This is a genomic window from Nostoc commune NIES-4072 (genome assembly GCF_003113895.1).
Taxonomy (GTDB): Bacteria; Cyanobacteriota; Cyanobacteriia; order Cyanobacteriales; family Nostocaceae; genus Nostoc; species Nostoc commune.
Genome location: NZ_BDUD01000001.1, coordinates 1,165,587 through 1,215,416, shown reverse-complemented (window position 1 = coordinate 1,215,416; position 49,830 = coordinate 1,165,587). Strand labels below are relative to the sequence as shown.

Genomic DNA, 49,830 nt, shown 5'->3' with positions numbered 1-49,830 from the left:
TTTGTTATTTCGGCGTGTCTATAACGCACCTTACGAAACTACTAGAATTGAAACATAGTGCTGGTCATACTTGTGTGTACACCGTAGGCTCTTTGGGAGGGGAGCGTTTGCTTTACTCAAATGCGGGGTGGGGTTCTTTATTTTTGATTTATGCAAGAGGTGTAACCAATAATCCTAAAACATGGCTGGTATCTTTTTTTGCTGTCTCTCCGTATGGGATATTCTGAATCTGTCTTCTGACTCCTTCTGGTTAATCTTGGGTAACAGTCTTATGCTCAACATAGCTTTTATCAATATCAAAAGCTTTAGTATTAAACAGCAATTAGTGGTATGGTAGGATGCTAGTTGACAGCAATAATATTTCATCAAGCCAAAACTGACGGTTATAGGCAAAAGGAAAAGTTAAAGGTTTATTCCTTTATCTCTTCGGTTTACCTTGCCAAACTAACTCGGTGAATTATTAAGTATGGAGGAATAATGTTTAAACGTCGCACCATATTATTCGGTCTACTTGCATTTGGCTTAACGTTAGCATTTAGCACACAAGCCTATGGACAATCCACTGCTGGGCCAGAAGCTTGGCAGACAGTCTACAATGAGGCGGTTGCTTCAGCAACAACCACAATTACAGCTTCCACCTTTATAGCCCACTAAAATTTTTCAACTTGGCGGGTTTTTGGAATGCTTAGACCTTTGGCTAGAAAAAGTTCTGAGTAGATTTATCTTGAGAATCAAGAGTAAGGAATTGTGATTTTTTGGTAATTCCTGCGCTACTCCCCACCTGACTATATCTCTAACTCGTTAACTCCGATTCTGCCGTAACCAAATATTTCAAACACCGTGAGGAGTTTTTTATGTTCAAACCTCGCGCAATTTTTAGCGCCTTAGCTGCAATTATTCTGACGCTTGTCATAGGTACACAGGTGAATAACCAACCCGCAATTGCTTCTTTTGGGGGGTGTAATCCAACTTCACATAACCTACCTATATGCCCAAGTACAGCACCGTCAGAGTCAGCTAGTTTCCTTGATCCAACTGCGAGAATCATCAATCCAAGAAAAATTCGCTTGGGTGAAAAAGTCTACGTAGCGCCATTTGCCGAGTTAGACGCTACTATTGCCCCCATTAGCATCGCGGATGATTCTAACGTCCAAGACCAAGTGAGAATTATAGCTTCGGGAACGGGAGTGGATATTGGGCCGCGAGTCATTATGGCACACATGGCCACTATCAAAGGTGCAGCCAAAATCGGTACTCAAGGCTCAACCGGGCCTTTTAGCAACCCGATTACCCATACTCAGTTCAACAACGATATTCCAGAGACATTTCTCAGCTTCAACTGTGAAGTAGATGGTGCAACTATAGAAAGCAACACGGTAGTCAACTTTCTCTCGCGGGTTGGCCCTGGTGTTACCTTACCTGCTGGTAAAGTTGTCCTGCCAGGTAAAAACGTCACAACGAACCTAGAAGCTACCAATAGTAGCTTGGGGAAAGTGGCAAACCTGACAGAAGCCGACGTTGCATTGCTTGAAGGCATCATTGAAGTCAATGAAGCATTTGCCAAAGGTTACACAGAATTGGCCAGAACAGACTTGTCAAATGTACAAGGCATAAATTTCGCTCCAGTCACCGCTTTTAACCCCGGAGGTTTGCCGCAGATAGGTGGGATTGTAACTCGCGATTTTACCTTCCGTAACCGCATCATCGGCAATGTCGTTCTGGAAGATTCTTTCGCAACCCTGACTAAGAAAATAGGTAATGGAATTTCCCTGCGTGCTGATGAGGGTCAACCTTTTAATGTCGGGGAAATTGCTGGGATGGCAAACGATGTTGTCTTTCACGCTTTAGAAACAACTAGCCTGACTCTTGGTGATAATATTGGCTATGGGCCTCGTGTTCTAGTTCATGGCGGTAGACAAGTTGTCAATGGTGTTGCTGATGGCCCTGAAACCAGGGTAGATGATTCCGTAGGGCTAGCACCCAACTCCGTTATATTCCGCTCAATCATTGGCAGGAGATCAGCAGTTGGGCAAAAAAGCGCAGTCTTTAATTCTACAGTAGCTCCGAGAACGGCTATCGGTTCTCGAATAATCTATGCTGACAACGGCAACACGATTTCATCTGTGGAGTGGTAAGCAATAACTTTTGCATAATTATGAATCTGAAAATCTTGCCGCTAGTGCAATTACAATGCCTACGATTGATTTTGCTGTTTACTTTGATATTCGGACTGATGCTAAGTCTTGATGACGGTTCATCTATAGCCGCACAGAAGGTTGGGAAACCTGGATTTATAGACCCTGTAAATGCTGACATCACTTCTAATCAGCTTCAGGTGGTAGAACCTCCAGTCACCGGACTTACTTCTACATTGTCGGATGAGGTCAAGGAATTACCTACAGAGTTAATTCGCTGGTCAACTTACTGGCAACTTTGCTGGCAACCATATCCCGAAGCTAAAGAATACGAACTACAAGCGGTGCTTATGGAAGGCAAGTCTCCAAAATTGCGACGTCAAAGCGATCGCTGCTTTCGTATCCAAGCTGCATCTAATGAAAACCAAAAATCACTTGGACTTCTTAACCGTGAATTAATCTTGCTGACCCATAAAATTCAGCTTGGTTATCGAGTCCGAGCGGTCTTAGATGACAACCATGTGAGTCAATGGTCTGAAGTTATGGCGGTTGGTGCAACTAACGTTACTTGATATTCTTAGGGCAACAGAGGCGATCGCACCTCAGCCGCTAGGCAGGTGGGGTAGTTTACATAACTGACGTGCATAAGCGATCGCCTCTGTTGCTGTTGAAACTTTCCCCTCAGCTTGTGCTACGCCAATTTCGCTCAAGAGTTGGCCGATAATTGGCGATGCTGGAATATCTAATGCTATAATCAACTCCTTCCCGCTCACTAGTGGAGTAGGATGAGCGACCAGATCATCAGGGTTCAGGTAGCGGTTGATCAAAGCTGCCCAAATAAGGCAGCGTTTTGCTTTGGTTTCCACTGCTGTGTGTAGTGGCTTGTCACCAGACATCGCCTCTACCAAAATATCAAGTGCTACAGCTAAGACTGCCATCGCGGGAAATACAATATCTGCTTCATGAAAGAAAAAGTATTGTTCTCGCAAAGACATATCGACTACTTGAAGCTGCGGTAACAGTTTCAAGGCAGTGGTTACACCCCGGATTTCGGCACGACTATAAGTTAGTTCCTGTAGTTCTATTTCTGCTAACTCTGGCACTGGGTTGACAAGACAAGCAAGTTTAGCAATACCTAACCAAGTGGTTTTGATACTATCGCGGACATATTCTTGTAGTTGTGCCCCTAATTGTTGCCAATTTTCTGTAAGTAAGGCAACTGCTTCGTCAACTGCTGCTAGTTTGAGCAAGCTTTCACGGGTGGCATTTTTGAAAAAAGGGGCAAGTAAACCATCTTCCCAAGCACTTGTGATCCAGGGAGTACCCTGAGAATTGCTAAGTAGATAGCCAATTTCTACCCTAACTCGTTCGGCTGCAACTTTGCTGATATGTGATGCCAAAGAACGAATTGCGGCTTGGGTAGCTGGCTCAATAGTAAAACCTAGTTGGGCGGCTTGGCGATAACCTCGCATTAACCGCAAAGGGTCATCTTCTAGGTTTGCAGGTGATACCATTCGCAAAATGCCCTGTTGCAAGTCTGCATAACCTTGCAGAGGATCGATGATTTCTTGCGTATGGGGATTATAAGCGATCGCATTTACTGTAAAATCCCGTCTGTGCAAATCAACTTCTATACTATCTCCTTCCTGCTGGGCAAAGTCAGCCGTAGCGTGGGGAAAAACCACACGCGCAATTTGTCGTTCTGCATCGAGTAACACAAAACCAGCTTTGTAATGATGAGCGATCGCTCTGGCTACCTTTACTGCCTTAGATGGTATAACAAAATCTAAATCCAGATATCCGCGAGTTCTGCCAAGGATTGCATCTCGGACAGCGCCACCTACCATGTAAGCGGGTTGTGGCAGAAATTCCAAGCTAAAAGGCCAATTTTCGGGAGCTAATACCATTTTGGATTTTGGATTTTAGATTTTAGATTGTGTACTCCTACGGTAAAGCAAGCTACGAGTAGCATCTTAGAGAGAAAAGTAGAGGCTACGCTGTCAATGGCGGGTTTGAATCCCCCACGCTGTTAATTTTGACCGAAGGCAGACTTTCCTTGCTCCGCTCCTGTTAGCGGTAGCGGGGCGTTTAGCCCATTCTGACTCCTGAATTCTGAATTCTTCTTCAAGCATTGTAATAAAAATCAACCCAGCAACTCATGAATAACAGTTGGGCTTACGTTAGATTAACAATAAAGGCCCCTGGAGTTGGTTCTATTATGTGTATTTGCGTGAATTGCCACTATGTAGACCGATGTGTTACCTATCATGCCGTAGAAGGGCAGCACCAACAGCCTCACTTGACCGAAACACCAAGTTTTGATCCGAATGAACCTTCTATCAATGTCAACATTCGGACTAAAGATGATGTCATTGAAATGGAATGGGATGTTGTTGGTTGTTTGAGCTTTAAGCGAGAAACGGGTAAATGGTCGAAGTTGCGTCCTGGTGAATTAGTGCCGACTTGACAGAAAATGATTGGTGTATCTTACAGCTATTTTCAGGTAAATAGACAGGCGGTAGGGGCACAGCAATGCTGTGCCCTTATGTCAGATGTGGTTCAAATACATGAAAACTACTGTAATAAAATTTTATTTATCAGCGAATTCATGGTAAAGGGAGGAGATGTCAGGAAAGCGATCGCAAAAGATAAAAAAGCTAGCCAAGAGAAAACAGTATGACCAACGCACAGCGACTAGACCATGTAGAAGATGAACTCGAAACTGTTAAGCGATTGCTAGTGTCTACTGCTAGCTACGCAGAATCAGCAGGCAGGCGGCTTGATGAGTTGACGATCAAACAAGACCGTACCCAATCTCACCTCGATGAGTTGACGATCAAACAAGACCGTACCCAATCTCACCTCGATCAACTAGGGGCACGTATTGATCAGGTAGGGGTAAAAGTTGACCAAGTTTCTGATAGGGTTGATAGTTTTATTACTCACACGCAACGCCTATTTACAAAGGCAGGCAGTGAAATAGAAGAAACAAAGGCACGAACTGAGCGATTAGAAGCACTCATGCTAAAGCTTGACCGAAGCTTTGAGGAACAAAAATCTCAATTTCGGGAGTTTCAACTTACTACGGGTGCTGCCTTGGAGCGAATTGACCGAGTTTTAGACTATCTACTGAGACAGCAAGGCGGTAATCAGAATCCCCCATCCTAGCCGCGATCGCTCTTAGATAGGACTTACGCAAAAATTGCTAAAAAGCTTAATTTCTCGAACCGCCAAGACGCCAAGAGCGCCGAGAATTCGTAGAGTGTGCGTAAGTCCTATTAGAGAGTCAACAGCAAGCGAACATTTGCGATCGCATTCTGATTTATGCTTGAATAAATTACGCTTACTCTATAAGAATAGATATTTGAAATAACTTTGACAACGGAACTAGAAGACCTTGCAATAAATAAATACGCTTTAGCACTACATACCACCACACCAGAATTAGGTTTGGCAATTAGTAACTTTGCTGGTGAAAATCGCTCTCAAATTTGGAATTTAGGGCGTGATTTATCTAGCTTAGTGCATCAATACTTAATTGAATTTATCAAACCACAAACTTGGGCGAATTTTTCCTTTATCGCAGTTGCAAAAGGGCCTGGCGGCTTTACGGGAACTCGAATTGGCGTTGTTACTGCTCGTACTTTAGGGCAACAGTTAGATATTCCTGTATTTGCAATTTCAACTTTGGCTGCCGTAGCTTGGGCAGAAGCTGGCAAAAGTCAAAATTCCAAAACTATTGCTGTGGAAATGCCAGCACAACGAGGTCAAATTTTTGCTGCTATTTATCAGTTTGAGTCAGATATTTCTAAACTAAAAGTGTGTTTGTCAGATAGAGTGTTGACACCAGAAGCATGGCAGGAAACTTTAGCGAATTGGAACACTAGTTATCAGTTGATTCAAGCTCAATCTGGATTAGCAGCGACGGTGACAAGTATTTTGGAATTAGCTAATCTCGATTGGCAAGAGGGCAAATTTCCTAATTGGTCAGAGGCTTTGCCATATTATGGGCAGCATCCAGTACAGGATGCATAGCCATCATGAGCAAAGCGGAAACATGCGCCGAACTTATTGATTAACAACTACCGAATAGTTTGGCTTATGCTAATCCAAAATAACTTCATGCTTCCTAAGATGAGTGTAGTGATTTTCAGGTATATCTTCAAAAAAGTTTCATCACTTAATTACACTGTAGAAAAGTTACTGAATGCAAAAAAAGAACTTATTGCTACAGTCTAATTAAATCTAAAATAGCCACAGCCAAAGTGGGAGAGTAAGCAGCAATAGTATAGTCCCAGCAGCTAAAGCAGTAACTGCCAGATCGCGATCAAGATTGAAAGTCTCAGCAATTACCAGTGTGCCAAAAGCTGGAGGCATTGCCATTTGTAAGACAATTACTTTTGCTGTGGAACCAGTTAATCCAAACAGTGGTAAGATACTGCCCAATATCAAAGGAACTAACAGCATTTTGATTCCCAAGCTGATCCCTGCTTGTGGTAGGCTACGCCAAGATTTGAGCAGCCCTAACCGCATTCCTATTAACACTAGAGATAAAGCTACACTACTCCAAGCAAATTTCTCCAAGCAGAATTCTATTACTGTAGGAATTGTCGCTTCTCGAACCAGCAAGCCAAATCCGAAACTCCATAGGGCAGGATTAATTAAAATGGCCTTAATAATCTGCCAACGATTCTGCATACCGCCACCAAAACGGGCTGCTATTAGAACACCCAAGCCATAAGCTCCTGGGAATGAACCTAACAAATCGTAAAATAGCGCCCAAGCAAAGTATTCCTTGCCTAGTATTGCTAAGGTGATGGGAAAACCAAGATAACCTGTATTACCCAACATTGCTGCTAATATCAAGCTAGCCTGAGTTGGTGGTTGGGGGACAGTATTTCTAAAATAGGCTTGTCCTTTAATCCCTAACCAAGCTAAAAATGCTCCCAGTAAAATGGCGAGGTAAGCGATCGCAGGTGCAATCCAAATTTGCCCCGACAAGCTAGATTGACGCAAAAACGATACTATGCTGATGGGTACTCCCACCCAAAAAAGAAACTGTCCCAAACGTGTAGGAACTGTTACAGGAAGTTTGCGTCCCAGAATAAAACCTACCAGGACTAATCCTCCCAGCTTGACGTATAGTTCTAAAAGGTTTGTCAAGATTGTGCCTAAGAACCACAGATGTAAAATGCTACCTGTTACGTTTACTTTTGTCCAGTGCAAAATCTGTTATGGTTATCCCACAAAAACAGGAGTTTACCCTTGAATAAGGCTGGGTTTTCTGGAAAACCGCAAAACTCATCGAATGACTTTGGTGATGATATTCCAGTGGCTGTACGCGATACCCCTGATGCAACACCTAAATTTTGGTTGCAACCCCGAATTTGGCTGATTGGGGGAGTTGCAGGATTTATCCTTCTGCCTTTAATTAGCGGTTTTTTGTATTTCGTCACTGCACCTAAAAAAACCGCCGATTCCCAACCTTTACCAGCTACTTCTGCTCCTGCGAGTCCAGCAGCTAATAATTCCAGCGATACTGTGTTAGGGCATTTTCCATATCCAGAAGCCCCTGAGTCAGAACTAGTAACTATCTCCGCAAACAGGGGCATTAGAATGCGAAAACCTGCTGCCCAAAAGTTTGAGGAGATGGTAGCAGCAGCGCGGCGTTCAGGTGTAATATTAGTGCCAATTTCTGGCTTTCGCTCAGTCAAAGACCAGAAGCAGTTGTTTTTTGCTGTCGGTGCCCAACGAAATCAAACGCCAGCACAACGAGCTGCCTTCAGCGCTCCTCCTGGCCATAGCGAACATCACACAGGTTATGCTGTGGATGTTGGAGACGGATCAGTACCAGCAACTAATCTCCAAACTAACTTTGACAATACCAAGGCTTATCAGTGGCTGCAAGCAAATGCACCGCGTTTTGGCTTTGAAATGTCATTTCCTAAAGATAATGCTCAAGGTGTGAGTTATGAACCGTGGCACTGGCGTTTTGTAGGCGATCGCGATAGTTTGGAAATGTTCTACAAAGCCAGAAATTTGAAACCTACTCAGGTGTCTCAATAAAAGCAACATTTTGATGAGGCAATCTTGTAGATTAAAAAAGTGTCTAATATGTCTAATCAGCAGCCTAAATATAATACTACTGAAGATGACTTGACTAAAGATCAGAAGTTTGACATTGAAAAACAAAACTATAGATTGGAGGTTATCAAAACTTGGATATCTGGTTTAGGCTTGTTAGCTACAGTTTTCGCAGGAATTGGACTTTATTTTAACTACAATTCAGAGAAACAAAAACTAGTATCAGAGCGTTTTTCAAAAGCAGTTGAAGCAATGGCAGCAGAGAATAACGACAGGAATTTAGTGGGTTCTGTAGGTGGTATTTATACCCTGGAATGGATCGCTAATAATTCTCAAAATGACTATTGGACAGTCATGGAAGTTCTTACCCTCTATGTCCGAGAAAAAGCAAAAATTCCAACACAAAATACACTAAACCTACAAAAACAAGAAAAAAAAGATCAACCGGGAGTACAGCAAAATATTAAGGCAGATGTTCAAGCTGTCCTTACAGTAATTAAGCGACGAAATATTACACAAGAAGATCCCAAAGATAAAAGTAAGTTTATTGATTTGAGTGCTAGTAATCTTACAAGAGCTAAACTCCAAGGAGCTAACTTAAACGGCGCTCATTTCACGGAAAGTATTCTCACTGGAGCTTTTCTCCAAAATCTCCAAGCAGAAAATGGCAAGTTCCAACTAGCTTTTCTCAAAAGTGCCAACTTAGATGGAGCTAACCTCAAGAATGCTTGTCTCAATAGTGCTAAACTCATGAATGCTCAACTAGAAGGGGCAAATCTCGAAGGAGCGAATCTCGTAGGATCTGACCTCAAGAATTCTAGGCTCACTAATGCTAACCTCAAGAATGCTAGGCTCACTAATGCTGACCTTGAGAATGCTAACCTCAAAGGTGCTAATCTTGATGGCGCTGATCTCACAAATGTTAGAAATCCACCAGAGGAAGTCAAACTTGCCCAAAAAAAGGCGGAAGATATATACAGGACGAACACATCTTGTCTATAAGAACGTCTCATCTTAGATATATATGATGAACTTGAATTTTAACCCTCTTCCATTACTTTGAGTGATACCTTGAATCTTTATTGCCCGTATTGTTGCAAAATGTCACTCTATCAAACAGTTATGGAAGAAGGTTAAAAGCGCAATTCGGATCTGACAGTGCTAAATCTACTTACAAATTCACTGGTAAGACTGCTCCTATTTCACTTTTACCATAACGCTATCCACTTCTTCATCAGTGTTGCCGTCTTTGAAGGTGAACAAGTGTTCTCGTTTTCCTACAGGAAGAGGGATTGGGTCACTCAGAGAACCTGTACTTGCTCCCAACTGCCCAAAATTCTTTTTATCTAAAAAGATGTTGTAGTAGGTGTAGGTGGATAGGCTCTGACATTCAAACTGCACAGGGATTCCCTTATCGATTGGTTGTACCCTACCCTTTGCTCCAACTCCCGGCCCCCTCACAAGTGTAGGTTTTTTACAAAAAACATCTAGAATGAGGTAAGACTAGGTAGACAAGGAGGGAAAGTGGACAAGGAGGAAGAACGCAGAAAAATTATAACCCACGAAGATTTAATCATCTACCAAAAAGCATTTCAGGCAGCTATAACTATTTTTGAGATATCAAAACGGTTCCCAGAGGAAGAAAGATACTCTCTTACAGACCAAATTCGTCGTTCATCTCGCTCAGTTTGTGCCAACTTAGCAGAGGCTTGGCGAAAAAGAAGATATAAAGCCTCATTTATCGCTAAATTAAACGAATGTGAAGCAGAAGCAGCAGAAACCCAGGTTTGGCTGAAGTTTGCTCTCAGATATCAGTATTTATCGATAGAAGAGGAAAAAAATTTATCTGGTGCATATAATCAAGTATTAAGCGGATTAGTCAAGATGATTAATCAACCAGAAGATTGGTTAATTGGTTGAAGAATGCTAAAGAATAAGTATCTCAAAGAATGGGCGAAAATTGTTAGTTATCATTTCCCTGATCTATCTTTGCCAGAAGTAGCAGGTTTAGCTACTTGGAGCTTTGGGATAGTAATGACAGGCTCAAGTAGTCTAACCAGAGTCTCAGAATTTATCGGCAGGCTTAATCAAGAGAACACTAATGCAGTTCGACAAAGACTAAAAGAATGGTATCAAGAAGCAGATGCCAAAACAGGAAAAAAAAGAACTGCTATAGATGTAACTAAGTGCTTTGCTCCCCTACTCCAATGGATTTTGAGTATGTGGAACAGTGAAGAAAAATGGCTTCCTCTTGCGGTAGATAGCACTAATATTGGACAACACTTCACGGTTCTTTCTGTTCATGTTCTCTATCGGGGTTGCGGCATTCCTGTAGCTTGGAAAATTGTCAAAGGAACAGAAAAAGGAGCTTGGAAACCTCATTGGCAGCAATTATTCCAATCATTGAAAGATGTTGTTCCTCCGGAAATGCAAGTCGTTGTTTCAGCAGATAGAGGACTCTATGCTGACTGGTTGTTTGACGCAATTTGCGCTTTGAATTGGCATCCTTTTTTACGAATTAATTATACTGGAACATATCAAATTAGAGGAGAGACCGAATGGCAGTTTTTAGATAAACTAGTACAAAAAACAGGGACGAGTTGGTCTGGAATAGTCACCTGTTTTAAAACTAATCCACTCAATTGCACAATACTTGCCCGTTGGGATGAAGGTTACAAAGATCCTTGGTTAATTGTCACGGATTTACTACCCCAACAAGGGGATGCTCTCTGGTATTCTTTACGTTCTTGGATTGAGTGTAGTTATCGGGATATCAAAAGTGATGGTTGGCAGTGGCATAAAACTCGTTTACGAGAACCAAATAGAGCCGAAAGGGTATGGTTAGCTATGGCTGTAGCTACCCTTTGGACTATAACAATTGGCACTGATATAGAGCCACATTACCTAAATAATTTATCGAAAGAACTTTCTCCAAATCATCTGGACAAAAAACAAGATATTCCCAAAAAAACTGTTTGTAAGATTTCTTGTTTTCTTCAAGGTTTAATTCATATTCTTGCTGACTTACTTAACGGCAAGGCTATTTCTTTAACTGGTTTGTTTCCACAACCCTACCACAGTACATCTGCTGCTGCTGCCAATACTTCCTAATCTCAATGAATGGTTCTGGCGTAAAAAAGCTTCCTTGTCTACTTTCCCCCCAAGTCTTCCAAGTCTTACCTCTTTCTAGATCTGATTGTAAAAAACCTACACTTGTGAGCTCCCGGCCCCACAGGTATTATCTTCGTCCTCTGTTGAGCTAGAGCTTGAGAGGATGGCTGTGGACTATATACAATACTTCCGATGAGGATGAGTCCGATCGCAAAAATTAATGCAAGTAACTTATTTTTCATTTCAGTAGATATCCTTGAATAAATCGTTTTTTGGTAATCTTCATAAGCATATAGCGTGCGATCGCATCTCGGTATTATCCGTAAGGGTAGTTTTTTTGAATTACCCTTATCTCGCCTCTTCCTAGTTTCTGCGCCTGTTTTCTGAATTTTGAGTATTTTGTTTTAACTCATCAGGCGCGGGTTTCTGATACTTACCTGGATATTTGCGCTGAAAATATTCTTCCATAATTTGTAAAATCATCGGCGCAGCAATGCTACCACCACCGCCACCAGAATGTTCAGCAAATGCCACAATCAGAATTTCTGCCTGTTCAGCAGGTGCATAGGCTCCAAACCAAGCGTGATTTTGCTTAACACGCCCCTTCCACGCTTCAGCAGTGCCACTCTTACCAGCGACTGGGGGAACTGTTGGCTGCTTCAAAGCCTTACCCGTACCTTCAGCTACTACTTTCCGTAGTCCCTGACGGAGAATACTTATGGTTGTCGGCTTCATATTTAAAGATTCTCGCCAGCTTTTTGCCTCTTCATTGTCTTTAAGCAAATGTGGCTGGACTCGGTAGCCACCATTAGCAGGCACGGCAAACATAATGGCGACTTGCAAAGGTGTAGTTTGTAAAGCACCTTGACCAATTGACATATTAATGCTATCGCCTACAGTCCAAGGTATCTTCCAAGCTTTCTGCTTCCATGCTTCATCTGGCACTAAACCTTTTGCTTCTTCGTTGGCAAACTCAAAACCAGTTTTTTTACCAAATCCATACTTACGAGTCCATTCAATTAAAGTTGGGCCGCCGACTCCGCGACCAATTTGATAGAAGAAGGTATCACTACTCCACTGTAATGCACCGACAAAACCCAATGGGCCGAATCCGGCGTGGTTCCATTCACCAAATCGCGTGCCGCCAAAGTTTAAGGAACCGTAGGTTTGCAAAACTGTGCTAGGAGAAAATTTACCTGATTCTAACCCGGCTGTGGTGGTAACAATTTTGAAGGTGCTAGCGGGTGGAAAGGCACTGAGGGCGCGATTAACCAAGGGATGATCGGCACCTTGTACAGTTTCCCAATCTTTTTGGCTAAGTTTCTGTTTCGAGAAAATATTTGGATCAAAGGTGGGGTGAGATACCATTGCTAAAACAGCACCATTCTTTGGGTCAAGTGCCACGATCGCACCGTCGCGATCGCCTAAAGCTTTTTCTGCTGTCTTTTGCATATTTAAATCTATAGTCAAGTGCAAATCGTTACCAGCCTTTGCCTGTTTCACCCCCAAAACCCGGAGCGGCCGACCTGCACCATCCACTTCTACTTGCTGTCCGCCCCATTCGCCCCGCAGACTTTTCTCATAAGCTTTTTCAACTCCCATTTGACCAATCACATCACCCAATCTGTAGCCTTCCTGTTTCTTTTCTTTTAACTGCTCGGCGGTTAGTTCTCGCGTATAGCCTAATACATGTGCTAATTCCTTGCCGTGGGGGTAGTAACGAACGGCTTCTGTAGAAATTTCTACATCTTTAAGTTCGCTTTGATACTCCTTTAATGCTGTGATTTGTGCTTCGTTCAAGTCACGAGCAATCCGTATGAGTGAAGAAGAGTTAGCACCTGCCTCTTCTAGTTTCTTTTCCATCTCTTCTTGGGGAATTTCGAGAATTTGAGATAGACGCGCTCCCACAACTGACCATGCTGGCTTGGTATGTGCCATCGGCCACAGATATACAGAGCGGGGATAGCGAGTACTGGCTAAAAGTTTGCCATTGCGATCAAAAATATTGCCTCGTTCTGGTTGTTTGGGGATCATCCGAATTCGATTTGACTCGGCTCGTTTTCGGTGGCTTGCTCCTTCAATAATTTGCAAGTATGCCAAACGAACGCTGATTCCCGTCAGCATCACTAGAGTAAATATAATTAAAAATATTGGCTGGAAACTTCGTCCGACTGTACGTGTATTTTTTTGCGCGCCAAGTGGAGATGGTTTCAGGAAAGTCATAAGGCAGAGAGGATTTCAAAATTAAAATTATCTGTAAATAACTCTCCTAAATTATTAGCAGGTATTTAACGGCAAACTAATTGGCAGTGATTAATTGTTTTCAATTGATACTATAAGCTCATCTCTTCCATTGCCTGGCCCAAAGGTTTTTTGAATTTTGAACTTTGTCCACTATTAGTTATGAGGAGTAAATCAGTTTTTAAATTTCTCTTCTTTACCTCTCAATACGGTTCGGTTAACAAAGTTATCTGTTGAAACGAGCTGTTTTTGAGCAGAGGGAGAGAAATTGCTTAATAACTCTCTTCCCTCCCCTGCCTCAAGAGCTTGTCCGAACCGTATTGGGGTTCGAGGGGATAATTTAGGAAATTACTAGCTTTCGGAAGTTTCCTGAGAGAACTTTTTATGAATAGTTTTAGTGGATTCCCCATCAGCAGCTACCGTTATGAGATAGTCCATTAAACCATCTGAAAAGGGAAGACGTAGGTGGAAAGTACCATCAGGTTTGATTTTGATGGAATGGCCACCAATGTTTACGCTTGTATTTGGTTGGGTTGCTCCGTGAATAATCAACTCAGCATCTGCTACAAACCAAAAATCTTCGTGGGAATGGCTGAAAACCCGAACATTAGGTGAACGGGCTATGAGTAACCAACGTAGTTCACCGCCGTAGGCATCGCTACTAGCGATATAACCAATTTCAACCATGTAGTCACGATCGCTGACGGGAATAGCCACAAAGCGATCGCGTGCTACTTCTTCACATTCATACTGCTGTACAAGCTGAGGACTTTGATAACTCAAGTCAATCCCTGTCACATCATAGAGCCGTACTACCAATTGGGAGCCGCCCTGTTGTCGCAGTGCTTCGTTCTGAGCCTTGGAAATGTGCCAAGAGACATAAGCCCATTTAGGAGTGCGGGGTGTGAGCAAAATACTGCTTTCCTCTTCACTACTCTCTTCTTGGACATCTACCAAGTCAATAGGCGTTTCGCTTGCTAAGGCCACATCTTCAACGCTGGAATCTGTATGAACAACAGGTGTTTCGCTTGTTAAGGCTACATCTTCAACGCTGGAATCTGTATGAACAACAGGTGTTTCGCTTGCTAAGGCTACATCTTCAACGGTGGAATTTCTATGAACAATAGGTGTTTCGTTTGCTAATGCTACATCTTCAACTATGGGATCTGTAGCCACTGGACTGAAGACACGAACGATCGCTGAACGGGCGATGAACAACCAGTACTCGCCATAAGCGACATAGCCAATTTCAGCTATGTAATCGCGATCGCTGATCGGAATTTCCACAAAGCGATCGTGTGCTGTCTCGTCACATTCATACTCATGCACCAGGTGGGGACTTTGATAACTCAAGTCAATCCCAGTTGCATCATAGAGCCGCACTACCAATTGAGAGCCACCCTGTTGGTACAACGCTGCCTTCTTGGTTTCGGAAATCTCCCAAGAGACATGAGCCAATGTAGAAGTATGCGGTGTGAGGACAATACTGCTCTCTTCTTCACTGATCTCTTCTTGGGCATCTAGCAAGTGAATATCTGTTTCATCACTAATCGCTACATGATCAACTACGGGATCTGGAAGGATTGGACTGAAGACACGAACGATCGCTGAACGAGCGATGAACAACCAGCGATTGCCATCAGCAATATAACCAATTTCAGCTATGTAGTCGCGATCGCTAATGGGAATTTCCACAAAGCGATCGTGTGCTGTCTCGTCACATTCATACTGCTGGACAAACTGAGGACTTTGATAACTCAAGTCAATCCCAGTTGCATCATACAGTTGCACTACCAATTGAGAGCCACCCTGTTGGCGCAACGCTGCTTTCTTGAGTTCGGAAATCTCCCAAGAAACATGAACCGATGTAGAAGTATGGGGTATGAGCAAAATACTGCTCTCTTCTTCTGCATCTATCAAATCAACAGTTGTTTCGGCCGCGATTGGCACATTTTCAACCGTAGTATCAGTTTCTCTTTGAGGATTTGATCCAGAAATGGTAGTCCAGCCTGCAATTCCTATGCTTGCTGCTACCGCAGCACCCGCTAAAGCTGCGGAGTCAGTTTCAGCAATACTTTCTTCAACAATAGGCTCTGCTTGAGATTCCTCCTTTGGCAAATTAACAGTGGGTTCAGCAGCGTCCGCTATCACATTGAATACATCTTCTTCTGATAATTCTGGCAAATCGAGCAGTGAGGATGTTTGTGCCGTTGATGGTTCTAGATTGGCTGTCGATTCTTCAGAGTCTAGTGAGGGCAATTCATCTACTGAGTCTGTATCTTCAGTTGAGGTAATACTCTCTAGCCAGTTCAATTCTGCCTGAAGTTGCTCATCTATGTGATCTTCATTAATTTCTGTGTCCCAGTATGCAAAATCTGATGTTATTTCTGGCACATCTGGTAAGTCTGGGAGTGGGGCTGTCTCTTCAGATAAAGGCAGTTCTACATCAGATTCTGGAATATTAAGCAGATGAGGATATGAAGTATTTACTACAGCTGCTGGGGCTTCTATGTCCCATTCAATTTCATCAGAATCCCAGGTAATTTCATCAGAATCAGACTCAGGATTGTTCGCTTCAGTATAATTACCTTGATTATCTGTCTCAGTAATTGCATCTGTTTCTGTTTCTTTGTTGTTAAAGGCAGGCCAACTAGCCGCTCCGATACCAGTTGCTAGAGCCGCACCATTAGTTAAAGCTGCTGCTCCTAAGTTGTTATTTTCTGAGCCATTAGCTACGCCTGATGTTGTGTCTTCATAGGAGTTAGAGGTGCCATTAGTTTCCTCTCGAACTAAATTTGATGTCCCTTGAGTAGCATTCTGGGTCAGGTCAGATTCTGTTTGAGCATAGATGTTGAAAGGAGTGCGATCGGAGCTTTCTTGCTCTTGCAAGTGCGGCACTGGCTGTTGCTCAAGCATTGCTCCGTTAATCGAGGAAGATGTGCTGGCGTTGAGGACTGCCATTTCTCCATCTTCTGTGCTGGGTGGACGAGGATCTGATTCTGGTAAGTTGTCTATTTTTTCAGTAGACAATGGGCGTTTTCCCAAAACCCACCATAGGAACGCTCCAGCTACAGGAGTAAAAAACAAAGGTAGGAGCAACCAAAATGGTGTTTCTCTATTGATAATTGGACTGGGTTGTGCAGTAGCAGGAGCCACAAATGGCTGTTCAGCAAATGCAGAAGTAGTTGCACTAGGGGAAGGCGTAGCAGCAGGTGTCGTCTGGACACCAGAGGAAGCCGTGACAGGTTGTAATACGTTGGTTGCGATCGCCTCTGCTTCGGCAGTTCTACCTTGTTCTATAGCCTTCTTTCCTGGATCTGCAAGGGTAAAGCCGAGAAAATCTACTGTGCTTAAACTCGGATTTTTTTTGTAAACGTAGACTAAAGGTTGCGAAAAGGGATATTTCTCATCATCTGGTAAGGCTTTATCTAATCGCAGAACTCGCACACCTTTCAATTTTGACACGTCATTAGCTAATACATAGCTGATGCCGTCTTTGCCCAGTTGTTTGATAATTTCTGCGGTATTATCCTCAGTTAATTGGGTAGCATTGGGCCCTGTAGCAAATTCAGCAGTCTTGAAGGCTGGGTAAGTCCGAAAAGTATTGCGAGTTTCACTTGTGTTAGGGTGATCGATTAAGCGAATCTTCCCTGGAGGGCCTCCTAATTGTGACCAGTTTGTAATTTGCCCCCGGAAAATCCGGGCGAATTGCCTACTAGTCAAGTTTCCTTTGAAAGGATTATCTGCACCAACCACGATCGCAATCTTCTCACGGCGCAAGCGAAGTTGCTCTAGTCCCTGGGCTTTTTCTGCTGGCGTCAACCCACGCCCCATTGCTGCTATGTCAATTTTGCCATCTAGCAATTCTTTCAGTGCCGTATCAGTGCCGTTAGCAGCAACTTCAACCTTGGCGCCAGAAAACTGTTTTTCAAAATTTTCTTTCAGGCTTTGGTTAATTGCACCCAAGCTACTTGAACCATCAATCCTCACTGTCGCTCCATTCTGCACTGCTTGCGGCAGTGTAAAAGAGGGAGCTTCAGGTTTAGATTGTGCCAGCATGGGTTCTGACACCAGTAAACTTGCTGCCATAGGGGTGGTAGCTAAGGTAAGCCATAATACCAGTCTGACTATCGAAATATCTTTTTTTTCTTGTTGCCACATATGCCTCTTATTAAAGTAAAAAATAGAAAGCCTGCCAGCCTTAATCATTATCTTTTTATGGATTATGCAGGAGACGCGCTAATTATACATCCCTGTTATATTTCTTATCAGTTATTGTAAATATTTATGTCACTATATACCTTGTCTGACTTTAACTCTTTTTACTTTGCTGGACAAAATTTATTTAACTAAATTTTGTGCTTGCATGTTATTGTATATACTTTAATTACGTATTACTGAATGATGGTCATGCTTGAAAAATTAGCTAAGTAAATAATAAAGATAGTATATAGCGATTCCCACATGAGTAAGGTACAGAGAAATAATTAACCACCAATTAACACACATACTCACAAAGACTCGGTATTGCCGTGTCCCTACTCAGTATCCATTGAAACGAGATACCGCTATAAATAGATTAAATATGTTGTTTGGTATCAAATTCAACAGTTATTAGTTAAGATAATTGGGCTTAAGTAACCCACTATATCAGTAAACAATTAACTGATAACTGTTTTAAGCTCCCTACTATACGCTTGATAACTGTTGACTGTTCACGAGTTTAAGCTTTACTTAACTTTACTTAAGTAGTGTAATAATTATACAATTTAGGTCTTTTTAAGATGTTGAAATTGCCAGAGATGAGTCAACAGAATCTACACAAAAAATCAGCTTTGGCAGATTCGGCTTGGCTAGTATTAGAAATCATCGCAGTCTTGGCATTAATCTGTCTGAAGGAATTGTTCTTTGATATCATGGCAAGAAATGATATTGACGCTCTACCTTTAGCAAGACAGTTTGCCGATCCTAGCTGGGTTCCGGGAGATTGGTCTGTTAACCAACCACCTGTTTATCGAGTGTTGTTCCAAACTTTATTTGGCTGGATTATAGGAAAATTGGGGTTTCTGGCTAGTTCGATAATAGGACGGTTATTTTGCTATAGCTTGATAACTTGGGGACTAGTACTCATAGGTCGAAAACTAGGATTGAATTTGCTATTGCTGATGTTGGCGGTTGCAATGTTCCTCTCAGGAAATCAAGGTGTTGCTGCTGGGGAAAGGATCATAGGAGCGCTAGAAACAAAAATATTTGCTTATGCTATGGTCTTGTTGGCCATAGCGTTCATGCTAAGGAAACGTTATCGCCTGACGGCTTTTCTGTTAGGGCTAGGAACTTCATTCCATGTTTTGGTAGGCGGTTATACAAGTCTGTTTGTACTAGGGTGGGTGATTTTAAGACGAAAAACCCGTTTTCCTAGTATGCGAGAATTGGGGTTTATTGTTCCGTTATACCTGATAGCAAGTGTATTTGGTCTAAAAGCGATAATCGAAGAGTTGTCCAATCCAACCCCTATAAGCCCCATACCGATTTCTTATATATATGTCTTTCTTAGGATGCCCCACCATCTGAATCCCTTATCATGGCCTGCACATTGGTGGGTAACTCCTATATTTTTTCTTGTAATGCTTGTGAGCAGTGCTGGCTTCCTTTGGTTCAATCGTCCAACGAAAGCGCTATCTCAAGAGTTTCAACAGTACGAAGCTCGTATAGGACTATTTGAGTTCACGCTGATCAGTCTAATCCCATATTTACTAGGAGTAATCATTGCTCCATTCGACTCTCAAGGAAGCTTGCTACAGTATTACCTTTTCCGCGTAGGTGACGTAATGTTGCACCTCAATGCCTGCTTTTTGTTTGTCTGTGCTTTGGATCAAATCTTCACAAGTAGAAAACAACAAAAAGTGTTGTTATTTTTATGTAGTCTGGCACTGAGTATAAGCATTGTCAAAGGATTCCATAACTTTCAGAAATATTTTCAGTCCACACTTAATTTTCCTAACGAAGTGCAGGAGGTAGATCCGCAGTGGAAAGATATGGCTGCTTGGGTGCGAAAAAACACCTCAAAAAATGCCATATTCATATCCCCCCCGGTTGAATTTGCTAACTTCATCTGGCTGACAGAGCGTCCAACCATTGCTAAATATAAACTCATGGCTCAGACTAAAGCTGGGACACTAGAATGGTTTTCACGTATGCGCGACTTGAGTGGTAACTTTAACGGGGTCGATCCATTAACTAAATTTAATGAAAAACTACTTACAGACGGCTACAATAATTTGACAACTGACCAGGCTAAGGCACTAATCAGAAAATATCACGCTTCCTATTTAGTAACTCGCATTCAACATCAGCTATATCTGCCAGTTGCTTACCGTAATAAATCTTATGTTCTTTATCAAAAACAGCAAGATTAGAGCTACTAAAAACTGATAATTTATCCTATGAATTACTTTGATTGAGATAACAATGACAATCTGGTTTATCAATCAATGACTCCACCAAGGCATTCAGAGCAGTAGCAGCTAAAGCGCCACCTCCCAAAGTGCCTGCAACTGTAATAAAAGGTATCTCTTGTTGCATCAGTTGTCGCTTGGCTGCGGGAGCATGGCTAAAGCCAATGGGCATTGCTATTACTAATGCAGGCTGAATTTTCTGGTTGCTAATCGCCTCACAAACTTCTACAAGAGCCGAGGGAGCATAACCAACTACTAGGACACAACCCTTACTTACTTGCTGCAATTTTTCTCGCCATTCTCGATGCTCCCAAAAAGCAACTTCTGCTTCTGTGGCGGTGGTAATATGGGGATTATCAATCAAGGTTTCAATGTGGCATCCCAAGTGAAGTAATCGGGTTTGATCCAAAGCAGCAGCAACCGTTTGGGTATCGACAACAATTTGACAATTTGAAGATAAAGCTTTTCGACTAGCTGCGATCGCACCTGGACTCAATTTAATAAAGGACACTAAACTCACATCGCCACAAGCCAAAACCAACTGAGAAATTAAGTGTTGCTCAATTTCCGAACGGTGAGATAAATCAGGTAGTAAGCGTTGTAGCGATTCTGAAAAAGCTTCCGAGTGCGTATGAATTTCTGCATCTAAGCCACTCCAGAGATTTTCCAATCCCCCCAATCCAGCTTGAGTTTCGACATCAAGTAACTTGAGTTGCGCCAAAACTTCCGCCTGCATAATTTGACAATGGCGATCGCGCCCCAATAATCCTTCTAATGCTGATGCAGTTTGTCGCAGTTGAGAAATTTGTTGCATCACCGCTCGATATTGCTGCTGGAGTTGTCCCATCAAGTTAATAGTTGTGTCAGCCTCTGGTTCCACCTCCAAAATATTGCGGATATGGTTTAGCTGAAACCCTTGCTGCTTAAGTGCTACAATCCGTTGCAAACGCAGAACATCTTTTTTGGTGTAGAGACGGTAATTGCTAGGCGATCGCACTGGTTGCGGTAACAGCCCCAATTGATGGTAATGGCGCACCATGCGCGGAGTTAAACCGCCGCCTACCAAGTGCGTTAATTGCTTAATTGTCAGATCGCTACTTTTGATTTCCACAAATTTAGGATATTAAGATGGAGTCCTTAAGTTAGTAGACATCTAGAAAATCAAGTTTTTTATGATTTTACTTTGTATACTTTTTCATAATGATACTAGCTATTACTATTTAAACTTTAGCTTCAAAAAATACTATTAATGTAATTCGACACCCCCTGAACACCATCTCCAAACTCTTGGATAAATTCATCAGTTACTCTCGTTGCACAACTATCTATCTCTTCAGAAAGAGAATTTTGATGAAGTACTTGATGTGCTGATTTACGTAAAACTTCAAATAATTTAGAACTGTAATCTGGGTCTTCACTCAAGAAATTCCAAAGTTCTTTACCAATCAAAGTTTGCATTTCCCAATCAGGTAGTATTTGTTTTAAGAGACCAATTGTCACTGTTCTAGTTGTTCTTTTACCATAAGTAAATCCTATATAGGCTTTATCTCCTTCTTTCACCTTATCTTGAATTTTTTCAGCCCAGTAAACTACTTGGTCTTTATCCATATTGTTAGGGCCACTTTTTATTTGCAGCCAACTTTTCTCTCCATCACCGCTAGTTTTAACTAAATCCCATCCTGATTTCTTAGGAGCTTTTTCAACAGTGTCAGAACTGGTAACTAACAGGTCTTCTATAAAGAATCCCATAGATGTAACAATTGACCTAGTAGCTGCCATGTAAACATTTAATCTCACAACTTCGTCTGGAGTATCTAAATTAAGCGCTCTAATTAAAAACGGGTTAGGATTTAAATGCTTTAAAGATAAACTTCTAACCATATCTAATTGTTTTTGAGTGAATACTCTACTAATAACTGCTAAATAATTTTCGGCTACAGTAAGCTCTGCTGATAAAAAACCTGATTTTTTATATAAAGACAATTTTATAATTTCTTCATCTGTTAACTTTAAAACATTTTTACCTGATATGCTTTTGAGGTTTTTGATATTTTCTTCTTTAGCTTCCAAAAAATCTGTTATATCTGCAAAGTATGAAGCTAGAGAACGTGCTTTTTTAGGTGTAAAATCTACCTCATTTTTCAGTGCGTAGGCTAACATTTCATGAAATTGTTCTGACACTTTATCTTTTCCTTGTTTTAATTCGATTAAGTTTTTGAACTGTTCAAATTCAAAAAATGAAATTTGTTCATAATTTGTTGATTGTAATTTCTCATCTTTAATTAATTTATATAAGTGTTTGCCTATAGCATAAGCTAATTTAACTGGAACAGAATTACCTATTTGTTTATATCTAGATGCTACAGAACCATAAAATACCCAATTATCAGGAAAGGTTTGAATTCTTGCATATTCGCGTATGCTGAGAGGTCGTAATTCAACTGGATGACACATATCTGTAGCTTTTTGATGGGGGCTTGCTGTCACAGTAGGAGAGGGTTTATCCCAAGATAATCTTCTATAAAATCCAACCTTCCCACCTCCAGATTTGTAAGCACCTCCCATTGCTTCAGGCTTTAATTCATCTGGCAAATGTTTCCAATTTTGACCTTCTTTTAATAAGGAAATATATTTTAGACGTTGTTTGGAATAAGGAACATATTCTGGTTTTGGGTCAGATAAATTAACAAGAGCATCTCTAAGAGTTAGCCATATCGGAACTCCTTTTAAGCCATTTCTATCATGAGTAGGTTTAGGCAAACTTATAATTTCACTCTTTTGTGAACCAATAAATATTACTCTTGCTCTCGTTTGTGGTACACCATAATCAGCAGCCTCTACCAGACTAGGAGCAACTTTATAACCAATTGCTTTCATTTCAGTTAGTACAGCCTGAAGAGCTGCACCCTCCATTTCATCTGCTTCTAAAGGAGGATATCCTGCACCTCTTTTATTATGAGGTCTATGCCGAATAGGCGATGAAAGTAATCCTTTGACGTTTTCCATTAAAAAAAAGCGAGGTTGAATTTCTTGAACAATACGAATGAAGTCCATAAATAAACTTCCTCGTGGATCTATAACAGAACCACGCTTTCCTGCTGTGCTAAATGGTTGACAGGGCGGCCCTCCTGTTATTAGGTCTACTTCCCCAGGTAAAAGAGGTCTACCAAGTTTTAAAACACGCCCTCCTTCTTCCAGCAATATTTGTGCTGACACCTGTCTAATATCCCGTGGTACAGCACTTTCAGAAAGATAGGGGCGGTTCAGAACAATAGTTTTTGTTGCATCAGCATCTATTTCAACTACACTAACAGTATAAAAACCTGCTTCTTCTATACCTAAATCTAGACCAAAAGCTCCTGCAAATAGAGCAATAGATATTAATTGATTATTAATCACCTTTTTTTCAAATTTACAAAATTATTCTACTTACATTTAAACTTAGAACCTTTGCCTTCTCTAAGTTTTTAATTATAAACCTTGACATTAACATCAATGTCAAGGTTTAGCCTAAGAGAGTCCTTATTAATTCACCTCTCATGCTCTACCCCCAACGTTTGGGCCAATTCACCAGAGAACACGCAGATTCCGTAGCCGCCCTTTTGTGTGGATTCCTATTATTTCTCGGATGGTTCGCCTTGCATCTGGGTTGGTTGGGATTAGCATTCCTGCTGCTACCAGCTGCTTATGTAATTGGTGGTTACGAAAGTGCGCGGGAAGGATTAACTACCCTCTTCAAAGAAAAAGAACTTGATGTAGATTTGCTGATGATTGTCGCCGCCATTGGTGCTGCTAGTCTCGGCTTATGGCGAAGAGAATATCATCTCATTATTGATGGGGCAATCTTGATTCTGATCTTTGCCATCAGTGGCGCACTAGAAGGCTACGCCATGCAACGAACTGAGCGGAGTATCAGGAGTTTGATGAGTTTGACACCAGATACAGCAAGGGTTTTGCTTCAGGGTAAGGAAGAGGAAATTCCTATCACTCAGCTAAAAGTCGGTAATGAAATTGTCGTCAAACCCGGAGAGTTAATTCCTACTGATGGGATAATTTTATCTGGTTACAGCACCCTTAATCAAGCTGCAATTACAGGCGAGTCTTTACCTGTAAAGAAAACAGTGGGCGAAGAAGTATTTGCCGGCACACTCAACGGCTATGGTGCATTGCAGATTGAGGTACACAAACCAGCCCAAAGTAGTTTAATTCAGCGTGTGATTCGCTTGGTAGAACAGGCAAAGACAGAAGCTCCTCCTTCGCAAGAGTTTATTGATCGCTTTGAAAAAGGATATGCCAAAGTCATTGTAGTAGCCGGGATATTACTAGCAACTTTACCGCCGTTTCTTTGGGGTTGGGATTGGGAAACGACGATTTATCGCGCCCTTACTTTCCTAGTGGTGGCTTCTCCCTGTGCGCTGATGGCCGCAATTATGCCCACACTACTTTCAGGAATCGCCAACGGTGCAAGACAAGGGATTTTGTTTAAAAATGGGGCGCAGTTGGAGAAAATTGGCAAAGTCCGAGCGATCGCATTTGATAAAACTGGTACTCTAACAACAGGGCAGGTGCAGGTATTCCAGGTAATTTCAGTTAATGAATACACTCAAGCAGATGTATTAAAAGCCGCCGCTACTGTGGAATCCTATTCAGAACATCCCATTGGTAAGGCAATTGTGCAGGCGGCTGGTGAAACAGTTCGAGTCTTCTCTGCGAGACGCTTTGCGAAGGCGGTTCCCGTCGAGTCGAAACTGTTGAACCCGAAGGGTGATTTGGATTTGGTTGGTGCAGTTCAAGTGCAAGCCGTACCTGGACAAGGAATTGTGGGAATTGCTCAAGAACAACAAATAATTGTAGGCAATGCTGTTTTTATACAGCAGTATGTGACAAATTTACCTGAAGAGTTGCGAAAAATGGCTCAATCTTTGGAGCAAGAAGGTAAAACTGTGGTTTGGGTAGCACAGGGAAATATAGCAGAGGTCATGGGTGTAATTGCGATCGCAGATGAAGTAAGATCGCAAGCAGCCACAACCATTACCCGGTTAAAGAAACTGGGAGTTGAACAAATTGTCATGTTAACTGGGGATAATCAGGAAACTGCTAACAGTGTCGCCAAAGCAGTAGGAATTGATCGGGTATATGCTCAACTTTTACCAGAAGATAAGCTTGATGTTATCCGCCGTCTACAGCAAGAATATCAAACTGTGGCAATGGTGGGCGATGGAATTAATGATGCACCAGCTCTAGCCCAAGCATCTGTAGGCATAGCGATGGGAGTATCTGGTAGCGATGTGGCATTAGAAACCGCAGATATAGTACTGATGGCAGACAGGTTAGAAAAAATTGCCGTGGCGATGCATTTAGGTAGGCGATCGCAAATCATAGTAAAACAGAATATATTTGTAGCGTTGGGTTTCATTATGTTGCTTTTGGTGGGCAACTTTCTAGGAAATATCAACCTACCCATCGGCGTAATTGGGCATGAAGGTTCTACAGTATTAGTTACCCTTAGTGGTCTGAGATTGCTGAAATAAAGCAAGTTTTCTCTAAGCGAAGTCGAAAGGAGCCAAAGTATTGATTCTGACTCCTGGATTCTTCTTCAAATTTTTTTTAGTTTTCCTTTAAGAGTTAAACCAGTGCCTAAAGCTAGTAGACCAAATATGGAAGTAGATTCGGGGATTGATTATTTGTTAACCGCATTACTTTATTTTTGGCCAAATTACTTTTATCAGAAAATTAGACATATAGTCTATATTCCTATAGGAATAAAAATCTTACAATATATAGCGGCAAGGGTGATAAACTGCCGCTACAATTGGATTAAATTAACTACAAAAAATACAGACTCAATCCTCAGCTTTTGTTGAATATGCAGCAGTTTTACCATCCAAGGAAACTGCTTCTGTTTGCAATTGTTGATGCCTATTTGGTTTGATAAAGCGCTCTGTTGTTGTCTTAATAACAATATATAAAATTGGCACTACAAACAAACTCAAAAAAGTTGCAATTAACATTCCGCCAAATACTGTTGTTCCTAAAGATTGACGACTGCCAGCGCCAGCACCTGTAGCAATAGCCAAGGGGAAAATTCCTAAAAGGGTAGAAAAGGCAGTCATCAAAATCGGACGTAACCGCTCTTGTGAAGCCTCAATTACTGCTTTAGTAATCGAAAGCCCTTGCTCTCGCAATTGATTAGCAAATTCCACAATCAAAATAGCGTTCTTACTAGCTAAACCAATCAACATTACTAAACCAATTTGACAGTAAACATCATTAGCAAAACCCCGCAATGATTGAGCTATAAGCGCTCCAAAGATAGCTAAGGGAACTGATAACAGAATGATAAACGGGTCAATGTAGTTCTCGTATTGAGCGGCTAGTACTAAAAACACAAATACTAATCCTAATCCAAAAATCAGGGGTGCTAAACCACCAGAATCTATTTCTTCTAATGCAGTCCCTGACCATTCATAGCCATAACCTGCTGGTAAAACTTCTTTAGCAACTTGTTCCATTGCTTTAATTGCGTCTCCAGAACTAGAGCCAGGAGCGGCGGAACCATTAATTTCAATTGAGCGGAACAGATTGTAGTGATTTATCGTTTGCGCTCCCACAGTCGGAGTAACTGTGACTAAGTTACTCAGAGGAATCATTTGATTCTTTTGAGAACGAACGTATAGCTTGCCAATATCTTTGGGGTTGGAACGAAACTGTTGATCTGCCTGGATATACACCCGGTAATTGCGCTGCTGTAGATTGAAATCATTTACATATTGCGATCCCAAAGCAGTTTGTAAAGTACTGAAGACATCATCTATCGAAACTTGCAATGATTTGGCTTTATTGCGGTCTACATCCACAAGCAATTGTGGTGTATCTGCGGCAAAGGTGCTAAATACAGCTCGTAATCCTGGTGTTTGATTAGCTTGACCTAGCAACTTACCCATCGACTGGACTAAATTTTCTAAGCCACTGTTACCTCTGCGGTCTTGCAGTTGAAAAACGAAGCCGCCAAAGTTACCTAAACCCTGAATTGGTGGCGGATTCACAGGAAAAACCCTGGCTTCTGGGATTGACAACAACTTCCCTTGTAATTTGCCAATAATGGCTTGCACTGATTGATCGGGTCTTGAGCGTTCTGCCCAAGGTTTTAAAGTTGTAAAGATAATGCCGCTATTGGCGGTGCTACCACTAAAACCAAATCCTCCTACTGCGAAAGTCCCTAGAACTTCTGGAAGTGGCAAGATTTCTTTTTCTACTTGTGCCATAACATCGCTGGTGTATTGCAGCGAAACGCCTTGGGGGCCTTGGATGATGGTGATGAAGTAGCCTTCGTCTTCATCGGGGAGAAAGGCTGTCGGTACTGTGGTATACAGCCAAGCAGTCATACCCAAGGAAACGATAAATAGTCCAATGACGATGCTTTTGAATCGTACCATCCAGGTAAGCGATCGCTCGTAACTTGACCTTACCCATTCCAGGAACCGATTAATTAGGTCAAACAGCCAGCCAATCCACCTTGGTGCTTGTTGTTCTTGACGTAGCAGCACGCCACACAAAGAAGGTGTTAGGGTCAAAGCTAGAAATGTTGAAATCGCAATGGAAAAGGCGATGGTTAGCGCAAATTGCCGATAAAGTGCGCCTGTGGTTCCTGGGAAAAACGCCACTGGCACAAAGACCGCCATTAATACTAATGAAGTGGCAATAACCGCGCCAAACAGTTCCCTCATTGATTCACTTGCGGCTCGACGAGGATTTATACCTTTATCCTGAATAAAACGGCTGATTTGCTCAACAACAACGATCGCATCGTCTACCACCATCCCCGATGCTAAAGTAAGACCAAACAAAGTCAAACTATTAATGGAAAAGTTAAAAATTTTGACGAAGATAAATGTCCCAATTAGTGCTAAAGGAATAGTCAGTGCTGGAATTAAAGTGGTTCGCCAATCCTGCAAGAAGACAAAAATTACAATTACAACTAGCACTACCGCTTCAATCAAAGTTTTGATGACTTCTGACATCGACTCTTCTACAAACGATGTGGTGTCAAAAGCTACCTGATATTTCATTCCTGGGGGAAAACTCGGAGCCAATCGCGCCATTTCGGCTTTGACTCCTTTCGCTACATCTAAGGCATTACTGCCCGGAACCTGATAAATCCCTAAACCTACAGCATCATTGCCCCGAAATCGCAGAAATGTGTTGTAATTTTCTGCCCCCAGTTCGGCTTTACCGACATCTTTGAGCTTGACTAATGTGCCATCATCTTGAGTTTTGAGGACAATTTCTTCAAATTCTGATGGTTCTGTTAATCGGCTAGCAGCACGCACATCAAGTTGATACCTTTGTCCTTCAGGAGCGGGTTCTTGTCCAATTCTCCCTGCACCAACTTGCAAATTTTGTTCTGATAGAGCATTTGCTACATCCTTGGTCGTGAGTCCCCGATTGGCAAGGCGGCTCGGATCTAACCACAGGCGCATTGCATAGCGGCGTTCGCCAAAAATTTGAACGTTGCTTACACCTTTAACTCTTTTTAAAGCATCTGCTATGTAAAGGTCGGCATAGTTGCTTAAGAATGTATTGTCGTACTCTTTATTTTCAGCGAATAAACCAATTGCTAAGAGAATGTTGCTGGATTCTTTAGATACTCGCACTCCCGTGCGCTGCACAGAGTCTGGTAGTTGTGGTTGGGCAACAGAAACACGATTTTGCACATCCACAGCCGCAATATCTTTATCCCGCGATGAATCAAAGGTGGCTGTAATAGTACTAGTACCATCGTTACTGCTGCTAGAAGTAAGATATCTTAGCCCCTCAATCCCGTTGATTTGCCTTTCTAAGATATTTGTCACCCCACTTTCTACAACTTCGGCACTAGCTCCGCTATAGTTGGAAGTTACACTGATTTGGGTGGGACTAATTTCCGGGAACCTAGCGATCGGTAGTGAGGGAATACTAATTAATCCTATTAAAAGGATGATGATCGCACTGACCGACGCAAAGATTGGCCGCTTAATAAAGAAGTCAACAAACATAGTTTAAAAATTGGGCATTGGGTATTTGGTATTAGGCATTGGGCATGGGGCATTGGGCATTGGGCTGGTTATTCTTTTTGTCTCCCTCATCTCCCCCTGCTCCCTTTGCCCCCTTACTCTCTCATCTCCCATCTTCAACTAAAGCTTCCGACTACCCACTTCTTCCGGTGCAGGGGTAATGGGAGCGCCATTAGTTAGGTTAAGAATACCGGAAACAACAATTTTGTCTCCAGCTTTTAGTCCTTCGATAACTTGATAATTATTCCCCTCAATAACTCCCAATTTCACAGGTTTTTGTTGAGCAACTAAAGATGGTGCTCCAGTTTTCTTTTCTGCTGGCGCTTCAGCTTTTTTTTCTGCTGGCGCTTCAGCTTTCTTTTCTGTTGGCGCTTCAGCTACAAACACAAAAGTCTCTCCACCCAGGCGAGATACTGCTGTAACTGGAATTAAAATTCCTGGACGTTCATTCCAAATCACTTTGGTTTGGACTGACTGGCGGTTGATCAGTTGACTTCTAGAATTACCAAAGTTGGCTTTTACCAAAACTGTTTGCGAATCTGAACTGGCATTTGGAGAGATGAAATTCACCTTACCCCTTGCTGTGGGTTTGCCTTCGGCATTCAACATTTGCACTGGTAATCCCAAGCGCAGCTTTTTGGCTTCTTCTAGGGGAACGGAAATATTCAGTTCTAAGGAGTCATTTCTAGTCAGTGTAGTGAGCTGGTCTGCTTTTTCCACATAATCTCCCACCTTTGTTGGAATATCACCAACAATGCCAGTGAAAGGTGCAAGGACTTTTGTGTATTGTACTTGGACTTGGGCAGCTTGGACTTGGGCTGCTGCTTGACTTACTTGCGATCGCGCTTGGGCAATTTCTTCTGGGCGGGAACCATTTTCTAGTTGCCTTAAGTTTTGTTTCTGTTGTTCTAGGGCACCAGCTAGCTCATTGATACTAGAATTTCTGCTTTGGCGGAGTTGGTCTAGGCGTTTCTCGGCTACGACAAGGGCAGCTTCAGCACTTTGCTGTTCTTTGACATATCCTTCTAAGGTATCTTGGGAAACAGCACCCTCTTTTCTCAATTGTGAATATCGCTTGGCTCGTGATTGTGCTAGTTCTACATCAGATTTAGCTGACTGAATTTGAGCCTCAGCTTGAGCAATTTCTTCTGGTTGTGATCCCGATTGGGCATCTCTAAACCGAGCTTGGGCTTGGGCTAACTGCGCTCTAGCTTGGGCAACTTCTTCTTGTCGCGTACCTGCAACAAGTTCAGCAAGACGTGCTTGGGCTTGTTGTAGTCCGGCTTTTGCTTGTGATAATTGAGCTCGGACATCATCACTTTGTAGGCTAATAATAACTTGCCCTTGTTGAACACGGTTCCCCTCTTGGATGAAAATCTGGGTTACTCGCCCTTCAACCTGTGGCTTGATGATTACCGAACGTGGAGCCTCTAAGGAGCCAATAAACTCTGAGCTTTCCTGCACTGTTTCAGTTTGCACAGTTTCTAGCTTGACGGGAATTGCCATAGGTTGACCCGCAGCAGGCCCGCCCGGTGGTGCATTGCTAGCATTATTAGTTTGCCACCAACGCCAACCAAAACCAACACCTGCAATTAATAGGACGATTCCCAACAGCAGGGGCCAACGCCGCTTTTGAGGTGGCTTAGGCGATCGCTCTGGCAATGGTTGCGACTCTTGATTAGAATCATTAACAGTAGGCTGTTCTGTTTCAATGGGTAGGGGAGAATCAGGGAACTCAGAATGGGACATATTCGGTTTCTCGTCTTGTGAATTTAGACTTGGGCAATCTACTCTTCGCTAAGAAAGCATTATTTGAATAGTTTTTTAACCTTTTTTTTTGATTTTGGTGACAAATATATATTTGGATATTTGGGCGATCGCTCACGTTGTCTAGCACCTGAAATAAATGTCGTTAATCACATTCTGGTTATTTTGTAAATTACTTAGCTCAAATCATTTTAAAAGTGTAATTTATAAAACTTTTTTCAGGTAGTATAAACCCAGAACCTTAGTTGAAAGAGAAAACAGGATTCATCTTCTTGCAGAAGAATCAATTGAACCTCTTGCTTCCTGCAACGGCAAAGTGCTAATACCGCGCACAAATAAATTCACACAAGTTTCCACGTAGCATTCACGACTGTACTCTAGTGCGGTGGGGATATCGCTAAAACGCAGGATGCCGTGAAGCAACATACCCGTGAAACTATCCACAGATGCCTTTAGATCTATATCTAAGGACACCGTGCCCTTCTCTTGATTCTTTTGCAAGTACACAACTAGCTCTTCGCGCAGCGATTTGTCAGCCTCATATAAAATCAGACGAGCGGCTTGGGGATGTCGCTTCGCTTCCCCAATAAATGTCCGAATCAGGTCTTCATGCTCCTCTATCATCTGGTTGCAAAGATTTGCATAATTCTTGAGGTCAATATATAGGTCTTGAGTCCAGTCGTCGTGATAGGCTAAAGCTTCTGTCTGTAAAGCGATCGCTTCAGTAATCACAGCAGCTAGTAGTTGCTCTTTGGTCTGGAAATGACGAAATAAAGTTACCTCATTGACCGCAGCAACACGAGCAATTTCTCGCGTTCTCGCTCCATTTATTCCTGCTGTTGCAAACACCTGAGTTGCTGCCTTGATCAAGCGTGCATGAGTTTGTGCCGTCCTTGATGCTAAGTTTTCCATAAGCGTTTGCAAGTGCTTGCTTGCATTATAACCACATAAAAGACGAGATAAATATAAGTTACAGATGAGTTTATCGCTCTTAAGTAGTAGTGAATACTGATCTTAGGGAAGAGAAAAGTAAGGAGCAATGCCAACTTTTGGAAAGGCTCGTCTGCTACACGCAGCGTGTAGCTTGCTTCGACCTAGTACTATGGCTACCGCCTGTGCTGTTAATTCAGTCTTATTAAGCAAGGTTGCAAGTTTCATCGAGTTATCCTTATCAAGAACGACGTGCAATTTAACTAATGTTCTCTAGATTCCTATTTTTGAGCAGTCTCAACTTCCTACACTTAGGTCACCCAATCGGTTGATTTTCAACTCACCCGAATGGGTGATTTAATTTTTCCTAATTACGGTTTTGTCTTCCCAGGTGCTTAATGTTGACTAATTAAGAAAGCATCTCATTTTGCGAAAAAATCTCTAGTATCCAGCCATATTAACCATCTACAACTGATTTCTTGGAATTTAATTTCGGTAAGATACCTAGAGTTGATTTTCGGTTAGCAACAATATGAGAAAATAGCCCTTCATATCGATTAAGTGCTTGCTCCAAAGAATAGTTTTCTTCGGCAAATTGCCTTCCGGCGTTACCTAGATTCGTCCCTAGAGTAGGATTAGTATATAAATCATGCACCGCAGCAGCCATTGCATCAGGTGATTCTGGCTCAACAATTATCCCACCACCACTTAGTTTGATTGCTTTTGCAGCAGTACCAGTGGCGGGAACTGAACCCACAATTGGGCGACCACTCGCCAACAGTAGTGGTATTTTTGAAGGCATATTGAACGAAATAACATTGCGTTTTTGCACAATCAACCCTACATCAGATGCTGCTAGCATTTCTGGTAGTTTTTCTCGTGGCTGTAACGGTAGCAGCAAAACATTATCTGCTCCATTTAAAAGACAATATTTCTGCAACCTTTGCAATGCTATTGATTCGCCAACGATAACAAAGACAATCTCCTTAATATGACGTAAGCAAACTGCTGCTTCTATTACTGTTTCTAAACCTTGCGTTAGAGCAATATTGCCCGAATAAAGTACCACAAATTTTCCATCAAGTTGATGGCTAGATATCCAGGAATTGTTCTGTTTTGGTAATGGGCAGATGAAATTTACATTCACCCAATTGGGAATACAAACGATTTTATTAACAGGTACTCCTTTATTCACCAAATTATCACGAAATCCATCGGCAATGACACTAATAGTATGTGCAGACCGATATGCAAATTTTTCTAGGGCTGCAAGAGTTCGGATCATCCACTTGTTCTTCAATAGCCCAATACGTACCGCAGCATCTGGTAGAATATCTTGCACATTTAGAACTACTGGGCAATTGTATAACCAACCAAATATTGTTACTGGTAAAGTACCGAAAAGAGGCGGTACTGTTAAAATAATCACATCTGGACGTCTGCCTTTAAAAGCTTGGGGTAAGCTCGTGAAAACAAAGCTCAACTCCAGCAACAAGCGATCTAAAAGATTAGGTTTAGATTTAATTCGTAGGTAACTTCGTTGAATTATGACGCTATTTATTTGTTCAGTAACGTACCATTTACCGCGATACTCATCGTAAATTTCGCGCTGAGGATAGTTGGGCATTCCTGTAATCACCCGCACTTGGTGACCTCGCTTTACTAATCCTTCTGCTAATTCAGTCATTAACGGAGCAATACCAATTGGCTCTGGATGATAGTTATAGGAATAAATCAGTATGTGCATGAGTTATTTATGAATTTTGTGAAGACACCCGGATATAATCGGATTTATTCCTTAATAGTCAGTATAGGCTGCTACTTTTATTACTTATTTTAATTTGTAAATTTGTTTCATTAACAGTGCGTTAAGCATTGTTGATGAATTTTTTAGTGGTTTTTAAAAGGTAATTTTTATATTGCATAAAACAATTAAAAATTCAAATATCATTGCGTGTAAATAGCTTAGGTTTTTAGAGGTCGTTTTAAAAGTTCCAGAAGGTATAATTTTCTGGTTCTGACTTAGATGAACTATAACGAAAACATCAACTTTCAATTATGTACTGAAATGCTTCGCTGTGTTCACCATGAGAGTAAAGTACCCTTTTAAAACATCCTCTTCAAGACATAGTTTTTAGTTTCTGGTTATTTATGAGAATATTTTTCCTGCTTGTTTCTAAATTAATGCGTAAATTTACACTTGGGGAATTCTACCATCATATTCAAGCTCGTGCATATAACCCACATTCCGCCCTTTAAACTGGCACATAGTGTTGATGAGAATTAATCAGTTTTAATGATAGCCCTACCAGTTCACTGAACTAGTACGGCTAGAATAGAGATTCAGTAAATGTGGTAAGCTCTGACTAGAAAGCCCTAATTTCTAGCAAGAGGCTTGCTTTTTCTTTAAAGATGAACCTACACCTAAAGCAGCAAATGCTAGCAAACCCAACATAGAAGCAGGTTCAGGAACTTTGGATACCTGAATAGAGCCAGAATTTTGATCTAGTGTTATTGATGTCCCTTGTTGATCTACATCCTGACGTAATCGCAAAGAGTCGCCAATAGTTCCCTGAAGGAAATATTCTCCAATTACACCCGTTCCTCCTGCTACATCAAACGGGCCGAACAGTGTTTGAGTGGAAGTATCAAAGTTGAAAGCGAAGAAATCAGATTGTGACACCCCACCACTAACGGTGTTATAAGTTCCCAGAGGATTATTAGATGGGTCTAAGAAGGAGACATTCAAGGATTGTAAAAAGTTGGTTGCTCCACTACCACTTTCTGAAATAATTGTAGGTGCTGTAGTTTCGTCGTAGCTGAATGAACCTATTGCTGAGTAACCAGCATCACCTTGCCAGCTAAAGTTTAAATCAATAGCTTGGGCTGGATTGTTAGCAGCAGCAACAGCAACACTAAAAGCAGCACTAGTTGCTGCGATCGCGGCAATTTTGGTAAATATGTTTTTCATCATCATAGCTCCAAAGTTGATTGAAATAATGCAAATATCAATGCATTAAACAAAACTAAGCTTACGATAGAAATATATATAGGTAAATACCGCATAAAACTAAGGTAATAAATGTAATAACTTTATGAAGTTCAACACTTTTTTATGAAGTTTTGGATAAAACACCAAATCTATCTAACAAACCTAAGCTCGACTTTATCGAGCAAGATGTATCTGGCAAGGCTGACTAAAAATCACGAGCGATCGCTTGAGAATAACTGATAAAGTTGAGCTACGCAAAGTTGAAAACAGTGTTATATGCCTGCGTTTCTATTAGAAGTTGGTACAGAAGAACTACCTGCAAGTTTTCTCAGTGATGCTTTAGTGCAATTGCAGGAGCGCATTCCCCAAAGCTTGGAAGCAAACAGCCTCAAGGGTGAAAGTGTCCAGGTGTACGGTACTCCCCGGCGTCTGGCGGTAGTGATTAAAGGTCTACCATTCCAGCAGCCAGACCGAGAAGAAGAAATTAAAGGGCCCCCCGCCCAAGCCGCCTTTAAAGATGGTCAGCCGACAGCAGCAGCAGTGGGCTTTGCCAAAAAACAAGGTGTGGAATTAGATGCGCTGTTCCTTTGCCCCACTGACAAAGGGGAATTTGTCTTTGTGCAAAAAAGAATTCCGGGTCGTCCTGTGGCGGAAATTTTGACAGAACTTATTCCCCAATGGATTTGGGGTTTAGAAGGTAAGCGGTTAATGCGTTGGGGAAATGGAGATGCGAGGTTTTCCCGACCAATTCGCTGGTTGGTAGCTTTGTTAGACGAGACGGTACTACCTCTAGAATTAGTGAATGGTTCTAAAACAATTCAGAGCGATCGCATTTCTCAAGGTCATCGGGTCTTACATCCTGATCCTGTGACAATTGCCCAAGCTACCGATTATCTTACCGCCCTCAAGTCTGCATCTGTCACCGTTGACCCAGAAGAACGGGCAAATATTATCAAAGAGCAAGTAAAGGCAGTAGCGGATAATTTAGGCGGGTATACAGTAATTTACCCCGATTTATTAGAGGAAGTAACCAACCTTGTAGAATATCCTTCCGCAGTTGTTGGTAAATTTGAACCAGAATTTTTGGAATTACCAACTGAGGTAATTACTGAAGTCATGGTTACTCATCAGCGTTATTTCCCTGTATTTAAACCAGATAGTTCTGAGAAAGAATTATTGCCCAATTTCATCACTATTTCTAACGCTGATCCCAAAAAATCAGATATTGTTGCTGTTGGGAATGAAAGAGTAATTCGTGCCAGATTAGCTGATGGCAGATTCTTCTACGAAGCTGATTTAACTAAGCCGTTAGAAAGCTTTTTACCCCAGTTAGAAAAAGTTACTTTCCAAGAAGAATTGGGTTCGGTGCGTGCCAAGGTAGATAGAGTAGTTAAGATTGCCGAGCGAATAAGCACCCAATTAGAATTAGCAGAACATCAAAGTCAAAAAATCCAACGTGCTGCTTTATTATGTAAAGCGGATTTGGTTACTCAAATGGTGTATGAATTCCCGGAATTGCAAGGCATTATGGGAGAAAAATATGCCTTAGCCAGTGGTGAAGATAGAGAAGTAGCAAAGGCAATTTATCAACATTATTTGCCAACGGGAGCCGGTGATAATTTTCCCGAAACCCTCACAGGTCAAATTGTCGGTTTGGCAGATAGATTAGATACTTTAGTAAGTATCTTTGGTTTAGGTTTAATTCCCTCTGGCTCCTCTGATCCCTTCGCTTTGCGCCGTGCTGCTAATGCTGTAGTTAAAATTACTTGGTTTTATAATTTGCCGATAAATTTAGATGATTTATTAGCGCAAATATCCACAGACTTTGCAGCGAAATATCATAAAGATCAGGCATCATTAACCGCAGCGTTACAAGAGTTTTTCTTACAACGCATCCGCACCTTACTACAAGAAGAAAAGATTGATTACGATTTGGTAAATGCAGTTTTGGGAGAAAATGACCCAGAATACACAGAACGAGCGTTAAAAGATTTATTGGATGTACGCGATCGCGCCTTATACTTACAACAAATCCGCAACGACAGTACCTTAGATAACATCTACGAAACTGTTAACCGTTCCACACGATTAGCCGCCCAAGGTGATTTGGATACAAAACAGCTAGAACCGACAACCGTAGTTCGTCAAGAATTATTCCAAAAGCCCTCTGAGACAGCTTTGTATAATGCCTTAATCGAATCAGTACCACAAACTCAAGCAGCACAGCAGACACGAAATTATCAACTGTTATTAGCAGCACTAGGAAAAATTGCTCCGACAGTTAGTAACTTCTTTGATGGCCCAGATAGCGTATTAGTTATGGACTCAGATCCAGAAGTTAAGCGTAATCGATTGCACTTACTTGGATTAGTTCGCAATCATGCCCGTGTTTTAGCTGATTTTGGGGCGATCGTCAAAAATCTGTAGCGTAAGTCAACAAAAAGTTGTGTAATTTTTGCCAATAGACGCTAGTATAGGGAGTGCTTAACCAGGGACACTCTGCTGCAATCTATGTCCAGAGCTACTGTAATTGGATTGGGAAAGTCCGGTGTTGCTGCGGCGAGATTGTTGAAACGGGAAGGTTGGGAGGTAGAGCTAAGTGATAGCAATACCTCCGAAACCCTCCTACAACAACAACAAGAACTCGCTGCCGAGCAAATAACCGTGAAACTAGGCCAATCCCTAGAATTGAATGGTGCTAATTTACCTCAATTAATAGTCGTTAGCCCTGGTGTGCCTTGGGATATTCCTGTATTAATCAAGGCACGCCAATTAGGTATTGAAACCATTGGGGAAATGGAACTCGCTTGGCGAAATTTGCAATCCTTGCCTTGGGTAGGAATTACAGGTACTAACGGCAAAACTACTACCACAGCTTTAATTGCTGCCATTTTTCAAGCAGCAGGCTTAAATGCACCCGCCTGCGGTAATATTGGCTACGCCGCAAGTGAAGTTGCGCTATCTAATAGGGGACAGGGGACAGGGGATAGGGGACAGGGAGTAGGGGAAGTAGGGGAGGCATATAATTCCTCACTCTTAACTCCTAACTCCTCACTTTTAACTTCTAACTCCTCACTTGATTGGGTGATTGCGGAAATTAGCAGTTATCAAGTAGAGTCTTCTGTTTCTCTTGCTCCACGTATTGGTGTTTGGACGACTTTCACACCGGATCATCTAAGTCGCCATAAGACTTTGGAGAACTATTACAACATCAAAGCCAAGCTGTTGCGTCAGTCCGAATTGCAAGTGTTCAATGGCGATGATGCTTACTTGAGGCAGCAAGGTTTAAGTGCTTGGCCTAATGCTTATTGGACAAGTGTCAAAGGAAAAGATTTCCTTATTAGCGAAAAAGGCTTTTACATCGAGGATGACTGGGTTGTGGAAAAATTGACTGCAACCTCTGCACCAGAACCGATTGTGAAAGTATCTACTTTGCGGATGGTGGGAGAACATAACCAGCAAAATCTCTTGATGGCAGTAGCAACAGCACGATTAGCGGGAATTAATCGTGATGCGATCGCACATGCTATTGTTGAATTTCCTGGTGTTGCTCATCGTTTGGAGCATATCTGTACTTGGGAAGGTATTGATTTCATCAACGACAGCAAAGCCACTAACTACGATGCTGCCGAAGTTGGTTTAGCATCTGTGAAAAGTCCAGCGATTTTAATTGCTGGTGGAGAAGCTAAAGCAGGTGATGATACTGGCTGGCTAGCACAAATTCAAACCAAAGCTGCTGCTGTGTTATTGATTGGCTCTGCTGCACCCACATTTGCCCAACGTCTCCAAGAGGTGGGATATTATTCTTACCACATTGTGGAAACGATGGAAAGGGCAGTTCCGAGAGCGGCAGAATTAGCTAAGGAGTATGAAGCGTCTGTGGTGTTACTATCTCCGGCTTGTGCAAGTTTCGACCAGTACCCGAATTTTGAGGTGCGGGGCGATCGTTTCCGTCAGTTGTGCCTTGCTTGGGCGGAAGCAGAGAAGCTTCAATACAACTCGATTCTTTCATCTTCCCTGCCTTAATTCATTTACTGTGTAGCTGCAAGTCAGACAGAATTAATTATGTAAAATTATTAACAATTTGGGTATTTGGTAGCAAATAACTGTAATGTATACAGCTATTAATAATACTGTGTACCCAAGAGAGATTTATGAAATTAACAATAGTCGCAGCTTGGCAATATGCAAAGAAAAATTTTGTTTTCCCAAGAAATATTATATTTTTTGGATTGGCACTTTTACTGATTTTAGGTTTTAGTACGGCTGTAAACTTGCTCCCATTGGCTCAACCTGCCATAGCTCAAGTGACTCCACTCTCAACCACTATTCCACGTTTTACCGTAACTGCTGAATTTGGTAGAGATAGAGCAGGTAGCGATTACTCAGGATTTCCTATTGAACCATTCGCTTCAGTTTGCCAGCAGTCTTGTATTAATGATAATAGGTGTAGTGCTTATACCTATGTTCGACCAGGAGTACAAGGTGCTAGTGCTGTTTGTTATTTGAAAACTATAGCACCAGCATCAACACCAAATAGCTGCTGTGTATCCGGTGTGAAATTGTAAGTTAAAAGTGCGGTGCGAACTTCCGCCAATCTGTACTAGAAGGATTGTTTAGAGCTAATTTAGTGATTTCCGATAATTATGTTTTGATGTAGTTTGCAACTTCAACCTCATGAGCGATGCTTGTAGGTTTAGGAATAGGTAAACCATCTTCTAGCATTCCTTCTAGATGAAATTCAATAGCTTCTGCAATCATCTGCTTGATTTCTTCTAAGGTTTCACCCACAGCTACACAACCGGGTAAATCAGGAACATAAGCGCCGTAACTAGTTTCTCCCTTTTCAATCACAACTGTATAACGCATTACTCTTCCTCCAATTGAGCTTGTCTCCAGATATTTTTAAGAGTACCAATTGGCACATCTACATTTGGTTTACCAGACACTGTTACAGTATTGGGTTTATCTGGATGTTTGAACTGTCGATGACTACCTTTAGTTCTAGCAAGATACCAATCATCAGCTTCTAGTCGTTTGATAACTTCGCGTACTTTCATGCTAACGCTTATCTGTATATAGGAATCATATTTGATTTTTGAACGAAATTAGGTATTGTAGGGTGTGTTAGAACGCAGTTCGTAACGCACCAAACCCTTGATGATGGTGCGTTACGCTGTCGCTAACACACCCTACGTATCTTTTCAGAAATCAAATACTAGTTCTATAGATGAAATTTATATTACAGATATAGTGTCTTATTGAGAAAGAAAGGTAAACGACATTGTATCGTAATTTATGTCCGTAATTTTGTCGTGGGTTTCAGCATTGCTAAGTAGAGGGACAAAAACATTTCTCATGAATCGAGTGGCTCAAAATGAAATGCTAAAGTTAATAATCAAGCTTTTCTAGAGCTACATTCTCTCTCCCAGATAAAATTTATATATGAACGCTACACAAGAAAAACTAAAAGTTCAGCTTGAGAAGGCAATAGTTGCGGCTTTTGGCGCTGATTTTGCTGGAGTAGATCCAATTTTGGTTTCTGCTAGCAATCCTAAATTTGGTGATTATCAGGCGAATGTGGCTTTATCCCTGAGTAAAAAGAAAGGATTGCAACCAAGAGCGATCGCAGGTGCGATCGCCCTGAAACTAGATGTATCCGAAATCTGCGAACCCCCGGAAATCGCTGGGCCAGGATTTATCAATCTGAAGCTGAAAACGGCATACCTAGAAGCACAACTGAATGACATTCAAGCTGATCCCAGGTTGGGAGTTCCAGCCGCGAAAACGCCCAAGCGGGAAATTGTGGATTTTTCCAGTCCGAATATTGCTAAAGAAATGCACGTTGGACACTTGCGTTCTACGATTATTGGTGATTCCATCGCCCGGATTTTAGAATTTCAAGGACACGATGTTTTACGGTTAAATCATATCGGTGATTGGGGTACGCAATTTGGGATGTTAATTGCCTATCTGCGGGAAGTTTACCCAGACGCACTTACCACCGCTAATGCTTTAGATATTGGTGATTTAGTCTCTTTTTACCGCAAAGCCAAACAACGCTTTGATACAGATGCAGCTTTTCAAGAAACAGCACGGCAAGAAGTCGTAAGATTACAAGCAGGTGCAGAAGATACACTCCATGCTTGGAAACTGCTGTGCGAACAATCACGGCAGGAGTTTCAAATAATTTATGAGTTGCTGGATATTAAGTTGACTGAACGGGGTGAATCTTTCTATAATCCCTTATTACCAGAAGTTGTGGAAGATTTAGAAAAATCTGGCTTACTGGTAGAAAACCAGGGCGCAAAATGCGTTTTTCTGGAAGGGTTTACAAATAGAGAAGGTGAACCTTTACCTTTAATTGTGCAGAAGTCAGATGGCGGCTATAACTACGCCACGACAGATTTAGCATCCCTCCGCTACCGGATTCAGCAGGATCAAGCAAAGCGGATAATTTATGTAACAGATGCTGGACAAGGAAACCACTTTGCCCAATTTTTCCAAGTAGCACGCAAAGCTGGATGGATTCCCGATGATGTGGAATTAGTGCATGTACCCTTTGGGTTGGTGTTAGGAGAAGATGGGAAGAAATTCAAAACTCGTTCTGGGGACACTGTGCGGTTGCGGGATTTATTAGATGAAGCTGTTTCTCGTGCCCATGCTGATCTAAAAACTAGATTACAAAAAGAAGAACGCCAAGAAACTGAAGAATTTATTAATGAAGTTGCTAGGGTAGTTGGGATCAGCGCAGTTAAGTATGCAGACTTAAGCCAAAATCGCACCAGTAACTACATTTTCAGCTACGACAAAATGCTGGATCTTAAAGGTAATACTGCGCCCTATATGCTGTATGTTTATGCGCGAATTCATGGGATTAGTCGCAAGGGTGATATTAACTTTAAAGAGTTGGGAAAGAATGCCGTTTTGTTGCAGCATGAAACAGAATTAGCGCTAGCAAAATATTTACTTCAACTCGATGAAGTTATTAGTAGTGTAGAACAAGACTTGCTGCCTAATCGTTTATGTGAGTATTTGTTTGAACTGAGTCAGAAGTTTAACCAATTCTATGATCGCTGTCCCATATTACAAGCCGAGGAACCGCAGAGGACATCACGCTTGGTTTTATGTGATTTGACTGCTAGAACTCTGAAGTTGGGATTGTCTTTATTGGGAATTCAGGTATTGGAGAGGATGTAATTTTTTTTTAACGCAAAGGTACGCTAAGGTAGCGCAAAGGTACGCAGAGTAAGAGTTAAGGTGATTTTTTCTTTGTGTACTTTGCGGTTTTTTGCAAGTGAATTGAGGCTGACGGTGGGAGATTTATTTGGTTGGCTGTTGGAGTAAACCAAATCCTGACGAATTGAATAAGGAAATACACCAAGTGCAACAGGCTTTATGGGTAGGAATCGGTTGTAAACGGGGAACCTCATGGCAGTTGATTGATCAAGCAATTGAGCAAATATTTCAAGAAAATCAACTTTTTCAAAGTGCGATCGCAGGTTTTGCTACCATTGACACTAAATCCTCAGAAGTTGGTTTAGTAGAACTTTGTAACCTACGCAATTTGCCTCTAAAAACTTTTTCTGCCCAAATTCTTCGCTGTGTCTGTGTCCCCAACCCTGCCACAATTACCAACCACAAAGTAGGTACACCTAGCGTAGCAGAGGCAGCTGCTATTCTTGCAGCTACTCAAACCCCATTGTTGACTGCTTCCCCTTTTAACAGCACAGAAGCATTGGGAGTAAGGTTCTTAGTTCCTAAACAGATTTTTCAGCTAGAAGGGCAACCAGGAGCGGTAACGCTAGCTGTTGCCCAAGCCTTAAATATAATTAGTCATTTGTCATTAGTCATTTGTCATTAGCTAAAGTAAAACTAGTACAGGTCGGCGGAAATAAACCTACCATTTTATTACAGCCAGAAAGCTCAAAATTCAAGCATGAGTGACTTTTGACTTCCGTCTTGCGGTACTAGCTGTTGCCCAAGCCTCAAATATGAGTATTACAATTGATTAATTTTTCTAGTCAACAACTCTCAAAAAATAGTTAATTACGCTAGAAACAATAGCTAGCACAATGGAACCTAACAACGCAGGTAAAAAGCCCTGAATCTCAAAACCATAACCAGGAGTTAAAACACTTGCCAGCCAAAGGGTTAAGGCGTTAATCACCAATGCAAACAAACCAAAGGTGAGTAAGGTAATCGGAAAGGCCAAAATCTGCAAAATTGGTCTAACAAATGCATTAACCAGACCAATAACAAAGGCAGCAACCAAGGCACTCACAAAACCTGTGACCACGAATCCCGAAACGATTTTAGTAGTAATCAATAACGCCACCGCAGTACCAAGCCAAGTTAATAAAAAGTGTTTCATAAGTTTTTTTAGAGGAATTAGCAGTAAGTTTAATTAATTTCACTATTTACATCTGTGATCTGTAACACTATCAGGTGTCATTGTGCTTGATTCTTAAAGTTGCCATCATTTTTTGTTAGCCCAATACCAATGTAATTTTTCAGTGATGGCATAGAGAGATAATTTTAATTGGTATATCTTTATCGTATTGCAGGATGTACCAGGAATTAAATTCATCAAAAATTTATAGAGCAGCAAAAATTCTATAGAGGTTTCTCGACCGAGAGAAACCTCTGTACCTAAAAGAGGGTATTTACCACTAGCAAGTTCCAAAGTCATTCAGGGAACTATCAAAATTGCACACAGTGGATAGCAACTTTAGTATCAGCCTAACGCTGTTGGGGCTAACGCCGCAAAAGAACCTCCCAGGTAGAGCCACCAACTACACCGTCAGCTTCTAAACCATAGCTCTTTTGTGCAGCTTTCACAGCTGCTTCGGTTGTCTCGCCAAAGTCTCCATCGGCATCGCCTTTCAAGAAACCAAGCTTTTTCAGTTGTTGTTGCAACTTAACAACTTCAGAACCACGTAATCCTATACGCAAAATTGGCAATCCTTCTGAGGTGTATTGAATACCAGGGGTTCGCTTAGTAGTTGTGTTTGGCTGAGTTCGAGTAGTTTGTCGAGTGCGTGTAGTTGACTGACTTCGAGTGGTTGATGTAGTCCGATTCGGCGTTTTCTGTGTGCTTGAAGTTGTAGTTCTTCTTGGGGTAGCAGGTCTTGGTTCAGGGCTGTTCGGAACTTGTCTTACAGCTTGTCTTGGGGTAGTAGGTCTTGGTTCGGGGTTAGTCGGAACTTGTGTTACTTGTCTTGGAGGATTGGAATTTACAACGTTGCTGACATTGCTAGCCTGGGTTGGAACAGGAAAATTATTAGCTGAGTTAAATCTTGGCTGGGATGAAGGAATGGTTGATGCTGCTACTGGTTGATTAGGAAAAAGTCGTTGCCAAGTGCTAGCATCCACAATGCCATCTGGATTCAAGCCAGCAGCTTGTTTAAACCGGGAAACAGCACTGGCTGTATTCTCACTATATATACCATCTACAGCACCAGAATAAAAACCCAAAAGTTTCAGAGCTGCCTGAAGTTCAGATACACGTTCGCCTTGACTACCAACTTTGAGGATAGGGCGGTTGATGCTATTTCCAGGATTTACTTGGGCAATTTTTTGTGGTGCTGCTATTGATACTACAGCCGTTGAGGCAATAACCAGAGGCGTAGCGGAGAACAAGAGAATTTCAATGGCTGAGAAAGATTTAGACCTCTTTGGCCGTTTTTCCATCCTACAGCGATTTACAGTTGGGTTTAGTAATTTTAAGTAACTCAAAATACTTGCTGTCAGGCTGCTTTGCATGGAATTTACTCCCAGAATATTCTCATGCTAATGGTACAGCCGCTTGGTCTAAAAAACAGCTGCTGTATTTTACGATTCTACATTTTCAGTTATGCGATCGCTCGATTAATTGCGTCTTCTTGACCAACTAAAGACAAGTAAGGCTCTTTTAAATACTTACGAGCTGAAGCGATGGCATCCTGGGCACTCACAGCCGCAATCAATTCTTGGAACTTTGTATCAAAATCAATTCCTAAGCCCAAAATTTCATACCAACCGTATATCTGAGCAATTTGCCCGTTCGTTTGTTTACCCAAAGCGTACTGTCCCAGTATCTTGTTTTTAGCAGCTTTGAGTGCGCTTTCTGATACTTCGGTGGTACATAATAAATCTACTTCTGTACGCAGTCCTTCTAGGGCAATGCTGGTATTTTCTGGTGCTGTACCCATATAAACTACAAACGAGGCTGGAAATAGCCTTGTGGAGTAAAAGGCGGATACTTCGTAAGCTAAACCACGCTTTTCCCGCAATTCGACAAACAAGCGACTAGAAAGCCCATTTCCTAAGTAGGTACACAGTAACTTCAGTGCGGCGTAATCAACAGAACTCACCGATGTTCCCAAATACCCAAGCATCACGATTGATTGTTGTGTTTGTATTGGCTTAACCCTTACCTGTGGTTCCACTTTAATCTCAGGTAAATTCAGTATTGGTAGTGCTTGGGCTGGCGCTTGCCAATCAGCAAAAACTTCTTCCACCAACGCGGCTGCATCTGTGGCTGTGACTCTACCAGCAATACTAATTACTACATTATCTGGACGGAAATAAGTTTGGTGATACTCCACTAAATCCGCACGAGTTAAGCTACTCATGGTGGTTTCATCTCCCAGCACTGACATGGAGTATGGATGATTTTGGTACATTACCTGCCGCATTTGTTCAAAGGCGACATTAAACGGTTGCTCTTTTTGGGAACGAATATCCTGGAGTGCTAAACGCCGTTCTAGTTCCACTTGAGTTTCGGGAAAAGTAGGCGATCGCAAAATCCGCCCTGCTAATGTTAAAATTTCTCCAAAATCGGATGTTACCGTTTTGAAAGATAGCAGAAAATAATCAGTGCCAGCATCTGCACTCAAACTCGCTCCTACAGACTCGACTTTTTCTGCAATTTCCAAACTAGAAAGACCATCGCATCCCTTTGTCATCACTGCTGAGAGCAAATGTGCCAACCCTGCTTGCTCGCGGTTTTCGTTACAACTACCAGCACGCACAAAAATTCGCGCCGCAATAATATCCGCAGCAGGATTTTCTGCCACCAGCACTACAATGCCATTGTTCAATACAGTACGATGGATAGGCGATTTTTGCAGCAAGGTTGTCATTTTTCCTTTGTCCTTTGTTATTTGTCATTTGTCCTTTGTCCTTTGTCAAAAACTAATGCCCCATGCCCCATGCCCAATGCCCAATGCCCAATGCCTAACACGGTTTAAGTACAGTAACCGCGTAATTCTCCAGCGAGAGATATTGTTTAGCTAATTTTTGTAGTTCTTTGGCATCAAAAGATTGAATCTGCTGGGGATATGTCACAGCTAATTCAGCGTGGGCGATGGTATTGTAATATCCATAAAGCCCTGTAAGCTGATTTGGCGTTTCGGTAGAAAACGCATACTCATTACATAGCAGTCTGCGTGTACGACCAAGTTCCTGTTCGCTAATTCCTGTAGTCTGCAAATCATCCAAATGAGCGCAAATTAAGGACTCAACTTCCTCCAGGTTTTCTGGTTCCAACCAGGCAGTAATTGTAAATAAACTTGATTCCCGTTGTAGAGAAAAACTACTGTAAATCCCCTGTACCAATTGCAAATCTTCTCGTAAATCACGCACTAAACGCGAAGTCCGCCCTTCTGCCAATAACACTGACAACAAATCTAAACCAAAGCCAGCGCGGATTTCTTCTACTCCAGGAACCAGCCACGCCATCAATAATCGCGCTTGTTCTATGCGTGGTAAATACAGTTCTTGACGATGAATACCGGTTATTACTGGCTTTGTCACTTTCTCAAACTGCGGACAATTAGAGCGTTCGGCAAAATCAGCAAATGAACTATTTACCATTTCCCAAGCTGGTTGCTGGGCTATACCTCCTGCAATTACCACCGTCATGTTTTCCGGCTGATAGTGAGTGCGGTGAAAACAGCGCATTGCTTCTGGCGATTGCTGCATCAGTTCTTGCTCAGTACCCAATACCGAACGTCCGTAAGGGTGATGCGGATAGATGCTTTGAATCAGCCCTTGAAAGCCTATCCAGTCAGAATCGTCCTGACAAGAGCGAATTTCCTCTAGCACCACGTCTCGTTCGCGGCTAAATTCATCTTCTGGAATTGCCGCATTGAGCAGTAGTTCTCCCAAGTAGGGCAGAGTATCTTTTAAATAAGGGGCAGCTGTGGTGAGAGAATAATGAGCATAATCATAGCTTGTCGCCGCATTACTCACGCCTCCCCGATTTTCAACTTTAGAATCGAACATTCCAGGGGGTAGCGTCGCTGTACCTTTAAAAATCATGTGTTCTAAAAAGTGCGCCATGCCAAACCACGGTTCTGGCTCTAGGCTTGCTCCAGCACGCACCCAAACATCCGCCACAACTACAGGGGTAGTGGGAATCTCTTGATGAATAAAAGTTAAACCACTGTCTAATCGGAAGACTGAGGCTGGAAATACTGTATTAGTTAGTTGCTGTGACAATTTTCTGTAGCTTTAACCACAATTTCAGATAATTTTGTCATCTTAACTCTGAACGATACCTAATTTAGAATCAAGTTATACAGATTTTGTTTTTATCTCCAGATATTAGTAATTTATAAATTAATTTTTTTTGATTAATATAGCCAAAATGCTGAATTGCGTTGTTTCAGGTTTTTAGTTTAGATTTTCTTATTTTTGCTATAAGTAATACTTATTTAAATAATTGGCGTTGCATATTTGCGAGATGATTTAGCAACTTCCAAATTGCTCCCCCTGTTCTGCAATGCCAAATAATTAAAGCTCGTGACATACTCCTACACTGATGCTTCTCTACGAGAGGCTTCGCCAACGCATACAGTGTAGGCTTCCAAGACAATCCGGCTACTGCTTAGGAGACTCTTGGCTTTAAGAACGGAATGCCCTACCGCTCTATTTTTTATGTTTCGCGCTGCGTTATGATCACGGTCAAGACTACATTCACAATTAGGGCAGTCATGCCATCTTTCATGCAACTTTTTGGGAACTTTCACCCCACAACTAGAACAGTCTTGTGACGTACCCGATGGATTCACTGCAATTACCGATAACCCAGCATTTTCGGCTTTGGTTGTTAAAATTGACAGGAAGCTTGACCATCCAGCATCATGCACAGATTTTGCTAGTATCGAACGAGAAAGTCCTTTGATGTTTAAATCTTCATGAACTACGACATCATATTTTTTCAGTAGGTTGTTCGCTGTCTTAAAGTGAAAATCTTTGCGCTTATCAGCTACTTTTTTGTGTTGCTTGGCGACTTGCTTGATAGCTTTTTTGCGTCGATTACTTCCTTTTTTACGGCGTGAGATACGTTTTTGAATGACCCGCAATCGCTTAGTCGCCTTACGGTAATGCTGAGGAATTGAAACAACCTCACCATCGGAAGTTGTCAAAAACTCTTTTAAGCCCAGGTCAATGCCTGTAATCGAGTCTGCATTGAAATCAGGCTTAATGCTTGGGACTGTCGTATCTTCAAGGCTTAAAGTTAAATAATAACCATCAGCTTTTTTGGTAACAGATGCAGTCTTGATTTTAAATCCGTCTGGAATAGGACGATGCTTTAGGACTTTAACTATGCCGAACATCGGCAAAGTAATTAGATTGCCTTGCAGACACCCATCCTTCATTTGCGGATAAGTAAAAGTCCTGTATCGGTCGCGTGACTTAAACCGAGGTCGTCCACTTCGTTTACCATTGCTATCACATGCGAAAAAACGGTCAAACGTCACCTTAACTCGTTTAACTATATCCTGTAGCACCTGCGAGTAAATCTCACCGTACCAAGGATGAGTTTTTTTAAGCTGCGGTAGCGTTTTCTTTTGTGAGTAATAGTCTGGGTTATCCCGCAACTCTGGTATATGGCAGACAAGAGGGCAAGCGTTAATCGGTGAGCGATTGCGCTCGTACCAATCAAATCTATCAACCAACAAGTAATTATATTGAGCGCATAGCATAGACAACCATCTATCTATTTCAATGGCTTGTTGTTTTGTTGGTCGTAGCTTGTATTGGTACGCTGTCCTCATTTGTACACTCTCAACGATTACGACTATGATCACATATTAGTGACAACAACGGGTAGACAAATATGAAAACTACTAGATTAAATGTCAGAATGTCTCAGCGCAGATTAAACAAACTTCGCTCTTATGCTGTAATGAAAGATAAAACAGTCACGCAAATAGTAGAAGACTGGGTTGATAGACTGCCAAATCCAGAGAGTGTTAAAAATAACGCTGACCCCCTTCCTGTCAATCCTGCGGATTGAATTGGTCGGAGGTCGCGTTATTTTTAACCGCCTTATATCTCGCCACTGACTCGGAGTACCCAGTACAGTGGGAGGCTTACGGCGTAATAGCTAAGTTCTAACTGACTTTAGGAGCTAATAATTTTAAGTTCACCGCGACGCCGTTTTACCTAAGTTTATGACCTGGGTTTATCCAGGTGGGAACCTAAATTCCTCGTTTAAAGTTTCCGGGTACATGCCCGGTCTACTGCCACGAGAACAGTTGACTCCCTTGTCATTAAAGGCATAGATCAAAAAACTTGATGGCAGTCACCAACGTCGTAGTGCAACTTCACCCATTATAGCTTTCAAAAAGATGTTGTGTGTTCAACATCGAAAGTTTCTGAAAAATTTACCTGGGATACCAGATAGATTCTATGCTGTGGGCGATGTCGTTGGCGATCGCTTGCTCTCGATTCTGATTATCTAGCAAAACGGTAACATGCCCCAACTTCCGCCCAGGACGTGATTCTGTCTTCCCATACCAGTGAACGTGCGCTTGGGGAATTTCTGCTATTTGTTGACGCTGGCTTTGGTAGTCGCTATGAGAATTTTCATACCCCAGTAGGTTCACCATTACAGCGCCAGCGCACTGCAAAGCTGGATTTCCTAAAGGTAAACCACAAACAGCTCTCAGGTGCTGCTCAAACTGCGAAGTTTCACAGGCGTCAATAGAAAAATGCCCAGAATTGTGGGTGCGGGGTGCAATTTCATTTACCAAGATTTTGCCATTAGTACTTAGAAATAGCTCAAT

The 49,830-nt window shown here is 41.8% G+C and carries 40 protein-coding genes, 1 other RNA gene and 1 pseudogene (1 of these 42 cut by a window edge); 19 read left to right on the top strand and 23 right to left on the bottom strand.

The features are described 5' to 3' along the window. Positions 1–477 precede the first annotated feature (477 nt). The 3 genes from CDC33_RS05405 (at position 478) to CDC33_RS05395 (ending at position 2,707) form a co-directional block, all read left to right on the top strand. On the top strand, positions 478–654 hold the full coding sequence (locus tag CDC33_RS05405) for a hypothetical protein (protein ID WP_244919148.1): 177 nt from the start codon (positions 478–480) through the stop codon (positions 652–654). Between the two features lie 200 nt (positions 655–854). Then, positions 855–2,135 (top strand): LbetaH domain-containing protein, encoded by a 1,281-nt coding sequence (locus tag CDC33_RS05400; RefSeq protein ID WP_109007613.1) that lies wholly within the window; start codon positions 855–857, stop codon positions 2,133–2,135. 20 nt (positions 2,136–2,155) lie between these two features. After that, the gene (locus CDC33_RS05395; RefSeq protein WP_109007612.1) at positions 2,156–2,707 is read left to right on the top strand and encodes a hypothetical protein; all 552 of its coding nucleotides are present in this window, start codon (positions 2,156–2,158) and stop codon (positions 2,705–2,707) included. 30 nt (positions 2,708–2,737) lie between these two features. On the opposite strand, the gene CDC33_RS05390 is transcribed toward CDC33_RS05395, so the two are convergent. After that, positions 2,738–4,042, bottom strand: coding sequence for a tRNA nucleotidyltransferase/poly(A) polymerase-related protein (locus tag CDC33_RS05390; protein ID WP_109007611.1), 1,305 nt, complete (start codon positions 4,040–4,042; stop codon positions 2,738–2,740). A 311-nt stretch (positions 4,043–4,353) separates the two neighbouring features. Between CDC33_RS05390 and CDC33_RS05385 the strand changes: the two genes are divergently transcribed. From CDC33_RS05385 to tsaB, 4 genes are all read left to right on the top strand, one after another. Further along, positions 4,354–4,602 (top strand): Ycf34 family protein, encoded by a 249-nt coding sequence (locus tag CDC33_RS05385; RefSeq protein ID WP_109012457.1) that lies wholly within the window; start codon positions 4,354–4,356, stop codon positions 4,600–4,602. Positions 4,603–4,608: 6 nt separating this feature from the next. Beyond that, positions 4,609–4,815 (top strand): hypothetical protein, encoded by a 207-nt coding sequence (locus CDC33_RS05380; protein WP_109007610.1) that lies wholly within the window; start codon positions 4,609–4,611, stop codon positions 4,813–4,815. After that, positions 4,812–5,303: a 6-aminohexanoate hydrolase gene (locus tag CDC33_RS05375; protein ID WP_109007609.1), complete on the top strand. Its 492-nt coding sequence runs from the start codon at positions 4,812–4,814 to the stop codon at positions 5,301–5,303. The genes CDC33_RS05380 and CDC33_RS05375 overlap by 4 nt, the downstream gene beginning before the upstream one ends. A gap of 207 nt (positions 5,304–5,510) precedes the next feature. Continuing rightward, complete coding sequence (tsaB, locus tag CDC33_RS05370; protein ID WP_109007608.1) at positions 5,511–6,170, top strand: tRNA (adenosine(37)-N6)-threonylcarbamoyltransferase complex dimerization subunit type 1 TsaB; 660 nt, start codon at positions 5,511–5,513, stop codon at positions 6,168–6,170. Positions 6,171–6,380: 210 nt separating this feature from the next. On the opposite strand, the gene CDC33_RS05365 is transcribed toward tsaB, so the two are convergent. Continuing rightward, positions 6,381–7,298 carry an AEC family transporter gene (locus CDC33_RS05365; protein WP_109012456.1) on the bottom strand — a complete coding sequence of 306 codons (918 nt, stop codon included), beginning with the start codon at positions 7,296–7,298 and terminating at the stop codon, positions 6,381–6,383. Positions 7,299–7,400: 102 nt separating this feature from the next. Here CDC33_RS05365 and CDC33_RS05360 point away from each other — a divergent pair, with 102 nt between their 5' ends. Together CDC33_RS05360 and CDC33_RS05355 are read left to right on the top strand one after the other, a co-directional pair. Beyond that, positions 7,401–8,201, top strand: a complete 801-nt coding sequence (locus tag CDC33_RS05360; RefSeq protein WP_109012455.1) for a M15 family metallopeptidase — start codon at positions 7,401–7,403, stop codon at positions 8,199–8,201. Positions 8,202–8,249: 48 nt separating this feature from the next. Continuing rightward, a complete protein-coding gene (locus CDC33_RS05355) occupies positions 8,250–9,221 on the top strand; it encodes a pentapeptide repeat-containing protein (protein WP_109007607.1) in 972 nt (323 codons plus the stop codon). A 195-nt stretch (positions 9,222–9,416) separates the two neighbouring features. Here the strand turns inward: CDC33_RS05355 and CDC33_RS05350 are convergent, their stop codons facing one another. Beyond that, a complete protein-coding gene (locus CDC33_RS05350; RefSeq protein WP_146195778.1) occupies positions 9,417–9,620 on the bottom strand; it encodes a hypothetical protein in 204 nt (67 codons plus the stop codon). 123 nt (positions 9,621–9,743) lie between these two features. Between CDC33_RS05350 and CDC33_RS05345 the strand changes: the two genes are divergently transcribed. Continuing rightward, the gene (locus tag CDC33_RS05345) at positions 9,744–10,139 is read left to right on the top strand and encodes a four helix bundle protein (RefSeq protein ID WP_109007605.1); all 396 of its coding nucleotides are present in this window, start codon (positions 9,744–9,746) and stop codon (positions 10,137–10,139) included. Between the two features lie 3 nt (positions 10,140–10,142). Then, on the top strand, positions 10,143–11,330 hold the full coding sequence (locus CDC33_RS05340; RefSeq protein ID WP_109007604.1) for a transposase: 1,188 nt from the start codon (positions 10,143–10,145) through the stop codon (positions 11,328–11,330). 363 nt (positions 11,331–11,693) lie between these two features. Here CDC33_RS05340 and mrdA read toward each other — a convergent pair whose 3' ends face one another. Both mrdA and CDC33_RS40210 read right to left on the bottom strand, forming a co-directional pair. Next, positions 11,694–13,553 carry a penicillin-binding protein 2 gene (gene mrdA / locus CDC33_RS05335; protein WP_109007603.1) on the bottom strand — a complete coding sequence of 620 codons (1,860 nt, stop codon included), beginning with the start codon at positions 13,551–13,553 and terminating at the stop codon, positions 11,694–11,696. Between the two features lie 369 nt (positions 13,554–13,922). Beyond that, positions 13,923–17,660: a DUF4912 domain-containing protein gene (locus CDC33_RS40210; protein WP_244919147.1), complete on the bottom strand. Its 3,738-nt coding sequence runs from the start codon at positions 17,658–17,660 to the stop codon at positions 13,923–13,925. Between the two features lie 713 nt (positions 17,661–18,373). Between CDC33_RS40210 and CDC33_RS05315 the strand changes: the two genes are divergently transcribed. Continuing rightward, positions 18,374–19,987 (top strand): DUF6798 domain-containing protein, encoded by a 1,614-nt coding sequence (locus tag CDC33_RS05315; protein WP_146195777.1) that lies wholly within the window; start codon positions 18,374–18,376, stop codon positions 19,985–19,987. 25 nt (positions 19,988–20,012) lie between these two features. Here the strand turns inward: CDC33_RS05315 and CDC33_RS05310 are convergent, their stop codons facing one another. The 3 genes and pseudogenes from CDC33_RS05310 to CDC33_RS40200 all read right to left on the bottom strand — a co-directional run. Further along, the gene (locus CDC33_RS05310) at positions 20,013–21,131 is read right to left on the bottom strand and encodes a precorrin-8X methylmutase (RefSeq protein WP_109012453.1); all 1,119 of its coding nucleotides are present in this window, start codon (positions 21,129–21,131) and stop codon (positions 20,013–20,015) included. 128 nt (positions 21,132–21,259) lie between these two features. Next, positions 21,260–22,186, bottom strand: a complete 927-nt coding sequence (locus CDC33_RS40205) for a PmeII family type II restriction endonuclease (protein ID WP_109012452.1) — start codon at positions 22,184–22,186, stop codon at positions 21,260–21,262. Positions 22,187–22,258: 72 nt separating this feature from the next. Continuing rightward, positions 22,259–23,425 (bottom strand): annotated as a pseudogene (locus CDC33_RS40200) (DNA cytosine methyltransferase); the annotation flags it as partial. Positions 23,426–23,565: 140 nt separating this feature from the next. On the opposite strand from CDC33_RS40200, the gene CDC33_RS05295 reads away from it, so the two are divergent. After that, on the top strand, positions 23,566–25,557 hold the full coding sequence (locus CDC33_RS05295; RefSeq protein WP_109007601.1) for a heavy metal translocating P-type ATPase: 1,992 nt from the start codon (positions 23,566–23,568) through the stop codon (positions 25,555–25,557). A 65-nt stretch (positions 25,558–25,622) separates the two neighbouring features. Here the strand turns inward: CDC33_RS05295 and CDC33_RS41580 are convergent, their stop codons facing one another. From CDC33_RS41580 to CDC33_RS05265, 6 genes are all read right to left on the bottom strand, one after another. Further along, the gene (locus CDC33_RS41580; RefSeq protein WP_109012451.1) at positions 25,623–25,703 is read right to left on the bottom strand and encodes a PEP-CTERM sorting domain-containing protein; all 81 of its coding nucleotides are present in this window, start codon (positions 25,701–25,703) and stop codon (positions 25,623–25,625) included. Positions 25,704–25,869: 166 nt separating this feature from the next. Next, entirely contained in the window at positions 25,870–29,061 is a 3,192-nt protein-coding gene (locus CDC33_RS05285; protein ID WP_109007600.1) for an efflux RND transporter permease subunit, read from the bottom strand. 138 nt (positions 29,062–29,199) lie between these two features. Next, a complete protein-coding gene (locus CDC33_RS05280) occupies positions 29,200–30,828 on the bottom strand; it encodes an efflux RND transporter periplasmic adaptor subunit (RefSeq protein WP_109007599.1) in 1,629 nt (542 codons plus the stop codon). 282 nt (positions 30,829–31,110) lie between these two features. Then, positions 31,111–31,758 carry a TetR/AcrR family transcriptional regulator gene (locus CDC33_RS05275; protein WP_109007598.1) on the bottom strand — a complete coding sequence of 216 codons (648 nt, stop codon included), beginning with the start codon at positions 31,756–31,758 and terminating at the stop codon, positions 31,111–31,113. Between the two features lie 475 nt (positions 31,759–32,233). Then, complete coding sequence (locus tag CDC33_RS05270; protein ID WP_109007597.1) at positions 32,234–33,523, bottom strand: glycosyltransferase family 4 protein; 1,290 nt, start codon at positions 33,521–33,523, stop codon at positions 32,234–32,236. Positions 33,524–34,159: 636 nt separating this feature from the next. Continuing rightward, a complete protein-coding gene (locus CDC33_RS05265) occupies positions 34,160–34,753 on the bottom strand; it encodes a PEP-CTERM sorting domain-containing protein (RefSeq protein ID WP_244919146.1) in 594 nt (197 codons plus the stop codon). 291 nt (positions 34,754–35,044) lie between these two features. On the opposite strand from CDC33_RS05265, the gene glyS reads away from it, so the two are divergent. The 3 genes from glyS (at position 35,045) to CDC33_RS05250 (ending at position 39,336) form a co-directional block, all read left to right on the top strand. Next, a complete protein-coding gene (gene glyS, locus CDC33_RS05260; protein ID WP_109007595.1) occupies positions 35,045–37,195 on the top strand; it encodes a glycine--tRNA ligase subunit beta in 2,151 nt (716 codons plus the stop codon). Positions 37,196–37,279: 84 nt separating this feature from the next. Then, the gene (gene murD, locus CDC33_RS05255) at positions 37,280–38,794 is read left to right on the top strand and encodes a UDP-N-acetylmuramoyl-L-alanine--D-glutamate ligase (protein WP_109007594.1); all 1,515 of its coding nucleotides are present in this window, start codon (positions 37,280–37,282) and stop codon (positions 38,792–38,794) included. Between the two features lie 128 nt (positions 38,795–38,922). Next, the gene (locus tag CDC33_RS05250) at positions 38,923–39,336 is read left to right on the top strand and encodes a PAN domain-containing protein (protein WP_109007593.1); all 414 of its coding nucleotides are present in this window, start codon (positions 38,923–38,925) and stop codon (positions 39,334–39,336) included. A gap of 76 nt (positions 39,337–39,412) precedes the next feature. On the opposite strand, the gene CDC33_RS05245 is transcribed toward CDC33_RS05250, so the two are convergent. Both CDC33_RS05245 and CDC33_RS05240 read right to left on the bottom strand, forming a co-directional pair. Further along, positions 39,413–39,637, bottom strand: coding sequence for a type II toxin-antitoxin system HicB family antitoxin (locus tag CDC33_RS05245; RefSeq protein WP_109007592.1), 225 nt, complete (start codon positions 39,635–39,637; stop codon positions 39,413–39,415). After that, positions 39,637–39,828 carry a type II toxin-antitoxin system HicA family toxin gene (locus CDC33_RS05240; protein ID WP_109007591.1) on the bottom strand — a complete coding sequence of 64 codons (192 nt, stop codon included), beginning with the start codon at positions 39,826–39,828 and terminating at the stop codon, positions 39,637–39,639. The genes CDC33_RS05245 and CDC33_RS05240 overlap by 1 nt, the downstream gene beginning before the upstream one ends. 385 nt (positions 39,829–40,213) lie before the next feature. Between CDC33_RS05240 and argS the strand changes: the two genes are divergently transcribed. Together argS and CDC33_RS05230 are read left to right on the top strand one after the other, a co-directional pair. Next, entirely contained in the window at positions 40,214–41,968 is a 1,755-nt protein-coding gene (gene argS, locus CDC33_RS05235; protein WP_109007590.1) for an arginine--tRNA ligase, read from the top strand. Positions 41,969–42,095: 127 nt separating this feature from the next. Beyond that, a complete protein-coding gene (locus CDC33_RS05230; RefSeq protein WP_439956588.1) occupies positions 42,096–42,632 on the top strand; it encodes a cobalamin biosynthesis protein in 537 nt (178 codons plus the stop codon). A 156-nt stretch (positions 42,633–42,788) separates the two neighbouring features. Here CDC33_RS05230 and CDC33_RS05225 read toward each other — a convergent pair whose 3' ends face one another. From CDC33_RS05225 to CDC33_RS05200, 5 genes are all read right to left on the bottom strand, one after another. Continuing rightward, positions 42,789–43,142, bottom strand: a complete 354-nt coding sequence (locus CDC33_RS05225) for a phage holin family protein (RefSeq protein WP_109007589.1) — start codon at positions 43,140–43,142, stop codon at positions 42,789–42,791. Between the two features lie 383 nt (positions 43,143–43,525). Further along, a complete protein-coding gene (locus CDC33_RS05215; RefSeq protein WP_244919145.1) occupies positions 43,526–44,461 on the bottom strand; it encodes a peptidoglycan-binding domain-containing protein in 936 nt (311 codons plus the stop codon). 161 nt (positions 44,462–44,622) lie between these two features. Further along, entirely contained in the window at positions 44,623–45,894 is a 1,272-nt protein-coding gene (locus tag CDC33_RS05210) for a M16 family metallopeptidase (RefSeq protein ID WP_109007586.1), read from the bottom strand. A gap of 94 nt (positions 45,895–45,988) precedes the next feature. After that, positions 45,989–47,254 carry a M16 family metallopeptidase gene (locus tag CDC33_RS05205; protein WP_109007585.1) on the bottom strand — a complete coding sequence of 422 codons (1,266 nt, stop codon included), beginning with the start codon at positions 47,252–47,254 and terminating at the stop codon, positions 45,989–45,991. Positions 47,255–47,568: 314 nt separating this feature from the next. Next, positions 47,569–48,816, bottom strand: coding sequence for an RNA-guided endonuclease InsQ/TnpB family protein (locus CDC33_RS05200; RefSeq protein ID WP_109007584.1), 1,248 nt, complete (start codon positions 48,814–48,816; stop codon positions 47,569–47,571). Positions 48,817–48,878: 62 nt separating this feature from the next. Between CDC33_RS05200 and CDC33_RS05195 the strand changes: the two genes are divergently transcribed. Beyond that, positions 48,879–49,058 carry a hypothetical protein gene (locus CDC33_RS05195; protein WP_109007583.1) on the top strand — a complete coding sequence of 60 codons (180 nt, stop codon included), beginning with the start codon at positions 48,879–48,881 and terminating at the stop codon, positions 49,056–49,058. A 125-nt stretch (positions 49,059–49,183) separates the two neighbouring features. Here the strand turns inward: CDC33_RS05195 and ssrS are convergent. Beyond that, positions 49,184–49,367, bottom strand: a non-coding RNA gene (gene ssrS / locus CDC33_RS05190) — 6S RNA. Positions 49,368–49,428: 61 nt separating this feature from the next. Further along, positions 49,429–49,830, bottom strand: the 3' portion of a protein-coding gene (locus CDC33_RS05185) for a 5-(carboxyamino)imidazole ribonucleotide synthase (protein WP_109007582.1). It continues 756 nt past the right edge of the window; only the last 402 of its 1,158 coding nucleotides appear in the window; its start codon lies beyond the right edge, outside the window — the gene reads right to left on this strand; its stop codon occupies positions 49,429–49,431.

Excerpts from the sequence above, each read along its gene's own strand:
- CDC33_RS05400 (WP_109007613.1), top strand. The coding sequence starts at position 855 with ATGTTCAAACCTCGCGCAATTTTTAGCGCCTTAGCTGCAATTATTCTG.
- CDC33_RS05390 (WP_109007611.1), bottom strand. The coding sequence starts at position 4,042 with ATGGTATTAGCTCCCGAAAATTGGCCTTTTAGCTTGGAATTTCTGCCA.
- CDC33_RS40210 (WP_244919147.1), bottom strand. The coding sequence starts at position 17,660 with ATGGCAGCAAGTTTACTGGTGTCAGAACCCATGCTGGCACAATCTAAA.
- CDC33_RS40205 (WP_109012452.1), bottom strand. The coding sequence starts at position 22,186 with ATGTTAGCCTACGCACTGAAAAATGAGGTAGATTTTACACCTAAAAAA.
- CDC33_RS05275 (WP_109007598.1), bottom strand. The coding sequence starts at position 31,758 with ATGGAAAACTTAGCATCAAGGACGGCACAAACTCATGCACGCTTGATC.
- CDC33_RS05215 (WP_244919145.1), bottom strand. The coding sequence starts at position 44,461 with ATGGAAAAACGGCCAAAGAGGTCTAAATCTTTCTCAGCCATTGAAATT.
- murD (WP_109007594.1), top strand. The coding sequence starts at position 37,280 with ATGTCCAGAGCTACTGTAATTGGATTGGGAAAGTCCGGTGTTGCTGCG.
- CDC33_RS05385 (WP_109012457.1), top strand. The coding sequence starts at position 4,354 with ATGTGTATTTGCGTGAATTGCCACTATGTAGACCGATGTGTTACCTAT.
- CDC33_RS05225 (WP_109007589.1), bottom strand. The coding sequence starts at position 43,142 with ATGAAACACTTTTTATTAACTTGGCTTGGTACTGCGGTGGCGTTATTG.
- CDC33_RS05265 (WP_244919146.1), bottom strand. The coding sequence starts at position 34,753 with ATGATGATGAAAAACATATTTACCAAAATTGCCGCGATCGCAGCAACT.
- CDC33_RS05375 (WP_109007609.1), top strand. The coding sequence starts at position 4,812 with ATGACCAACGCACAGCGACTAGACCATGTAGAAGATGAACTCGAAACT.
- CDC33_RS05295 (WP_109007601.1), top strand. The coding sequence starts at position 23,566 with ATGCTCTACCCCCAACGTTTGGGCCAATTCACCAGAGAACACGCAGAT.
- CDC33_RS05200 (WP_109007584.1), bottom strand. The coding sequence starts at position 48,816 with ATGAGGACAGCGTACCAATACAAGCTACGACCAACAAAACAACAAGCC.
- CDC33_RS05395 (WP_109007612.1), top strand. The coding sequence starts at position 2,156 with ATGAATCTGAAAATCTTGCCGCTAGTGCAATTACAATGCCTACGATTG.
- CDC33_RS05240 (WP_109007591.1), bottom strand. The coding sequence starts at position 39,828 with ATGAAAGTACGCGAAGTTATCAAACGACTAGAAGCTGATGATTGGTAT.
- CDC33_RS05285 (WP_109007600.1), bottom strand. The coding sequence starts at position 29,061 with ATGTTTGTTGACTTCTTTATTAAGCGGCCAATCTTTGCGTCGGTCAGT.
- CDC33_RS05210 (WP_109007586.1), bottom strand. The coding sequence starts at position 45,894 with ATGACAACCTTGCTGCAAAAATCGCCTATCCATCGTACTGTATTGAAC.
- CDC33_RS05315 (WP_146195777.1), top strand. The coding sequence starts at position 18,374 with ATGAGTCAACAGAATCTACACAAAAAATCAGCTTTGGCAGATTCGGCT.
- CDC33_RS05250 (WP_109007593.1), top strand. The coding sequence starts at position 38,923 with ATGAAATTAACAATAGTCGCAGCTTGGCAATATGCAAAGAAAAATTTT.
- CDC33_RS05245 (WP_109007592.1), bottom strand. The coding sequence starts at position 39,637 with ATGCGTTATACAGTTGTGATTGAAAAGGGAGAAACTAGTTACGGCGCT.
- CDC33_RS05380 (WP_109007610.1), top strand. The coding sequence starts at position 4,609 with ATGATTGGTGTATCTTACAGCTATTTTCAGGTAAATAGACAGGCGGTA.
- glyS (WP_109007595.1), top strand. The coding sequence starts at position 35,045 with ATGCCTGCGTTTCTATTAGAAGTTGGTACAGAAGAACTACCTGCAAGT.
- CDC33_RS05270 (WP_109007597.1), bottom strand. The coding sequence starts at position 33,523 with ATGCACATACTGATTTATTCCTATAACTATCATCCAGAGCCAATTGGT.
- mrdA (WP_109007603.1), bottom strand. The coding sequence starts at position 13,553 with ATGACTTTCCTGAAACCATCTCCACTTGGCGCGCAAAAAAATACACGT.
- CDC33_RS05195 (WP_109007583.1), top strand. The coding sequence starts at position 48,879 with ATGAAAACTACTAGATTAAATGTCAGAATGTCTCAGCGCAGATTAAAC.
- CDC33_RS05405 (WP_244919148.1), top strand. The coding sequence starts at position 478 with ATGTTTAAACGTCGCACCATATTATTCGGTCTACTTGCATTTGGCTTA.
- CDC33_RS05280 (WP_109007599.1), bottom strand. The coding sequence starts at position 30,828 with ATGTCCCATTCTGAGTTCCCTGATTCTCCCCTACCCATTGAAACAGAA.
- CDC33_RS05340 (WP_109007604.1), top strand. The coding sequence starts at position 10,143 with ATGCTAAAGAATAAGTATCTCAAAGAATGGGCGAAAATTGTTAGTTAT.
- argS (WP_109007590.1), top strand. The coding sequence starts at position 40,214 with ATGAACGCTACACAAGAAAAACTAAAAGTTCAGCTTGAGAAGGCAATA.
- CDC33_RS05355 (WP_109007607.1), top strand. The coding sequence starts at position 8,250 with ATGTCTAATCAGCAGCCTAAATATAATACTACTGAAGATGACTTGACT.